This is a genomic window from Nonomuraea mesophila, from assembly GCF_004352805.1.
Taxonomy (GTDB): Bacteria; Actinomycetota; Actinomycetes; order Streptosporangiales; family Streptosporangiaceae; genus Nonomuraea; species Nonomuraea longispora.
The window spans coordinates 1-49,611 of record NZ_SMLD01000059.1; the positions used below are offsets into that span (position 1 = coordinate 1).

General features: G+C 69.0%; 54 protein-coding genes and 1 pseudogene. 17 read left to right on the forward strand and 38 right to left on the reverse strand.

Annotated elements, in window-relative coordinates; all coding sequences use genetic code 11:
* Positions 1 to 140: 140 nt before the first annotated feature.
* The 3 genes from E1295_RS22430 to E1295_RS22440 all read left to right on the forward strand — a co-directional run bounded on the left by E1295_RS22430 (position 141) and on the right by E1295_RS22440 (position 4,108).
* Positions 141 to 767, forward strand: coding sequence for a TetR/AcrR family transcriptional regulator (locus tag E1295_RS22430; protein WP_132632294.1), 627 nt, complete (start codon positions 141 to 143; stop codon positions 765 to 767).
* A 183-nt stretch (positions 768 to 950) separates the two neighbouring features.
* A complete protein-coding gene (locus tag E1295_RS51065) occupies positions 951 to 2,828 on the forward strand; it encodes a glucuronyl esterase domain-containing protein (RefSeq protein ID WP_246080224.1) in 1,878 nt (625 codons plus the stop codon).
* An 86-nt stretch (positions 2,829 to 2,914) separates the two neighbouring features.
* On the forward strand, positions 2,915 to 4,108 hold the full coding sequence (locus E1295_RS22440) for an ROK family transcriptional regulator (protein WP_132632296.1): 1,194 nt from the start codon (positions 2,915 to 2,917) through the stop codon (positions 4,106 to 4,108).
* Positions 4,109 to 4,121: 13 nt separating this feature from the next.
* Here the strand turns inward: E1295_RS22440 and E1295_RS22445 are convergent, their stop codons facing one another.
* The gene (locus tag E1295_RS22445) at positions 4,122 to 4,568 is read right to left on the reverse strand and encodes a MarR family winged helix-turn-helix transcriptional regulator (protein WP_132632298.1); all 447 of its coding nucleotides are present in this window, start codon (positions 4,566 to 4,568) and stop codon (positions 4,122 to 4,124) included.
* A gap of 91 nt (positions 4,569 to 4,659) precedes the next feature.
* Here E1295_RS22445 and E1295_RS22450 point away from each other — a divergent pair, with 91 nt between their 5' ends.
* The 5 genes from E1295_RS22450 to E1295_RS22470 all read left to right on the forward strand — a co-directional run bounded on the left by E1295_RS22450 (position 4,660) and on the right by E1295_RS22470 (position 10,665).
* Complete coding sequence (locus E1295_RS22450; protein ID WP_132632300.1) at positions 4,660 to 5,514, forward strand: NmrA/HSCARG family protein; 855 nt, start codon at positions 4,660 to 4,662, stop codon at positions 5,512 to 5,514.
* Positions 5,511 to 6,338 carry an SDR family oxidoreductase gene (locus E1295_RS22455; protein ID WP_132632302.1) on the forward strand — a complete coding sequence of 276 codons (828 nt, stop codon included), beginning with the start codon at positions 5,511 to 5,513 and terminating at the stop codon, positions 6,336 to 6,338. Before E1295_RS22450 ends, E1295_RS22455 begins: the two co-directional genes overlap by 4 nt.
* Positions 6,339 to 6,500: 162 nt before the next feature.
* The gene (locus E1295_RS22460) at positions 6,501 to 9,224 is read left to right on the forward strand and encodes a helix-turn-helix transcriptional regulator (RefSeq protein ID WP_246080226.1); all 2,724 of its coding nucleotides are present in this window, start codon (positions 6,501 to 6,503) and stop codon (positions 9,222 to 9,224) included.
* Positions 9,225 to 9,226: 2 nt separating this feature from the next.
* Positions 9,227 to 10,108, forward strand: coding sequence for an alpha/beta hydrolase (locus E1295_RS22465; protein WP_132632304.1), 882 nt, complete (start codon positions 9,227 to 9,229; stop codon positions 10,106 to 10,108).
* A 128-nt stretch (positions 10,109 to 10,236) separates the two neighbouring features.
* Positions 10,237 to 10,665: a hypothetical protein gene (locus E1295_RS22470; protein ID WP_132632306.1), complete on the forward strand. Its 429-nt coding sequence runs from the start codon at positions 10,237 to 10,239 to the stop codon at positions 10,663 to 10,665.
* Positions 10,666 to 10,838: 173 nt separating this feature from the next.
* Here the strand turns inward: E1295_RS22470 and E1295_RS22475 are convergent, their stop codons facing one another.
* Positions 10,839 to 11,036: a hypothetical protein gene (locus E1295_RS22475; protein ID WP_132632308.1), complete on the reverse strand. Its 198-nt coding sequence runs from the start codon at positions 11,034 to 11,036 to the stop codon at positions 10,839 to 10,841.
* A 3-nt stretch (positions 11,037 to 11,039) separates the two neighbouring features.
* Positions 11,040 to 11,348 (reverse strand): type II toxin-antitoxin system prevent-host-death family antitoxin, encoded by a 309-nt coding sequence (locus E1295_RS22480; protein WP_132632310.1) that lies wholly within the window; start codon positions 11,346 to 11,348, stop codon positions 11,040 to 11,042.
* A gap of 424 nt (positions 11,349 to 11,772) precedes the next feature.
* On the opposite strand from E1295_RS22480, the gene E1295_RS22485 reads away from it, so the two are divergent.
* Positions 11,773 to 12,030 carry a DUF6223 family protein gene (locus E1295_RS22485; protein WP_220448843.1) on the forward strand — a complete coding sequence of 86 codons (258 nt, stop codon included), beginning with the start codon at positions 11,773 to 11,775 and terminating at the stop codon, positions 12,028 to 12,030.
* Between the two features lie 79 nt (positions 12,031 to 12,109).
* Here E1295_RS22485 and E1295_RS22490 read toward each other — a convergent pair whose 3' ends face one another.
* From E1295_RS22490 to E1295_RS22500, 3 genes are all read right to left on the reverse strand, one after another.
* The gene (locus E1295_RS22490; protein ID WP_132632312.1) at positions 12,110 to 12,655 is read right to left on the reverse strand and encodes a PIN domain-containing protein; all 546 of its coding nucleotides are present in this window, start codon (positions 12,653 to 12,655) and stop codon (positions 12,110 to 12,112) included.
* The gene (locus E1295_RS22495) at positions 12,652 to 13,749 is read right to left on the reverse strand and encodes a helix-turn-helix domain-containing protein (RefSeq protein ID WP_246080227.1); all 1,098 of its coding nucleotides are present in this window, start codon (positions 13,747 to 13,749) and stop codon (positions 12,652 to 12,654) included. The genes E1295_RS22490 and E1295_RS22495 overlap by 4 nt, the downstream gene beginning before the upstream one ends.
* A gap of 214 nt (positions 13,750 to 13,963) precedes the next feature.
* Complete coding sequence (locus E1295_RS22500) at positions 13,964 to 14,530, reverse strand: TetR/AcrR family transcriptional regulator (RefSeq protein ID WP_220448844.1); 567 nt, start codon at positions 14,528 to 14,530, stop codon at positions 13,964 to 13,966.
* 134 nt (positions 14,531 to 14,664) lie between these two features.
* On the opposite strand from E1295_RS22500, the gene E1295_RS22505 reads away from it, so the two are divergent.
* Complete coding sequence (locus E1295_RS22505; RefSeq protein ID WP_220448845.1) at positions 14,665 to 15,294, forward strand: alcohol dehydrogenase catalytic domain-containing protein; 630 nt, start codon at positions 14,665 to 14,667, stop codon at positions 15,292 to 15,294.
* A gap of 235 nt (positions 15,295 to 15,529) precedes the next feature.
* Here E1295_RS22505 and E1295_RS22510 read toward each other — a convergent pair whose 3' ends face one another.
* The 3 genes from E1295_RS22510 to msrA form a co-directional block, all read right to left on the reverse strand.
* Positions 15,530 to 15,892, reverse strand: coding sequence for a hypothetical protein (locus tag E1295_RS22510; protein ID WP_132632318.1), 363 nt, complete (start codon positions 15,890 to 15,892; stop codon positions 15,530 to 15,532).
* A gap of 634 nt (positions 15,893 to 16,526) precedes the next feature.
* A complete protein-coding gene (locus tag E1295_RS22520) occupies positions 16,527 to 16,901 on the reverse strand; it encodes a hypothetical protein (protein ID WP_246080228.1) in 375 nt (124 codons plus the stop codon).
* 353 nt (positions 16,902 to 17,254) lie between these two features.
* Positions 17,255 to 17,917 carry a peptide-methionine (S)-S-oxide reductase MsrA gene (msrA, locus tag E1295_RS22530; protein WP_132632324.1) on the reverse strand — a complete coding sequence of 221 codons (663 nt, stop codon included), beginning with the start codon at positions 17,915 to 17,917 and terminating at the stop codon, positions 17,255 to 17,257.
* Between the two features lie 121 nt (positions 17,918 to 18,038).
* Here msrA and rarD point away from each other — a divergent pair, with 121 nt between their 5' ends.
* The gene (rarD, locus tag E1295_RS22535; protein WP_132632326.1) at positions 18,039 to 18,986 is read left to right on the forward strand and encodes an EamA family transporter RarD; all 948 of its coding nucleotides are present in this window, start codon (positions 18,039 to 18,041) and stop codon (positions 18,984 to 18,986) included.
* Here the strand turns inward: rarD and E1295_RS22540 are convergent.
* The 19 genes from E1295_RS22540 to E1295_RS22625 form a co-directional block, all read right to left on the reverse strand.
* Positions 18,962 to 19,951, reverse strand: a complete 990-nt coding sequence (locus E1295_RS22540; protein WP_132632328.1) for a polyprenyl synthetase family protein — start codon at positions 19,949 to 19,951, stop codon at positions 18,962 to 18,964. The two genes, rarD and E1295_RS22540, sit on opposite strands and share 25 nt — an antisense overlap.
* A gap of 11 nt (positions 19,952 to 19,962) precedes the next feature.
* The gene (gene nuoN / locus E1295_RS22545) at positions 19,963 to 21,546 is read right to left on the reverse strand and encodes an NADH-quinone oxidoreductase subunit NuoN (protein ID WP_132632330.1); all 1,584 of its coding nucleotides are present in this window, start codon (positions 21,544 to 21,546) and stop codon (positions 19,963 to 19,965) included.
* Entirely contained in the window at positions 21,543 to 23,102 is a 1,560-nt protein-coding gene (locus E1295_RS22550) for an NADH-quinone oxidoreductase subunit M (RefSeq protein WP_132632332.1), read from the reverse strand. Before E1295_RS22550 ends, nuoN begins: the two co-directional genes overlap by 4 nt.
* Positions 23,102 to 24,940, reverse strand: coding sequence for an NADH-quinone oxidoreductase subunit L (gene nuoL / locus E1295_RS22555; protein WP_181958029.1), 1,839 nt, complete (start codon positions 24,938 to 24,940; stop codon positions 23,102 to 23,104). The genes E1295_RS22550 and nuoL overlap by 1 nt, the downstream gene beginning before the upstream one ends.
* A 73-nt stretch (positions 24,941 to 25,013) precedes the next feature.
* Complete coding sequence (gene nuoK / locus E1295_RS22560) at positions 25,014 to 25,310, reverse strand: NADH-quinone oxidoreductase subunit NuoK (RefSeq protein ID WP_132632334.1); 297 nt, start codon at positions 25,308 to 25,310, stop codon at positions 25,014 to 25,016.
* Positions 25,307 to 26,101 (reverse strand): NADH-quinone oxidoreductase subunit J, encoded by a 795-nt coding sequence (locus E1295_RS22565; RefSeq protein ID WP_132632336.1) that lies wholly within the window; start codon positions 26,099 to 26,101, stop codon positions 25,307 to 25,309. The genes nuoK and E1295_RS22565 overlap by 4 nt, the downstream gene beginning before the upstream one ends.
* Positions 26,094 to 26,609 (reverse strand): NADH-quinone oxidoreductase subunit NuoI, encoded by a 516-nt coding sequence (gene nuoI, locus E1295_RS22570; protein ID WP_132632338.1) that lies wholly within the window; start codon positions 26,607 to 26,609, stop codon positions 26,094 to 26,096. Before nuoI ends, E1295_RS22565 begins: the two co-directional genes overlap by 8 nt.
* Complete coding sequence (gene nuoH, locus E1295_RS22575; protein WP_132329286.1) at positions 26,596 to 27,897, reverse strand: NADH-quinone oxidoreductase subunit NuoH; 1,302 nt, start codon at positions 27,895 to 27,897, stop codon at positions 26,596 to 26,598. Before nuoH ends, nuoI begins: the two co-directional genes overlap by 14 nt.
* A complete protein-coding gene (locus E1295_RS22580) occupies positions 27,894 to 30,281 on the reverse strand; it encodes an NADH-quinone oxidoreductase subunit G (RefSeq protein ID WP_132632340.1) in 2,388 nt (795 codons plus the stop codon). The genes nuoH and E1295_RS22580 overlap by 4 nt, the downstream gene beginning before the upstream one ends.
* Entirely contained in the window at positions 30,278 to 31,567 is a 1,290-nt protein-coding gene (gene nuoF / locus E1295_RS22585; protein ID WP_132632342.1) for an NADH-quinone oxidoreductase subunit NuoF, read from the reverse strand. The genes E1295_RS22580 and nuoF overlap by 4 nt, the downstream gene beginning before the upstream one ends.
* Complete coding sequence (gene nuoE / locus E1295_RS22590) at positions 31,564 to 32,220, reverse strand: NADH-quinone oxidoreductase subunit NuoE (RefSeq protein ID WP_132632344.1); 657 nt, start codon at positions 32,218 to 32,220, stop codon at positions 31,564 to 31,566. The genes nuoF and nuoE overlap by 4 nt, the downstream gene beginning before the upstream one ends.
* Positions 32,217 to 33,542: an NADH-quinone oxidoreductase subunit D gene (locus E1295_RS22595; protein ID WP_132632346.1), complete on the reverse strand. Its 1,326-nt coding sequence runs from the start codon at positions 33,540 to 33,542 to the stop codon at positions 32,217 to 32,219. The genes nuoE and E1295_RS22595 overlap by 4 nt, the downstream gene beginning before the upstream one ends.
* Positions 33,543 to 33,585: 43 nt before the next feature.
* Positions 33,586 to 34,290 carry an NADH-quinone oxidoreductase subunit C gene (locus E1295_RS22600; RefSeq protein ID WP_132632348.1) on the reverse strand — a complete coding sequence of 235 codons (705 nt, stop codon included), beginning with the start codon at positions 34,288 to 34,290 and terminating at the stop codon, positions 33,586 to 33,588.
* Entirely contained in the window at positions 34,287 to 34,838 is a 552-nt protein-coding gene (locus tag E1295_RS22605) for a NuoB/complex I 20 kDa subunit family protein (RefSeq protein ID WP_132329303.1), read from the reverse strand. Before E1295_RS22605 ends, E1295_RS22600 begins: the two co-directional genes overlap by 4 nt.
* Positions 34,839 to 34,840: 2 nt before the next feature.
* Positions 34,841 to 35,236: an NADH-quinone oxidoreductase subunit A gene (locus E1295_RS22610; protein WP_132632350.1), complete on the reverse strand. Its 396-nt coding sequence runs from the start codon at positions 35,234 to 35,236 to the stop codon at positions 34,841 to 34,843.
* Positions 35,237 to 35,300: 64 nt separating this feature from the next.
* Positions 35,301 to 36,569 (reverse strand): geranylgeranyl reductase family protein, encoded by a 1,269-nt coding sequence (locus E1295_RS22615; protein WP_132632386.1) that lies wholly within the window; start codon positions 36,567 to 36,569, stop codon positions 35,301 to 35,303.
* Positions 36,570 to 36,811: 242 nt separating this feature from the next.
* Positions 36,812 to 37,015, reverse strand: a complete 204-nt coding sequence (locus E1295_RS22620; RefSeq protein ID WP_132632352.1) for a DUF397 domain-containing protein — start codon at positions 37,013 to 37,015, stop codon at positions 36,812 to 36,814.
* A 117-nt stretch (positions 37,016 to 37,132) separates the two neighbouring features.
* The gene (locus tag E1295_RS48905) at positions 37,133 to 37,273 is read right to left on the reverse strand and encodes a hypothetical protein (protein ID WP_166427363.1); all 141 of its coding nucleotides are present in this window, start codon (positions 37,271 to 37,273) and stop codon (positions 37,133 to 37,135) included.
* Positions 37,274 to 37,276: 3 nt separating this feature from the next.
* Complete coding sequence (locus E1295_RS22625) at positions 37,277 to 37,828, reverse strand: Scr1 family TA system antitoxin-like transcriptional regulator (protein WP_166427364.1); 552 nt, start codon at positions 37,826 to 37,828, stop codon at positions 37,277 to 37,279.
* A gap of 136 nt (positions 37,829 to 37,964) precedes the next feature.
* On the opposite strand from E1295_RS22625, the gene E1295_RS51920 reads away from it, so the two are divergent.
* The gene (locus tag E1295_RS51920) at positions 37,965 to 38,090 is read left to right on the forward strand and encodes a hypothetical protein (RefSeq protein ID WP_281284766.1); all 126 of its coding nucleotides are present in this window, start codon (positions 37,965 to 37,967) and stop codon (positions 38,088 to 38,090) included.
* Here E1295_RS51920 and E1295_RS22630 read toward each other — a convergent pair.
* The gene (locus E1295_RS22630; protein ID WP_132632356.1) at positions 38,077 to 38,793 is read right to left on the reverse strand and encodes a demethylmenaquinone methyltransferase; all 717 of its coding nucleotides are present in this window, start codon (positions 38,791 to 38,793) and stop codon (positions 38,077 to 38,079) included. The genes E1295_RS51920 and E1295_RS22630 overlap by 14 nt on opposite strands.
* A 77-nt stretch (positions 38,794 to 38,870) precedes the next feature.
* Between E1295_RS22630 and E1295_RS22635 the strand changes: the two genes are divergently transcribed.
* On the forward strand, positions 38,871 to 40,076 hold the full coding sequence (locus E1295_RS22635) for a hypothetical protein (protein WP_132632358.1): 1,206 nt from the start codon (positions 38,871 to 38,873) through the stop codon (positions 40,074 to 40,076).
* On the opposite strand, the gene E1295_RS22640 is transcribed toward E1295_RS22635, so the two are convergent.
* Complete coding sequence (locus E1295_RS22640; protein ID WP_132632360.1) at positions 40,073 to 40,291, reverse strand: DUF4229 domain-containing protein; 219 nt, start codon at positions 40,289 to 40,291, stop codon at positions 40,073 to 40,075. The two genes, E1295_RS22635 and E1295_RS22640, sit on opposite strands and share 4 nt — an antisense overlap.
* Positions 40,292 to 40,547: 256 nt before the next feature.
* Between E1295_RS22640 and E1295_RS22645 the strand changes: the two genes are divergently transcribed.
* Positions 40,548 to 40,769, forward strand: a complete 222-nt coding sequence (locus E1295_RS22645; protein WP_026214226.1) for a BldC family transcriptional regulator — start codon at positions 40,548 to 40,550, stop codon at positions 40,767 to 40,769.
* Positions 40,770 to 40,911: 142 nt separating this feature from the next.
* Here the strand turns inward: E1295_RS22645 and E1295_RS22650 are convergent, their stop codons facing one another.
* Positions 40,912 to 41,154: a hypothetical protein gene (locus tag E1295_RS22650; RefSeq protein WP_132329319.1), complete on the reverse strand. Its 243-nt coding sequence runs from the start codon at positions 41,152 to 41,154 to the stop codon at positions 40,912 to 40,914.
* A 10-nt stretch (positions 41,155 to 41,164) separates the two neighbouring features.
* A complete protein-coding gene (locus E1295_RS22655; RefSeq protein WP_132632362.1) occupies positions 41,165 to 42,322 on the reverse strand; it encodes a hypothetical protein in 1,158 nt (385 codons plus the stop codon).
* A gap of 134 nt (positions 42,323 to 42,456) precedes the next feature.
* Here E1295_RS22655 and E1295_RS22660 point away from each other — a divergent pair, with 134 nt between their 5' ends.
* Complete coding sequence (locus E1295_RS22660; RefSeq protein ID WP_132632364.1) at positions 42,457 to 42,750, forward strand: PLDc N-terminal domain-containing protein; 294 nt, start codon at positions 42,457 to 42,459, stop codon at positions 42,748 to 42,750.
* Here the strand turns inward: E1295_RS22660 and ccsA are convergent.
* The 5 genes from ccsA to E1295_RS22685 form a co-directional block, all read right to left on the reverse strand.
* Positions 42,747 to 43,802 (reverse strand): cytochrome c biogenesis protein CcsA, encoded by a 1,056-nt coding sequence (gene ccsA, locus E1295_RS22665; RefSeq protein ID WP_132632366.1) that lies wholly within the window; start codon positions 43,800 to 43,802, stop codon positions 42,747 to 42,749. The two genes, E1295_RS22660 and ccsA, sit on opposite strands and share 4 nt — an antisense overlap.
* Entirely contained in the window at positions 43,792 to 45,351 is a 1,560-nt protein-coding gene (gene resB / locus E1295_RS22670) for a cytochrome c biogenesis protein ResB (RefSeq protein ID WP_132632368.1), read from the reverse strand. Before resB ends, ccsA begins: the two co-directional genes overlap by 11 nt.
* Entirely contained in the window at positions 45,351 to 46,073 is a 723-nt protein-coding gene (locus E1295_RS22675) for a cytochrome c biogenesis CcdA family protein (protein ID WP_132632370.1), read from the reverse strand. The genes resB and E1295_RS22675 overlap by 1 nt, the downstream gene beginning before the upstream one ends.
* A complete protein-coding gene (locus tag E1295_RS22680) occupies positions 46,066 to 46,632 on the reverse strand; it encodes a TlpA family protein disulfide reductase (RefSeq protein WP_132632372.1) in 567 nt (188 codons plus the stop codon). The genes E1295_RS22675 and E1295_RS22680 overlap by 8 nt, the downstream gene beginning before the upstream one ends.
* Positions 46,633 to 46,715: 83 nt before the next feature.
* Positions 46,716 to 47,354, reverse strand: coding sequence for a histidine phosphatase family protein (locus E1295_RS22685; protein WP_132632374.1), 639 nt, complete (start codon positions 47,352 to 47,354; stop codon positions 46,716 to 46,718).
* Between the two features lie 117 nt (positions 47,355 to 47,471).
* On the opposite strand from E1295_RS22685, the gene E1295_RS22690 reads away from it, so the two are divergent.
* Complete coding sequence (locus tag E1295_RS22690; protein WP_132632376.1) at positions 47,472 to 48,329, forward strand: DMT family transporter; 858 nt, start codon at positions 47,472 to 47,474, stop codon at positions 48,327 to 48,329.
* On the opposite strand, the gene E1295_RS22695 is transcribed toward E1295_RS22690, so the two are convergent.
* Complete coding sequence (locus tag E1295_RS22695) at positions 48,322 to 49,242, reverse strand: LysR family transcriptional regulator (protein WP_132632378.1); 921 nt, start codon at positions 49,240 to 49,242, stop codon at positions 48,322 to 48,324. The two genes, E1295_RS22690 and E1295_RS22695, sit on opposite strands and share 8 nt — an antisense overlap.
* 187 nt (positions 49,243 to 49,429) lie before the next feature.
* Here E1295_RS22695 and E1295_RS22700 point away from each other — a divergent pair.
* Positions 49,430 to 49,611: pseudogene (locus E1295_RS22700) on the forward strand (EamA family transporter); the annotation flags it as partial.

A 49,611-nucleotide genomic window follows, 5' to 3' on the forward strand; every position in this document is an offset into this window, starting at 1 on the left:
GGTCGAAGGGGTGCTCACGGGCGGTGGGCAGTTGCCTGGGCCGGATACCGGGACCTGCGGTCATGCGACGTCCTCCTAAGTAGAGAGCCTCTACTTTTAGATAATACATACCTTCATACGCTGTCTACTATGCTGAGCGCATGGCGGAGCAGACGGGCTTGCGGGAGTGCAAGAGACGGCGCACACGGCAGAGCCTGATCCACACAGGGCTGCGGCTGTTCGCGGAGCGGGGATACGACCGGACCACCGTGGCCGACATCTGCGCGGCGGCCGAGTTGTCGCCCGCCACGTTCTACAAGCACTTCCCCGCGAAAGAGGACCTCGTCTTCGCCGACTATCCCGAGCGGATCGCCGCGATACGCGCGCTGACGACGGCGCCTCACCCGGAAGAGTCGCTGGAGCACCTGCTGCGGCGGGCCTTCGCCATGGTGCTGGAACCGGGGCGGTGGAGCATCGACGCCGACGAGGACCTCGTCGTGATCCGCACGCGCCTCGCCCTCACCGTTCCCGCCCTGCGGGCGATCGCGCTGCGCTGGATCTTCGACCTTCAGCACGAGTGGGCGAAGGCGCTGCGTGAGGTGTTCCCCGAACTGGACGACGTCACCGCGCACGCCGTCGTCGGAGCCCTGGTGGGAGCGCTCGCGAGCACCGGCCGGGCCTCCATCGAGAACGGGCGGCAAGGAGCCGCCCTGGTCGAGGACGTCAGCCGCGCCCTCGACGTCGCCATGACCGGGATCCCGCACCACCTCGCAGCCGCACCCCGGTAACTTTCATCGGCCTGACACCGGAAACCCCTGGCCACAGGGCGGTTGCCGCACGCCGCCCCGAAACATTTCTATGATTCGTTGACATGTTTCGGGGCGGTTCTCACACTGATCAGCGGCGGGACTCGCGCGCTGGACGATCGGTCGCGATCGTCGCCCGCGCCCTCCTCCGGAAGGAGAACCTCGGTGATCACAGGCCGCTCGACGATGCGTACGGCGGCCGTCGCGCTGGTGGCGGCGGCGCTCTGGATCTCCGGAGTGAACACAGCGGCACTCGCCGAGCCTCCCGCCGTGCCGCTCGCGACCGGCGTCGAGGACGAGGGCGCCGACTGCGCGGTGACCGGCCTGCCCGGCGAAGGGTCGTTGCCGTCCGAGTCCCGGCTGCCCGACCCCTTCAGGAAGCTGGACGGCACCCGCATCACCACCACGTCCGAGTGGCGGTGCCGGCGGGCGGAGATCAAGAAGCTGGCGGAACGATTCGTCTACGGCGACAAGCCCGCGAAACCGGCGAACGTCACGGGCACCGTCTCCAGCACCGGCATCACGGTGAACGTCAGCCACAACGGCAGAAGCGCCGGCTTCTCGGCGAGCGTCTCGCTGCCGAGCGGCTCCGGGCCGTTCCCCGCGGTGGTGGTGCTGGGAGGGTTCGGGGCCGACACGGCCGCCATCACGGCCGCGGGAGCGGCGGTCATCAGCTACGACCCGTACGCGGTCGGCCGGGAGGGCACGCCGCGCACCAACAAACAGGGCGCCTTCTACACCATCTACGGCTCGTCGAGCAGCACGGGGCTGCTGGTCGCGTGGGCCTGGGGCGTGAGCCGGATCATCGACGTCATCGAGCAGTCGGGCGGCGGCATCCTCAGAGCGGACGCCACCGGCGTCACCGGATGCTCGCGCTTCGGCAAGGGCGCGTTCGTGGTGGGCGCGTTCGACCAGCGCATCGCGTTGACCATGCCGATCGAGTCGGGCAGCGCCGGGGTGCCCATCTTCCGCGGCATCCCCGGGGAAGGCGCCCAGAGCCTGAGCAGCGCGTACGGCGAGCAACCGTGGCTGGGCGACGCGTTCGGCTCCTTCACCGGCAGCCCGGACCGCCTGCCCGTGGACACCCACGAAACCGTGGCCATGATCGCTCCGCGTGGCCTGTTCATCATGGACAACCCGCACATCACCAACCTGGGTCCCAGGTCGGCCGGCGTGGCGGCCCTCGGTGGCGCGGAGGTGTACAAGGCGCTCGGCGCAGGAGAGAACATCACCTACTGGTCCGACGTGCAGGACGGCAGCCACTGCGCCAACCGGGCGGAATGGCGTACCCCGCTGCAGCAGCACATCCAGAAGTTCCTCCTCGGAACGGGCAACGCCCCCGGCACGATGCGGATCTCGCCGAGGGCGCAGGCCAACCTGGCCGAGTGGCGCGACTGGCAGACCCCGAGCCTCGGCGGCGGTTCCGGCGACACGACCGCGCCCAGCACGCCGTCCGGTCTCGCGGCCTCGGGAACCACCTCCACCAGCACGAACCTGACCTGGACCTCGTCGACGGACGACGAGGGCGTCACCGGCTACGACATCCTGCGCGCCCCCGGCGCGAGCGGCGGCACGTTCGCCCAGGTCGGCACCTCGACCACGACGTCGTACGGCGACACGGGCCTGACCCCCGACACCACCTACCGCTACCAGGTCAGGGCCAGGGACGCTGCGGGCAACCTCTCGCCGGTCTCGAACACCGCCCAGGTCACCACCCGGCCCGGCACGCCCAGCGGAGGCTGCACCGCCGTGGCCACCGTCCAGACCCAGTGGGGCACCGGGTACGTCATCCAGCCGCTCACCATCACCAACACCGGCACCTCGGCCATCACCGGCTGGACCGTCACCTTCACCCTGCCGGCGGGGCACACGCTGACCGGCTCGTGGAACGGCACCACCACGGTCAGCGGGCAGAGCGTGACCATCAGGAACGTCGGCCACAACGGCACCCTCGCCCCCGGGGCGAGCACGGGAGGCGTCGGCTTCCAGGTGAGCCGGCCGAACGGCGACACCGCGCTCCCGTCCGGCTACGCCTGCGCCTGACCCGAAGATGCAGGGAAGCCGATCACCGCCGTCCGGAGTATCGTCCACATCAGACACCCCGACGTTCACGATCCGAGAGGTCAAGGTTGGCCCAGGAGGAGATCCGCCGGCACAACGCCGGCACCCTGCTCCGGCACGTACACCTGGGCGGCGCGCTCTCCCGCACGGCACTGGCCGAGCGGATGAGGCTCAACCGCAGCACCATCATGACGCTGACCACGGAGCTCGCCACCGCGGGCCTGGTCCGCGAGGAGCTGCCCGCCGACACCGGGAGGGCCGGACGGCCGTCACTGGTGGTCCGCCCCGACTCCGGCCAGGTCTACGTCCTCGCCTTCGACGTGGCCGTGGACCGCCTGGTCGCCGCCCGGGTCGCGCTCGGCGGCACCATGCTGGACCGCAGGGAGGCCGTACGCCCGCGCGCCGGAGCCGACCTCGACCGCGTGGTCGAGGTGCTCGCCCGCTTCGGCCGCCAGTTGCACCGTACGGCCCCTCCGTCGTCCGTGTGCGTCGGCGTCGGCGCCTCCTACTGCGGCATGATCCGGCCCGGCGACGGCATGGTGCGTTTCGGGCCCGACATGGGGTGGGTGGACCAGGCGTTCGGCGCCGAGCTGGGCCGCCGGCTGGGGCTCGGACTGCCGGTGTCCGTGGGCAACGAGGCGCACCTCGGGGCGCTGGCCGAGCAGTTGCGCGGAGCGGGCGCCGGCTTGCAGAACCTCATCTACCTCCACGGGGACGTCGGCGTGGGCGGCGGCATCATCGTGGGCGGCAAACTGCTGGACGGCGACGGCGGCTACGGGTGCGAGCTGGGGCACATGGTGGTGAACCCGTACAACGGGCGCCCCTGCGGGTGCGGCTCACACGGCTGCCTGGAGGCGGAGGCGGGCGAGCGGGCGCTGCTCGACGCCGCGGGCCGGCCCGCCGAGGTGTGGGGGCGCGACGCCGTACGCGCCGTGGTGGACGACGCCGACCGCGGCGACCCCGCGGCCCAGGAGGCGCTGCGCCAGGTCGGCGACTGGCTCGGCATCGGCGTGGCCAACCTCATCAACCTGTTCAACCCCGGCATGGTCGTCTTCGGCGGCATGCTGCGCGACATGTACCCGGGCGCGGCGGCCCAGGTGCGCGCCCGCATCACCGCCAACGTGCTGCCCGTCGCCCGGGAGCGGGTGCGCCTGCGCACCTCGGCGCTGGGCGACGACGCCACCCTGGTCGGCGCCGCCGAACTCGGCTTCTCCGACCTGCTGGCCGACCCGCTGGGCGTGCTCACCCGTACGAGGGGATGACCGCCCGCGAGGGTCAAGCCGGCCGCTCCGCATCGGAGTCACGAGTCGTGTCGAGGTAAGCGCGGAGCAGACGGGCCAGGTCGCTCCGGTCCTCGGCGGACATGCCGCTGAAGATCTCTTCGCTGATGCGGTGCTGCAGGTCGGCGATCCGGTCGATCGCGCTCAGCCCAGCGTCGGTGAGCGTGAGCCGGAAAGCCCGCCGGTCACCGGCGTCCGGCTTCCTTTCCACCAGACCATCGGATTCCAGTGCGTCGACCACAGAGGTGATCGCCCGCCCGCTGACGCCGAGCGCGTCCGCCAGATCCCGCATGCGGCTGTCCGGGGAACGATGAAGGACCGTCAACAGGCGCACCCGGGCGGGCGAGAGCCCGTACTCACCGAACCTGGCCCTGCCCTGCTGAGTGAAGGCCCTGTGCGCGGCCATCAGCAGCCGGCCGAGTTCGGTCGCTCCACTTGACATTCGATTCCGTTCCTTCCCACACTGTCAACGCAGATACTGAAATAGGTAACTATCTACAACTTCAGTAAATTCATTCTACGGGAGGGATGCCATGGACAAGCCTCTGATCCTCGTCACCGGAGCAACCGGCAACCAGGGAGGCGCCGTCGTCGACGCGATGCTCGAACACCCGGACCAGTGGCAGGTCCGGGCCCTCACCCGCGACCCGTCGAGCGCCGCGGCCAGGGCACTGACCGCGCGGGGCGTGGACGTCGTCGCCGGCGACATGGCCGACGAAGACTCGATGAGACGGGCACTGCGCGGTGCGTCAGGCGTCTTCGGGGTGCAGAACTCCCGGACCGCCGGGCTGAAGGGCGAGGTCCGGCAGGGCACGACGCTGGTCGATGCGGCCAGGGACGCCGGCGTCGAGCACTTCGTCTACGCCTCGGTGGGCGGCGCCGAACGCGTACGCGGCATTCCCCACTTCGACACCAAGTGGGAGATCGAGCAGCACCTCCGGGCGAGCGGACTGCCCGCGACCGTGCTGCGCCCGACCACGTTCATGGACGTGTTCACCATGCGAGGGGCTTCCGTCGGGCTCGGCATGATGGCCGCCGCGCTCGGACCGCACAAACCCCTGCAGATGATCGCCGTACGCGATATCGGCGTCTTCGCCCGGCTCGCCTTCGAGCACCCGGACACGTACGCCGGTCAAAACCTCGAACTGGCCGGAGACCAGCTCACCGTGCCCCGCATCGCCGCCACCCTGAAAGCCGCGGGCAGGCCGGGCCGCTACGCGCGCTTACCGAAGGTCCTGCTGCGGGCCATGGGCAAGGAGGCGCGCATGTTGTTCTGGTTCGGCGAGTCCGGATATGACGCCGACATCCCGGCTCTGCGGGAACAGCACCCCGGCTTACTCACGCTCATGCATTGGCTCACCCGGACAGACCGGCTGGAGGCGGCATGATCCTGGTCACAGGAGCGACCGGCAACGTCGGACGCTGCATCGTACGTCGCATGACCGCGGCGGGTCACCAGGTCAAGGCACTGACCCGCAACCCCGGCGCTGTGTTCGACGGCGCGGAGGTCGTGGTCGGCGACCTCGACGAACAGCGCACGCTGCCCGGTTGCCTCGAAGGCGTGAACAAGGCGTACGTGATGGGCATGGGCCCGCGGACGGCCGAGCAGGTCGCCACCTTCGTACACGCCGCAGCAGGCCTCCGGCACATCGTGCTGATGTCCTCACTGAGCGTCGAACTCGAACGAGGCGGCGTCGTCGCCCGCTGGCACCGCGAGGCGGAGGGCGCGGTCCGGAAGTCCGGCATCCCCTGGACGTTCCTGCGTCCTGGCGTGTTCATGTCCAACGCCCTGCAATGGGCGGCGTCGATCCGCGCCGAGGGCGTCGTCCGGTCAGTGACGGGCGACACGCCCGTGGCACCGGTCCACCCGGACGACATCGCGGCGGTCGCGGTGACGGCATTGTCGTCGACGGGGCATGAAGGCCGCGCTTACGCTCTGACCGGCCCTGAACGCACCTCTCCCTCTGCCCAGACCCGCCTGCTCGGGGACCTGCTGGAGCGACGGTTGACGTTCGAGGCGGTGCCGGCGGAGGCCGGGGTACGCTCCATGACGGCTTTCGGCATCTCGGCGGAGGAGGCCGAGGTGAGCGTGCACTCGGCGCGTGAAGACAACCTGTTCGGCATCCCGCTGACCACCATCCACGACCTGACCGGTCTGGCACCGCGCACCTTCCGCGACTGGGCGGCCGAAAATCTCAACGCTTTCAGGTGAGCCAGGTCATACCTGACAGCATGAGGACGCAACCCGAGAGCGGCCTACGCTGCCGGCCATCCCGGACCTGGTGGCGTCGCCGTCGAAGGGCTCACGCGATCTCCCTCCGGGGGACGACGGCAGCCCTCCGATCCGCGGCGGCCCGGAGGTCTCCTACAGTGGGTGTTTGTGCTTTATGGGAGGTCTGCCGAGGTCAGCGCGCTCGACGAGGTGATCGCGCGGGCCCGCGACGGCTTCGGCAATGCGGTGGTGTTGCGGGGGAAGGCGGGAGCGGGCAAGACCGCGCTGCTGGATGCCGCGGCCGCGCGCGGTGGAGCGATGCGGGTGTTGCGGACCACCGGCGTCGAGTCGGAGTCCGATCTCGCGTTCGCGGCGCTGCACCAGGCGTTGTGGCCGGTGACCGGCTCGCTCGACGCGCTGCCCGAACCGCAGCGCGTGGCTGTCGGCGCGGCACTCGGGCTCACAGCGGGCGGTGCCGTCGGCGACCGGTTCCTGGTGGGGGCGGGCGTGCTCTCCCTGCTGGCCGAGGCCGCCGCGCCGGACGGGCTGATCTGCGTGGTCGACGACTTCCAGTGGGTGGACCGGGCGTCGGCCGACGCGCTGCTGTTCGCCGCCAGGCGGTTGGCGACGGAACGGATCGCGATGTTGATCGCGGTACGCGGCGACGCCATGGTCAAGGGTGTGCCGCGGACGATCGACGTGGAGGGCCTGCCGGAGTCCGCCGCGGCCGAGTTGCTGGAGTCCCGCTGCGGTACGGCGGCCGCCCAGGTGGTACGGGAGCTGGTCACGTCGACCCGCGCGAACCCGCTCGCCCTGAGCGAGGTCGCCGCCCGCCTGACACCCGCGCAGCTCGCCGGACGCGAACCGCTGCCCGACCCGCTGCCCGGTGGCGCCCGGCTGTTCGGCGATCAGGTGGCCGCGCTGTCCGTCCCCGCCCGGCTGCTCGCCCTGGCCTCCGCCGTCGAGGCCGACCTCGCCCTGGCCCTGCGCGCCACCGACCGCCTGCTCGCCGAGCAAGCGGTACGGCCCGCCGGAAATACGGAAGCCGGGCCGCAAACCGAGGCCGGGCGGGTGGCGCTGGCCGAGCTGGAGGAGTACGGGCTGGCCGGGGTGTCGGGGACGAGCGTGCGTTTTCGTCATCCGCTCATCCGATCCGCGGTGCACGAGGCCGCCACCCCCGCCACCGTCCGCCGCGTGCACGCCGTACTGGCGGAGCTGGCCACGGACGACCGCCGCGCCTGGCACCTGGCCGAAGCGACCCTCGGTCAGGACGAGCAGGTCGCCGCCGCCCTGGTGGCCGCCGCGGAACGGGCGCGTGACCGTGGCGGGTACGGCGCCGCCGCCACCGCCCTGGCCAGAGCCGCCGAGCTGACCCCGGAGGCGCGTGACCGTGCCGTACGCCTGAAGGACGCCGCCGTCGCGGCCTGGCTCGGCGGCCGCCCAGGACAGGCGGAGTCGCTGCTGGCCGAGGCGCGCGAACAGGCCGGTGGGGACGCCACCCTCGCCACGGAGATCGCCCGGCTGCGGGGCCGGTTCGAGCTGAACTCGGGCAACGCCGCAGAAGCCGTACGGATCCTGTCGGCGGGCGAGAGCCTGGACCTGCTGGCCGACGCTTCGGAGGCGGCCTCGTACGTCGGCGACACGGCGGCCGTCGTCGAGCTCGGACGGCGGGCCGCGGCGCATCCTGAGGGTTTCCTGCGCGACACGGTGGCCGGGATCGGCCTGACGCTGGACGGCGACGCCGCCGGACCGGGCCTGCTGCGGCGGGCGCTGGCCAGGGTGGACGAGCTGGAGGACGCGGCCGAGCACCTGTGGGCGGCGGCCGCGGCCAGCTACCTGGGCGAGCCGGACCTGGCCGCCGAGATGGCCGGTCGGGCCGGACGGGTGGCCAGGGTGTCGGGGATGAGCGGGCAGTTGCCGGTCGTGCTGGAGTTCGTGGCGACCGCCGACCGCCTCGCCGGGCGGCTGGCCCGCAGCCAGGCCGTCTCGGAGGAGGGCCTGGCGCTGGCGCGTGAGGCCGGATATGCGAACACGGTGGCCGCGCACCTGGCCAACCTGGCCGTGCTGGCGGCGCTGCGCGGCGAGGAGGAGTCCTGCGAGCGGCTGGCCCGCGAGGCGCTGGCCATCGTCATCCCGCACCGGGTCGGGTTGCGCGCGGGTGTGGCATCGTACGCGCTGGCGCTGCTCGACCTGTGCCTGGGCCGGTTCGCGGCGGCGCACGACCGTTTCACCGCCATCGTCGCGGCAGGACCGGGCGCCGGGCACCCGACCGTGGTGTGGCGCACGACCCCTGATCGCGTCGAGGCCGCCGTGGCCGCGGGCGACGAGGCGGGCGCGCGGGCGGCGCTGAGCGCGTACGAGCGGTGGTCGGCGCACAGCGCCACGGCCGAGTCGCGCGCCCTGCTGGCCCGCTGCCGGGGCCTGGTCGAGTCGTCCGAGGACGCCCTGGACGAGGCACTGCGGCTGCACACCAACCCGTTCGAGGCGGCCAGGACGTCCCTGCTGCTGGGTGAGCGCCTGCGCCGCGCCCAGCGGCCGGGCGAGGCGCGGGCGCACCTGCGGACGGCGTGGGAGACGTTCGAACGGGTGGGCGCACGACCGTGGGCGCGGCGCGCGCAGGACGAGTTGCGCGCGGCGGGCGGGAGCGGGCACGCCCCGGCCAGGGCCGCGCTCGACACGCTCACCCCGCAGGAACTGCGCATCGCCGGCCTGGTCGCCGACGGTTTGTCGAGCAAGCAGATCGCCGCCCAGCTCTTCCTGAGCCCGCGTACGGTCGAGTACCACCTGTACAAGATCTATCCGAAGCTGGGCATCGGTTCCCGTACGGATCTCGCGCGCCTGGTAGTTCTACAGAAGGCGCCCGTAGCCGGACACGACATGCTCTGAACATGCAGAACGTGAACATCTGGAGTGAAGAGTTCGGCGCGAAGACGGACCCGCCGATCCTGCTGATCATGGGTTCGATGTCGCAGGGAATCCTGTGGCCGGACGAGTTCGTCGGCCGGCTGGCAGCCGCGGGCCGCCGGGTGATCCGCTACGACCACCGCGACACCGGCATGTCGGACACCGTGGACTTCGACGCGGAACCGTACACCTGGGACGCCGTCAAGAACGACGTCTACCGCGTGATGGATCAGCACGGCCTGGAGAGCGCCCACCTGGCCTGTCACTCGGCGGGCGGTCTGCTCGGCCAGTTCGCCGCCGTGGAGCGGCCGGAGCGGGTGCGCTCGCTGACCGTCATCGGCTCCTCTCCGCTCGGCGGGGGCGAGGGCCAGGTGATCATGCGGGCGCTGACGGGACAACCGCAGCCCGAGGGGAGCCTGCCGGAGCCCACACCGGAGTTCGTGGCGTTCTACCGTACGCTGATGGCCGCCCCACCACCGCCGGACCGGCGCGCACGGATCGACGGCATGATCGCCGAGCAGCGCCTGCTGCACGGCACCGGGCTGCCGTTCGACGAGGACGCTGCCCGGCGCCTGCAGGAACGCATCCACGACCGGGCCCGCGACCTGTCAGCGGTGGCCAACCACCGCCGGGCCGCCATGGCCAAGCCTGACTTCGAGCCGGTGGGCGTGCTCCATCGGGTGAAGGCGCCCACCCTCGTCATCGAGGGCAGCCACGAACCGGCCAAACCGGGCCACAGCGCGATCATCGCCGAGCAGATCCCCGGGGCGCGGCTGATGATCGTAGAGGGCATGGGCCACACCCTGCCGCCCGAGGTACACGAGGAACTGGCCACCGCCGTCCTCGCGCACACCGAATCGGCGTGAGAACGCCGAACGGTGAATGCCGTATTGCGCTGACGGATCGAAAGCGAAGATAAATCGGCACACCCTACCGTGGTCGCAGGAAGGCAGGGACATCAGTTCACGACGGCACCACAGGGGGAATCCGCATCATGAAACTACCGAGATCAACGGCTGTCGCGCTGGCGGCCATCGCGATGACCGCGCCGCTCCTGTCGACGGCATCGCCGGCGGCGGCCGAGTCGGCGAGTGCGTGGAACTGCACCAGCCTCAGCGGTTCCGGCCCCTCGAGCAAGGACAAGGACGGCAGGGATGTATGGGCCGAATGCCATAAGGGCAACGAGTGGGTGAGGGCGTACTTCCGGGCGTACGACGAGAAGGTGGAGCTCGAAGACCACCACGGCAGTGACCCGAACAGCGTGGTGGCCTACCTGACCGTGTCAGGCGTGGGGACAGCGAGGTTCAAGGGCGCGGGCACCCGGGACGAGAGTTACGACGAGGGCAAGGCGGTCTCCATAGAAGTGTGCACCTCCGACTCGTCGACGAAGGTCTGCCACAAGCAGAGCGGGGGAAGAACCTGACGGAAGCGATGAGTGTCCAGCCTTGGCGTGAATTCTCGGATGGTTAGACTTATCCGAAAGCACACCCTGCTACCTGCCGACCTCGAAGGAAAGCATGGCAGCACGCTTACCGGAAGTCGCGGTAGCACGTGCAGAATTCACGCCGGGGCCGGTTCAGCCAATGAACGCGCCGCCTAATGGGGCGTGGATCGGTGATCAGCCCACAGGTCGACCGCCTGCTGAAGATCAGCGCTCAGTTCCCCGCCCAGCGGACAGCCGGCTGCAGGGTTGTCCAGCGAGAGGAAGTTTTTATTGAGCACCCTGGGAACCGCGTCCGGGCCGGTGCGCCGGGGGTCGTCGACCGCCGGCGCTGTGATGACGACGTCGGACACGATTCACTCATCGTCCGGGATGGCGGACAGCGACTCGCGAGTATGCCCGAAAGCGGCAAGCACCTCATCGAGTGAGACCCGCTCCCCCGTATCCGTGACCGACCGGGCGAGCACCAGCGCCAAATCACGAAGATCAGCCGCCGCTTCCTCCAGCTCATTGAGCCGGCGAATGCTCACGACGGCCGCCACCGGCTGATGCCGCCGGGTGACCACCAGATCGCTCCCCTGCTCCGCATCAGCCACCAGGCGGGCAACGCCTCGCTGGGTCGCCTCGGTGACGCTCAGCTCAGTAGCGTCGCGAAGAGCAGTCATACATCAAGTGTGCATCTTTCCGCTGTCGAGCACCGCGCGCGAGCAAAGTTGATCGGCCCCGCGTCCGCCAGTCGGGACAGCCTGGTGACGCCGGTTCGGGTACGTACCGACCAGCCGTACGAGCAGGCTTACCGCGGACGCAGTAGTTTCGCGGCTCGTGCTGCACTCGCGGCAGCGAGAGGTGTCCCCGTCAGCAGGATGACCGGCGGCGGGTGTAACGGACATAGTTCTGACGTCCAGTCGCATGTCGCATGTCGCATGAAGCGCAGGAGAACCTCATGTCCGTCCTCTACGTGCTCGCCGCCCAGGCGGCCTCGCCGGTCTGTACGACGCCAGCGGAATGTGCGGGCCAAGGGGTCGATACCTTCCTAGGCACCCCTGAGCGGATCTGGGCCAGTGTGGCCACATTGGGGCCCTGAGCAGCGTGGCCATCGGCTGGCCGGCGCTGCGTTCCGTCCGTCATACCGGAGGCAACGGCGGGAGGAGGGGAGCCATCGTGGCCCTGGTGGTGGGGCTGACCGGCGGGCTCAACGGCGCGGTGAAGCTGGCAGTCGCCGACGGTGGTCTCGGCACTGGCAACGGGGTATTCGGGGCGGCCCTGGCTCTGGCGCTCGGACTGGTCGGTGCGGCCCTCGGTGGCCTGGCTCTGACCCGCTCCCGCCGTACCGAACCGAGCGGCTGATCTTGTACGTACGCACGGGGCTGCGACCATAGCCGCCCACGGGAACACAGCGATCGCGGAGAGGGGATCCGCAGAAGGATCAGGTGCCACCGTTGCCACGAATGTAAGGCCCGAAGGTTGAGCCCGTACATGGCAAACGCATTCCTGTCGCGCTCAAAGCATCCACGATGTTTCCGGCGGCTACTTCGCTGAGCTTCCCATCCTGGGTCGCGCAGGCAAGAAGCCACACGGTGCCGTGAACCTCCAAGCCATGAGCCCTCCCCACCGCCACGGCTTCCCGGTCGTCGGTGATGGCGATCCCACCGGACAACTCGGCAGCGGAGAACACGCTCGCCTCCCCCAGATCGCGTTCCGAAGATCCGATGCGATGCACCCATTTGGCGAAACACTTGATCTCTTCCAGAGAATCGATCCTTGCCAGCCCAAGCCAGTCCGCGTCGAGCACAGTCTGCAGGATCGGGTGTGCCTGCGCTCCCGCTCGTATCTCTTCCCGAACCACGTGCGTCGTCAAGCAGGCGATGCCTACAAGAAGATCGCGCAGTACGTCCAGCCGCTCCGCGCGAGCGAAATGGTTCAGACACGTGGCGTCGAACACCAGGACGGGATCCGGCTCAGCGCTGCTCACAGGTCAAGATCCGCATCATCACGCACCGGCAGGTCGGTCGCCACGATCTGCCCTCGCATGAGTTCGACCGCCCGAGATTCTGTTATGAGCGACCTCTTGTAGCATTCCATCACTGCATGCGCGAAGCTCGGAGGCACTCGAACCGCTTCCAAGTCGGGTTGAGGCGTCCACCCCACTGCTTCCATCAACTCCCCGCGCGTCGGGTTTCTCCGGCGCAATTCCTTGGCAACGCTCTTGTCGATGACTTCGGCTGCGACGGCTTGCCGCACGGTCAATGACCAGGATGTTCTGAAGCGCGCGGCCACGACCACCAAGTCCTCGCGCTTCACCCTCTCGTCCGAGCGGGCGATGCTGAGAAACGCTGCAACCGGGAGCAGAAGCTCCGCAGCGAACGCATCGATGATCGCTTCTCTTTCATCACGAGAAGCATGGATGCCTATGTCTGTGGAGTACTCGTCTCCGACGATCAGGTGCCCCAGCTCATGAGCCGCGGTCGCGCGCCGGCGGCCAGGATCACCATGACCGCTGACAACTGCCACAGCGAGATCGTCGTCGACCAACGAGGCTCCTTCACCCGGCACCTCGACCACCGTGACCATCTGCCCCATCCGTTCGCAGAGACCCATGAGTGAATCGATGGGCTCAATGCCGTGATCCAGACGCTCTCGTACCCATATGGCGGCACGGCGGGCGCTCGATATGTCCCGCACCTCCTCTGGGCAATGTTCAATTACAGGAGGAGTGAACGCTTCCATCTCGACAAGCTGGCGAATGTCGGCCAACCACGTCGAGAGAGCCACTTCCAAGCGATGAGAGTGGCGCGTCGCATCTGTTACGGTGTCGTCGCTCAGCTCTGCGCGGCGGGACACGACCAGCGGCGGCGACTCAACGAAATAGCCCAGGGGCACCTGAAGAACCGCCGACAGCTTGGCGAGTTCGAGCGCGTCGACACGACGAACTCCTCGCTCGATCTTGGCGATCATGGTCCGTTCGAGCTTCAGCGCCGACGCCAGCTCCTCCTGGGACATGCCGGCGGCCATACGGCACTCCCGCACGCGCTCGCCGATGTCCAGCCACTCTCTCGGCTCCTTCATAGTGCGATAATCGCACAGGCGTCAGAAATACCCAAGGCGGAGAGCTGATTCCTGGCCATTATCACGCCGATCACCTTCCGCCCCCTTACCGTGTCTACGTCTGGTTCCTTGCGCATTCGGGCGGCGGATCACGTGATCGTCCTGACGCCGGCTCGCATGGATTGTTGGCGATGCGTAGGCATGCGCAGCGCGCATGAGCCGCCTTGTTCCGGGCTCAGGCCGGCCGTACAGCGGGCCTGAGGCCGTCCATCAGGAGGTCCAGCAGGCGACCGGCCTTGGCTTCATGCTGGCGCCGGGGTGCCACGGTGAAGATGCCGATGAGGGAGGCGGCGATGTCTTCGGCGGTGACGTCGGAGCGGAGGTCGCCCACCGCGCGGCCCGCGTCGAGGATCGTGGTGATGGCCGCCAGCAGCTCGCTCCGGGTCTGTTCGTGGGCGATCTCCCCCGACTCGATCATCGTAAGCAGCGTGTCGAGCATGCCGTTCTTGGTCGCGATCCAGTCCCCGAACAAGTCCATCCAGCGCCGCATCGCCGTAGCCGGGGGCAGCCGGCCGAGCAGTTCGCGCGCGCCGGTCGTCAGCCGCACGACCTGGTCCCGGTAGACCGCGTCGACCAGTGACTCGCGGGTCGGGAAGTGCCGGTAGAGCGTGGCGATCCCGACTCCGGCCTCCCGGGCGATCGCACGCATCGACGGCTCGGCGTCAGCCGACATGAACATGCGGGTCGCCACCGCGAGCAGCTGGTCGCGGTTACGGGCTGCGTCCGCCCTTGGCGCGCGCATCTCCGCCTCAGTCAAAACGGATCACGCTCCGGTTATGTTAGGGTCATCCACAGAAACGGAGCATAGTCCGTTTCGGTCATTCCCTCTGCCTCGAGGAGACAGGCGTACATGCAGCAACAGAGCGACCAGCACCGATGGGCCAAAGCAGAGCGGTCCTGCTCGACTCGTTCGGCGACCCCGAGGTCCTAGACGTCCGTGAGGTTCCCGCTCCGCAGGCCGGCCCGGGACAGATCCGCGTGCGGGTGACCGCGGCCGGCCTGAACCCGATGGACTGGATCATGACCGCCGACGCGGACACCGCAGCCCGGTTCGGCCTGAGCCTCCCGGCCGGGTTCGGGACCGACTACGCGGGACTCGTCGACCAGGCCGGTGACGGGGTGACCGGCTTCGCGCCCGGCGACCGGGTGTTCGGGGGCGCCCTGTCCCGCTCGGTCGCCGACCACGTGGCGATCGACCTGGCCGGGGCGGTCGCGGCGAACGAAGCCCATCACAATCCCGACGGCGTCGACGACCGCACCGCCGCCACCCTCACTATCGCCGGCCGCACGGCGTCCGCCGCCCTCGCCGTGGTCGACCCCGGCCCGGACGACACAGTGCTGGTCGGCGGCGCGGCGGGCGGGGTCGGGGTGTTCGCTGTCCAGCTGGCCCGGATCGCAGAAGCGCGCGTGATCGGTACGGGATCGGCGACATCAGGTCCCCGGATTCGCTGGTGGCTTCCACCTCGTCCTTCAATGTCAGGTTCCCCGAGTCCGAGCTCACCTTGACGCGGAGTTCCTTGGGCATCTCGACCTGATCGTGCACGTCGCAGGACGCCCCAAGGCGCCCCATCCCCAGGTAGTGGGACAGGCGAACGTCTCATCCAGCGGGCCGCTGGTGCCACAGCCGGTCGGCACCGCCACGAGCCCGAGAAGGCCCGCGAGCATCATGGTTGTGTCTGGGTCTTCGTCATGTTCGTATCCGAAAGATTCGGCCGTAGCGGTGTACCCGAAGCCGGAAGGATCAGGCCCGGTTGCCCGCGAAGCTGGCGACCACCAGGGGCAGCGCCTTACGGACGGTCTGGTTGTGATCCACGTTGCCCGCATTGGTGAGGGTCTGCGTGGCGCCGTGGGAACGTAGTTGACGCCGGCAGTACAGCGCGTTGTCGTACGCGACGTCCGTGTCGCCCTCGGCGTGATGCAGACGGACCGGAACGGCCGGCTTCCAGTTGCAGGTGGAGTCGAGCGCGGTCAGCAGCTTCTTCAACGTGCCGGTCGGCTTGCGGACCTTGTCCAGGAACTTCGCGGTGAACAGCTTCTCGGACGTCGGCGGCAACGCCTTGGCTATCTGTTCGGCCTGGTGGTTTCCGTCGAAGAGCTTCTCCACCGCTCGGCGACCTGGCTTCTGTCCAGCTTCTCCACAGGGGTGGAGGAGACTACGGCGCCGCGTGCCAGGGTTTGCGCTACTGAGACTTCGGCGGGGAACACGGTGGCGAAGCAGCCCACGGCGAGCCCGCCGGCCGCTGCTGCCCGAGAAAAGGTCATGCCGAAACCCTAGATACAGCCGAGAAGAGCGGCATTGCTGGCGGCACCCTGGTTCTTGGTGGTGCCAGCCTTATCCGTGCAGTGTGACCGGCGTGTCTCGCGGCGCGCTGGCTGCGCAACAACCGTCTACTCGGTGTCCTTGGGGTGTTGGGGCGATGCGTAGATTATCCAGACCGTACGAGTGGTGTCATTGATGACGTAGCGCACCCGCCCGCCGCTCGTGACCTCGAACTCCCACTGCTCCAATTCCTCACCGTTGTGACGATGAGTCGAGAGCTCGCCGCGTAGACGATGCTGACGGTCGTGGCCGGCGCCCGTACGCGGGTCAGTTCGCAGTGTCTCGAAGCAACGGCGCGTATTGACCAGAGCGTGACGGCAAAGCTCTTCCCAGCCCCGGACGGCCTCGCTGGTACCGAATCGAACGTCCCATTCGTCGACCGGAGGCGGGACCGTAACCCGATCTCCGCGTTTCGGGCTCATGCAGTGACCTGCACTGGCCCAAGATCACCGCTCGTAGGCTTGCGAGCCTGGGCGTAGTGTGCAGGATCCGCCTTGATTCTGGCAGTGGCCCGCCAGCCCACAATGACCTCGTGGGTGGTGGCATCGACATCCAGCTCGGCGGCGTCGGAGAGCGCCTCGACAAGTTCCAAGGTGAAAGCGCGAAGCTCCTCCGGAGAAAGGTGACGCACCCAAGGGAAGACGTCCGGCATGGCCAGGACCAGCGGGCGGGCAGTGGGGTCGTGCTTGAGCAGAGCGAGGAACAGCCGGGACGCCGTCGCCAGCGTCCGATCGCGCTCCTCCTCACGGTCCGCCGCAGTCAGATAGAAATCGACAGCGTCACGATGGGTCACACGCAGACGCCCCAGGCGCGCCGCACGCTCTGCGACGGCCCTGGGATTCCTGGACAGATCAGAGAACGTGACAGCGTCGGCATGGCTCGTACTCACGCCTCAGTGTATGTCAGAAGACAATCTGATGTCACGAGACATCGAGACACGTCGCGGTTGTTGAGCGCTGCGGCCAACGAACCTGCGTCACGAACGATCACAAGGAGTGATTGTCCTCCGACCGCGGAATCTCCTCGGCCCGTTCCGCGAAATCCGGCTCCTCGTCAGAGGTCAGGACGGTGGCAGGGCGCAACGAGCGCAGTGCGGTGGCCGCCACCGCGGCGTCGATGGCGTACCGGCCCGCTCGCCGCCCAGGTCTACGCCTCACCGGAGGTCAGGCCGACCGGGCAGGTGACGCCCGTGCCACCGATCCCGCAGTAGCCGTTGGGCACTTTGTATAGATATTGCTGGTGATATTCCTCGGCGAAGTAGAAAGGTCCGGCAAGGGCGAGTTCGGTCGTGATGTCGCCGTAGCCGGCCTGCTTCAGCACCTTCTGGTAGGCGTCGCGTGACGTCTCGGCGGCCTTCTGCTGTTCCGGCGAGTGGTAGTAGATGGCCGAACGGTATTGAGTGCCGACGTCGTTGCCCTGGCGCATGCCCTGCGTAGGGTCGTGGGCCTCCCAGAAGATCTTCAGGAGCTCCTCGTACGACACCTTCGCCGGGTCGAAGACGACCCTGACGACTTCGGCGTGCCCGGTGAGGCCGCTGCAGACCTCGTCGTACGTCGGGTTGGGGGTGTGGCCTCCCTGGTAGCCAGCGGCCGTCGTGACGACGCCCGGCGTCTGCCAGAAGATGCGCTCGGCGCCCCAGAAGCAGCCGAGGCCGAAGTCGGCGACCTCCAGCCCCGGCGCGTACGGCGGGGCGAGCGGCGCGTCGAGGACGGCGTGGCGGTCCGGCACGGGCATGGGCTCCGCGCGGCCCGGCAGGGCGTCCTCCGGTCGGACCATCGATGTCTTGTTGCCGCCGAACAGCCAGCCCATAACGCACCTCCAGAGGTCTTCCCTCAGCCTACATACCCCCCAACATTTAAGGCTTCCTGAATAATTCCCTTCAGAAGAACCCGTTTGTATTTAAGGGTTGTAATGCCCGAAACTGAGGTACATGCCTGACCTTCGGCGCGGTGTCCTGTTCGGGGTGGCCGCCTACACCATGTGGGGCCTGTTCCCGCTGTACTGGCCGCTGCTCAAGCCCTCGGGAGCCGTGGAGATCCTCGCTCACCGGATGGTGTGGTCGCTGGTCGCCGTCGCCGCCGTGCTGGCCGTACGCCGGCACTGGTCGTGGATCCGGGAGGTGGTCCGCCGGCCGGGGAAGTTCGGGCTGCTGAGCCTGGCCGCCGTCGCGATCACGATCAACTGGGGCACCTACATCTACGCGGTCAACACCGGGCACGTGGTGGAGAGCGCGCTGGGGTACTTCATCAGCCCTCTCGTCAACGTGTTGTTCGGGGTGGCGCTGCTGCGGGAGCGGCTGCGGCCCTTGCAGTGGGCGGCGGTCGGGTTCGGGGCGCTGGCCGTGCTGGTGCTGACGGTCGACTACGGGCGTCCGCCGTGGATCGCCCTCACGCTGGGGATGAGTTTCGGCGCGTACGGGCTGGTCAAGAAGCGGGCCAACGTGGCGGCCACCGAGAGCCTGGCCGTGGAGACCGTGGTGCTGCTGCTGCCCGCCCTCGGTTATCTGCTGTTCCTGCAGGGCACCGGCGACTCGACGTTCGGGACCGAAGGCGTCTGGCACGCGCTGCTGCTGGCGAGCGGGGGGCTCGTCACCGCCGTGCCGCTGCTCTGCTTCGGGGCGGCGGCCATCCGGGTGCCGTTGAGCACCATCGGGCTGTTGCAGTACATCGCGCCGATCCTGCAGTTCGCGTGCGGCGTGCTGATCGTGCAGGAGGTCATGCCGCCGAGCCGGTGGATCGGGTTCGCGATCGTCTGGGTGGCGCTGGCGGTCTTCACGTACGACAGCCTCCGGTCGGCACGGGCGGCCGCTCGGGTCAGGAGATCGGCTGCCCAGTCGGACAGTACGGCGGGCGATCAGCCGCTGCGCTCCACCACGTAGTCACAAAGCGCCAAAAATGCGTCCTTGGCGGGGATGTCGGGAAGGCCGAAAATGTCGGCACGGGCCCGGTCCACCCACGACTCCAGCTCCGCCCGCGCCCGAGCCATCCCCGGGTGCGCCCGCAGCAGCGTCAGCGCCTCCTCGACCTCCTCCTCGGCGACCGGCCCCGACAGCAGCGAGGTCAGCCGGGACGTCTCCCCCGAGGCCAGCGCGTACAGCACAGGAAGAGTCCTGACGCCCTCCCGCAGGTCGGTGCCGGGCGTCTTGCCCGACTGCGCCCCGCTGGAGTCGACGTCGAGAAGGTCGTCGCCGAGCTGCCAGGCCACGCCGATGGCCTCGCACGCGCGGCTCAGCCGCTCCTCCACGTCGGCGGGAGCCCCGGACAGCAGCGCCCCGAAGCGGCCGGAGGCGGCGATCAGCGAACCCGTCTTGTCGGACAGCACGCTGAGGTAGTGGTCGACGGGGTCCTCGTCGTCGCGCGGCCCGATGGTCTCGCGGATCTGCCCCTGCACGAGGCGGGAGAACGTCTGGGCCTGGATGCGGATCAGCTCGGGACCCAGGTCGGCCAGGATGTCGGAGGCCTGCGCGAACAGGTAGTCGCCGGTGAGGATCGCCACGGTGTTGTCCCACCGGGCGTTGGCGGAGGGAGAGCCCCGGCGCACCGGGGCCTCGTCCATGACGTCGTCGTGGTAGAGCGAGCCGAGGTGGGTCAGTTCGATCACGACCGCGCCGGGCACCACACCTGGCGCGGACGGATCGCCGAACTGCGCGGCCAGCAGCACCATCATCGTCCTGAACCGCTTGCCACCGGCCTCGATGAGGTGCCTGGACGCCTCCGTGACGAAGGCGTTCTCGCTCTCCACCGAGGAACGCAGCAGCTTCTCGACCGCGGCCAGTCCGTTGGCCACGTCCTGCGCCAACCGCTCGTCCTCGATGGGAAGGTCAACCACGGGAGGCGCGGACATACGGGATCCCCTTATCTAATGAACAGGCTGCGAGCAGCGTCGTCAGCAACACCGAGCACGGACTCCGGATAGAGCCCCACCCCTACGGTAACCAGCAGGGAGACGGCGATGACGGCTACGGTTCCCATACTGGGCACCGCGATCGCCGGGCCGTCGGCCGAGGGCTCGTTGAAGAACATCAGCACGATCACGCGGACGTAGAAGAACGCCGCGATCGCGGAGGCCACGACGCCCACGACCACCAGCGCCGCCATCCAGCCGCCCATCGAGTCGCCGGGCTGCGTGCCACTCTGCAGAGCGGCCGCGAACACGGCGTATTTCCCGAAGAAGCCGCTGGTCAGCGGGATGCCGGCGAAGGCCAGCAGGAAGAAGGCGAACACCCCGGCCAGCATCGGCGCACGCTTGCCGAGTCCGGCCCAGCGCGACAGGTGCCCCGCCTCGCCGCCGGGGTCGCGCACCAGCGTGACCACCGCGAACGCGCCGACCGTGGTGATGCCGTAGACCGCCAGGTAGAACAGCACGGCCTTCAGCGAGCCGGCGTTCTGCTCGGCGGCGCCGAACGTGGCCATCACGCCGACGAGCAGGAAACCCGCGTGCGCGACGGACGAGTACGCGAGCATGCGCTTGATGTCGGTCTGCGTGATCGCCAGGATCGAGCCGACGATCATCGTGAGCGCGGCGACGCCCCAGATGACCGGCCGCCAGTTCCAGTCGAGGTTGCCCAGACCCACCCAGAACACCCGCAGGACGGCGCCCACGGCCGCGACGAGCGTCCCGGAGGCCATCAGCGCGGTGATCGGCGTGGGGGCGCCCTGGTAGACGTCGGGCTTCCAGGCCTGGAACGGAGCCGCACCGATCTTGAACATGAGGCCGACGCCGAGCAGCGCCAGCCCGATCATGAGCAGCGGGTCGAGCGCGGCCCCGCGGGCCAGGGCCGCGTTGATGCCCGGGAGCGAGACGGTGCCCGCGTAGCCGTAGACCATGGCGGTGCCGTACAGGAAGAACGCCGAGGAGAACGCGCCCAGCAGGAAGTACTTCATGGACGCCTCCTGCGAGAGCAGGCGGCGCCGGCGGGCCAGGCCGCACAGCAGGTAGAGCGGCAGCGACATGACCTCGAGGGCCACGAACATCATCAGCAGGTCGTGCGAGGCCGGGAACAGCAGCATGCCGCCCACGGCGAACAGGACCAGCGGGTAGACCTCGGTGTGGCTGCCGCCCGCGGACTCGGCCTCCTCCTCGGCGGCGCTGCCCGGCACGGCCGCGGCCGAGGCGACGAAGTGGCCCTCGTCGTTGATGAGCAGCACGCACACGAACGACAGGACGAGGATGACGCCCCAGATGAACAGCGAGGGCCCGTCGACCGCGAGCGCGCCCATGGCGGAGGCCGTGGTGGACACCTGACCGCGCACGACCTGCACGAGGACCAGCGCGAACGCGCCGGCCAGGCTGAGCAGGGTCAGCGGCATGTGGATCGCCTTGCGCAGGTAACGCGGCGCCAGGGCCTCGACGAGCACGCCGATGATGGCCGCGCCGAAGACCACCAGCAGCGGCGCGAGCGTGCCGTACTCGATCGTCGGCGCTGGGATGGTGTTCACTGACCTGTCCCCTTCTCAGCGATGGTGGAGGTGGGTACGCCCACGTTGGTCAGCGTCTGTTGCACTGACGGGTTGATCACATCGAGCAGCGGCTTGGGGAAGAGACCGAACCCGATGATCAGGGCGACCAGCGGAGCCAGCACCCAGACCTCGCGGGCGTTGACGTCCTTGAACGGCTTGACCGGCTCGGCGGTCGGGCCGTTCAGGGTCCGCTGCACCATCCACAGGATGTAGACGGCCGCCAGGATCACGGCCACAGCCGAGACGATCGCGGCCGCCGTCAGCGCACCCGACCCGTGGGCCTGGCTCGAGTACGTGCCGATCATGACCATGAACTCGCTCACGAAGGACGACAGGCCCGGCAGCGAGAGCCCGGCCAGACCGGCGACGAGGAAGAAGCCCGCGAGTACCGGCGCGACCTTCTGCACGCCTCCGTAGTCGCCGATGAACGGTGAGCCGCGCCTGGCGATGAGGAACCCGGCGGCCAGGAACAGCGCGCCGGTGGCGAAGCCGTGGTTGACCATGTAGAGGGCCGCGCCGGACTGGGCGACCGCCGACATGGCGAACACGCCGAGCACGATGAACCCGAAGTGCGAGATCGACGTGTACGCGATGAGCCGCTTCATGTCGGTCTGCCCGATGGCCACGATGGCGCCGTAGATGATGCTGATGACCGCCAGCACGACGATCGGCACCGTGAACGCCTTGGAGGCGTCGGGGAACAGCTCCAGGCAGAAGCGGAGCATGCCGAACGTGCCGACCTTGTCCAGTACGCCGACCAGCAGCACGGCGGCCCCGGCGGGCGCCTGCGCGGCCGCGTCGGGCAGCCACGTGTGCACCGGCCACAGGGGCGCCTTGATCGCGAAGGCGATGAAGAAGCCGCCGAAGAGCCACTTCTGCATCGTCGGGTCCTGGATGGCGCCGACGAGCTCGGGGAACATGAACGTCTTGCTGCCCGCGACCACGTAGAGCCCGATGACCGCGACCAGCATGAGCAGGCCGCCGAACAGCGAGTACAGCAGGAACTTCACGGCCGCGTAGGACCGCTGGGCGCCGCCGTACGAGCCGATCATGAAGTACATCGGGATCAGCATGGCTTCGAAGAAGACGTAGAAGAGGAAGACGTCGGTCGCCGCGAAGACGCCGATCATCATCGTCTCCAGCACCAGCAGCAGCGAGAAGTACGTCTTCACCGACCGCTTGGGCGCGACGACCGTGCCGTCGGCGGTCTTGACGCCGTCGGCGTCGTGCCAGGAGGCCAGCACCACGATCGGCACCAGCACCACCGACAGAGCGATCAGCACGAGCGCCACGCCGTCGACGCCGACGCCGAACTTCACGCCGAAGCTCGGGATCCAGTCGTACTCGGCGACGAACTGGAAACGTTCGCCGTTGGGCTTGAACCCGGCGGCCATGACGCCCGTCAGGACCAGCACCGCCAGCGAGACCAGCAACGTGACCTGCTTGGCCAGCTTGTCTCTGCCCTTGGGAAGCAGGGCCACCACGATGGCGCCCAGCACGGGCACCGCCATGAGTATCGGAAGCCAGGGTGACATCAGATGTTCCCAACGAGGAGCAGGGCGCCGGTCAGCAGGGCGGCACCGATCAGGATGGACAGCGCGTACGTTCTGGCGAAGCCCGTCTGGATCCGCCGCAGGCGCCCGGAGCTGCCGCCGATGCCCGCCGCCAGACCGTTGACGATCCCGTCGATGCCGCGGTTGTCGAAGTAGACCGCGAGGCGGGTCAGCCACTGGCCGGGACGCATGAAGAGCGACTCGTTGAGCGCGTCACCGTACAGGTCGCGCCGGGCGAACGTGGTGAGGAAGGAGCCGCGCGGCTGCACGGACGGAACCTCGGCCCGGCCGTACTTCATCCACGCGAAGGCCGCGCCGACCGCGACGAGCGCCAGGGTCGCCAGGCCGGGGGTGCTGGTGAAGTGGAAGGCGGGCAGCTCCTCCGGCCGGCCCACCGCCGGGGCGAGGAACAACAGCAGCCGGTTGCTCAGGATGAGGTAGGCGCCCAGGCCGAGCGCGCCGAGCGACAGGACCATCAGCGGGATGGTCATGACGGACGGCGACTCGTGCGGGTGGGCGTCGTCGGCCCACCGCTTCTGGCCGAAGAAGGTCATGAAGACCATCCGCGACATGTAGAAGCCGGTGATGCCCGCGCCGAGCACGGCCAGCCAGCCGAGGATCGGCTGGTGGTGCACCGCGGTCTCGATGATGCCGTCCTTGGTGAAGTAGCCGGACAGCAGCGGGAACCCGATGATCGCCAGGTAGCCGATGAAGAACGTGGCGAAGGTGATGGGCATGAACTTGCGCAGCCCGCCGTACTTCCGCATGTCGACTTCGTCGTTCATGCCGTGCATGACCGAGCCGGCGCCGAGGAACAGGTCGGCCTTGAAGAAGCCGTGCGTGATCAGGTGGCCGATCGCGAAGGCGTAGCCCGCGGGGCCGATGCCCGCGCCGAGCATCATGTAGCCGATCTGCGACATCGTCGAGCCGGCCAGGCCCTTCTTGATGTCGTCCTTCGCGCAACCGATGATCGCACCGGCGAGCAGCGTGGCCGCGCCGACGATGGCCACGGCGAGCGCGGCCCCCGAGCCCTCGGGGAAGAAGAACGCTCCCGAGCGCACCACGAGGTAGACGCCGGCGGTGACCATGGTCGCGGCGTGGATCAGGGCCGACACGGGGGTCGGGCCCTCCATCGCGTCGAGCAGCCAGGACTGCAGCGGCAGCTGCGCCGACTTGCCGCACGCGCCGAGGAGCAGCAGCAGCCCGATGGCGAGCGTGGTCGGGTTCTCGGACGTGATCGGCTTCAGCTCGCCGAAGGCGAGCGTGCCGAACGTGGTCCAGATGAGGAACATGCCGACCAGCAGGCCGAAGTCGCCGACGCGGTTGACGACGAACGCCTTCTTCGCCGCGGTGGCCGCCGACGGCTTGAACTGCCAGAACCCGATCAGCAGGTAGGAGGCCAGGCCCACGCCCTCCCAGCCGATGAACAGGCCCACATAGTTGTCGGCCAGCACCAGCAGGAGCATCGCGGCCACGAACAGGTTCAGGTAGGCGAAGAACCTGCGCCGGTGCTCGTCGTGCGACATGTAGCCGATCGAGTAGATGTGGATCAGCGAGCCCACACCGGTGATCAGGAGGGCGAAGCTGACCGACAGCGGGTCGATCAGCAGCCCCATGTCGACCATGCCCGGGATGAACTCGTAGAGGTGCACGGCCCGCCGGCGCTGCTCCTCCCCGAACCCGACCAGCTCGAAGAAGGCCAGCACCGCCACGACGAACGAGGCGAGGGACATGGCCACGCCCAGCAGATGGCCCCAGCGGTTCGTGAACCGGCCGAACACCAGCAGGACGAACGCCCCGACGAGCGGGAAAGCGATCATCAGCCAGGACAGCCCGATCACGCCACCGGTGTGCTGGGCGATCTCAGCGATATGAGATTCCACCAGTCACCTCTTAGTACTTCAGCAGGTTGGCGTCGTCGACGGACGCGGACCTGCGGGTTCGGAAGATCGTCACGATGATGGCCAGGCCGACGACGACCTCGGCCGCGGCCACCACCATCACGAAGAACGCGATGATCTGGCCTTCCAGGTTGCCGACCTGCCTGGCGAAGGTGACGAAGGCGAGGTTGCAGGCGTTGAGCATGAGCTCCACGCACATGAACACCACGATCGCGTTGCGGCGGACGAGCACGCCCATCGCGCCGATGGCGAACAACAACCCCGAAAGGATCAGGTAGTGCGTGGTCACTTGGTCACCCCGTTGCTCTCTTCGGCGTCGCTGTCCGCGTCGTCGTCGTCGGCCCGGTGCCTGATGGCCGCGGCGAGCTTGGGGTCCTCGGGCATGTGGCCGTGCTCGACGTCGTAGCGCGCGATGTAGCGGTTGACCGAGGACTCCGCGACCGACCCGTCCGGCAGCAGCGCCGGCATGTCGATGGCGTTGTTCCTGGCGTACGTGCCGGGGCCGGGCAGCGGCGACGGGTGGTCGCCGAGGAAGCGGGCGCGGGACAGGTCCTTCTGCGTGGCCTTGTCGGTGAGTCGTTCGCGGTGCGCCAGCACCATCGCGCCGAGCGCGGCGGTGATCAGCAGCGCCGAGGTGATCTCGAACGCGAAGACGTACTTCGTGAACAGCAGCAGCGCGATGGAGCGGATGTAGCCGCCCTGCGCGGTGGCCTGCGCGAGCCCCGCCTCGTCGGCGAAGACCGCGTTGCCGATGGCCAGCCCGATCAGCGTCACGAAGCCGAGCGCCGCGACGGCGGCCCAGAACCGCTGGCCCTTGAGCGTCTCGACGAAGGAGTCCGAGGAGTCCACGCCGACGAGCATGAGCACGAACAGGAACAGCATCATGATCGCGCCGGTGTAGACGATGATCTGCACCACGGCCAGGAAGGGCGCGTCCTGCACGGCGTACAGGACGGCCAGGCTGAGCATCACGGTGCCGAGCATCAGCGCGGAGTACACGGCCTTCCTGTTGAAGACCATGCCGAGTGCGGCGCCGACGGAGACGACGGCGAGCACCCAGAAAGTGATGGTCTCACCCATTGGTCCGTCCCAGGCGGTAGTAGTCCTCTTCGGTCTCGCCGAGCCGCATCGGGTGCGGCGGCTGCTCCATGCCCTGGGTCAGCGGCGCGAGCAACATCTCCTTGGTGTAGATGAGGCTCTCGCGGTCGCTGTCGGCGAGCTCGTACTCGTTCGTCATGGTGAGCGCGCGGGTCGGGCAGGCCTCGATGCACAGCCCGCACAGGATGCACCGCAGATAGTTGATCTGGTAGGTGCGCCCGTAACGCTCGCCCGGCGAGAAGCGCTCCTCCTCGGTGTTGTCCGCGCCCTCGACGTAGATGGCGTCGGCCGGGCACGCCCAGGCGCACAACTCGCACCCGACGCACTTCTCCAGCCCGTCAGGCCAGCGGTTGAGCTGGTGACGCCCGTGGAAGCGCGGGGCCGTCGGCCTCTTCTCCTCCGGGTAGTTCGTCGTGACGGGCTTTTTGAACATCGTATGGAAGGTGACCCCGAAGCCCTTGACGGGGTTCAGCCAGTCAGTTAGTCCCACTGGGAATCTCCTTGTGCTGCACCCCGTGGTAGTGCGGCAGATCAAGCGGCGGCACCGGGAAGCCGCCCGCCACCGGCTCCTTGGACAGTTCCTCGAACTCGGCCTCCACCTGCGCCTTCCTGGCCTCCTTGCGCCGCTGGTTGACGGTGTCGAACCGCATCCAGATGGCCAGCGCCCCGACCACGATCACCGCGCCCAGGCCGATGCCGATCATCCTGTCGCCCTCGTTGATCACGACGTTGCGCACCGCCGCCACCAGCAGGATCCACGCCAGGTTGACCGGGATCAGCACCTTCCAGCCCAGCGCCATCAGCTGGTCGTAACGCACCCGAGGCAACGAGGCGCGCACCCACACGATGAAGCAGAAGGTCAGCACGAACTTGATGAAGAACCAGAGCACCGGCAGCCAGCCGACGTTCGCGCCGTCCCACAGCGAGATCGGCCACGGCGCCCGCCAGCCGCCCAGGAACAACGTCACCGCGATGGCCGAGGCGGTGAACGTGTGCAGGTATTCGCCCATCATGATCAGAGCGAACTTCAGCGACGAGGAGTATTCGGTCTGGAACCCGCCGACCAGCTCGCCCTCACCCTCGGGCAGGTCGAACGGGATGCGCGCCGCCTCGCCGAACATGCAGACCACGTAGATCAGGAACGACGGGATCAGCAGCACCGCGAACCACGTGTCGCCCTGCGCCTTGACGATCTCGGAGGTGGACAGCGTCCCCGCGAACAGGAAGATCGCCACGAACGACAACCCCATCGCGATCTCGTACGAGACCACCTGGGCCGCCGACCGCAGCCCGCCCAGCAGCGCGTACGGCGAGCGCGACGACCATCCCGCCAGCACCACGCCGTAGACCGACACCGCGCCCATGGCCAGCATGAACAGCACCGCCACCGGCAGGTCGACCAGTTGCAGCGGCGTCTGCACGCCGAACAGGTTGACCATCGGCGCGAACGGCACGATCGAGAAGGCCAGGAACGCCGGCACCACCATGATGACCGGCGCCAGCAGGTAGAGGACCTTGTCCACGGTCCGCGGGAAGATGTCCTCCTTCAGACCCATCTTCAGGCCGTCGGCCACGGACTGCAGCAGACCGAACTTGCCGGCCCGGTTGGGGCCGTAGCGGTGCTGCATCCGCGAGATCAGCTTGCGCTCGAACCAGACGCCGAACAGGATGCCCAGCATCAGGAAGAGGAAGAGCATCACGGCCTTGATGATGGTGATCCACAGCGGGTCCTTGCCGAAGTCGGCAAGGGTGGGATCGGCCGCGAGAAGGTGCATCATGAGGCGCTCCCGATCGTGACGATGTCGCCGGCCACCGCGCGCAGGTCGCGTGTGACCGAGCAGCCGCCGGAGTTGGCCGGCACCCAGACCACGCGGTCCGGCAGGTCGGCGACGCGCACCGGCAGCGTGACGGTGTCGGCCCCCGAGCCGCCGATGACGAGCTTGTCGCCGTCGACGACGCCGATCTCGGCGGCGGTGACCGCGGAGACCAGCGCCTCGGCCTCGCGGGCGGTGCCCGCCAGGTAGGGCTCGCCGTCCTGCAGCCTGCCCTCGTCGAGCAGCAGGTGCCAGGTGGCCAGCAGGGCCTCGCCAGCCGACGGGGTGACCTGGGCGCGGATGGCGGTGTGCGGGGCGGTGACGCGGCTGCCGCGCCAGGCGCCCAGGCCCGACAGCTCCCGCCGCACGGCCTTGGCGTCGGGCAGGCCCAGGTGCACGTCCATCCGGTCGGCCAGGTTGCCGATCACCGCGATGTCGGACTGCAGGCCGGGCACCTTGAGCGGCGCCTCGAACGAGCGGCCCCTGCCCTCCCAGTTGACGAACGTGCCGCCCTTCTCCTGGACGGCGGCGACGGGCAGCACCACGTCGGCGCGGTCGGTGACGGCGCTCGCGCGGATCTCCAGGCTGACGATGAACGGCGTACGTTCGAGCGCGTCGAGCGCCGCCGCCGGGTCGGCCAGGTCGTAGGGGTCGACGCCGCCGACGACCAGCGCGTCCAGCTCGCCGTCGCGAGCGGCGGCGAGGACGGCGGCGGTGTCGCGGCCAGGCGTGGCGGGCACCGAGGCCACGTTCCACGCCCTGGCCACCTCGGCCCTGGCGGTCTCGTCGTCGACCGGGCGGCCGATCGGCAGCAGGTTGGGCAGCGCGCCGGCCTCGACCGCGCCGCGCTCGCCGGCCCTGCGCGGCACCCAGGCCAGCCGGGCGTCGGAGACGTTGGCGAGCCGGATCAGGGCGGAGAACGCGCCGGGCACGGTGGCCAGGCGCTCGCCCGCGAGCACGATCGTGCCCTCGGCCAGCGTGCCGAGCAGGTCCCCGATGGCGTCGGCCTCGGCGCCCGGAGCGGTGCGGATGAGCGTGCCGCCCATCTTGGCCAGGCCGGGCGTCGCGAACGGCGCGATCGCGGTGACCTTGAGCCCCTTCTTCATCCACGCCTTGCGCAGGCGCAGGAAGACGATCGGCGACTCCTCCTCGGGCTCGAACCCGACGAGCAGCACGTGCGGGGCGTTCTCGAGGTCGGCGTAGCTGATCTCGATGCCCTTGCCGGCCACCGCGTGCGCCAGGAACTGGGCCTCCTCGGCGGAGTGCGGCCTGGCGCGGAAGTCGACGTCGTTGCTGTTCAGGGCGATCCGGGCGAACTTGGCGTAGGCGTAGGCGTCCTCGACCGTGGCCCGGCCGCCGACCAGCACGCCGGCCTTGCCGCGGGCCTTGGCCAGGCCCTGCGCGGCCACTGACAGCGCCTCCGGCCACGAGGCGGGCACCAGCACGCCCTCCTCGTTGCGGACCAGCGGCGTCTTCAGCCGGTCGGGCTGCTGCGCGTACGTGAACGCCCAGCGGCCCTTGTCGCAGTTCCACTCCTCGTTCACCTGCGGGTCGTTGCCCGCCAGGCGGCGGGTGACCCGGCCGCGCCGGTGGTCGGTGCGCATGCTGCAGCCGGAGGCGCAGTGCTCGCACGCGCTCGGCGTGGACACCAGGTCGAACGGGCGGGCCCGGAACCGGTAGGCGGCGCCGGTCAGCGCGCCCACCGGGCAGATCTGCACCGTGTTGCCGGAGAAGTAGGAGTTGAACGGCTTGCCGTCGGCCGTACGCACCTGCTCCTTGGCCCCGCGCTCGAAGAACTCGATGAGCGGGTCACCGGCGATCTGGTCGGAGAAGCGGATGCAGCGTGCGCACTGCACGCAGCGCTCGCGGTCGAGCAGCACCTGCGTCGACAGCGGCAGCGGCTTGGGGAAGGTGCGCTTCTGCTCCTGGAACCGGGACTCGCCGCGGCCGTTGGACATGGCCTGGTTCTGCAGCGGGCACTCGCCGCCCTTGTCGCAGACCGGGCAGTCGAGCGGGTGGTTCAGCAGCAGGAACTCCATGGCCGCGCGCTGCGCCTTCTCGGCGACCGGCGAGGTGAGCTGCGTCTGCACCACCATGCCCTCGGCGACCTCGATCGCGCACGACGGCTGCGGCTTGGGGAAGCCGCGGCCGTTGCCCGCGTCGGGGATGTCGACCAGGCACTGCCGGCAGTTGGCCGCCGGGTCGAGCAGCGGGTGGTCGCAGAACCGCGGGATCTGGATGCCCAGCAGCTCGGCGGCCCTGATGATCAGAGTGCCCTTGGGGACACTGACCTGGAACCCGTCGATGGTCAGGGTCACCAGGTTCGTTTCGGTCTCTACGACGGTCACTGCTCACCCCAGAGAGTGGACTTCTTCGGGTCGAACGGACAGCCGCCGATCTCGAAGTGCTTGAGGTACTCATCGCGGAAGTACTTCACCGAGGAGTGGATCGGGCTGGTGGCGCCGTCGCCCAGCGCGCAGAACGACCGGCCCAGGATGTTGTCCGCGATGTCGGTGATCGTGGCCAGGTCGTCCTCGGTGCCCTGCCCCGCCTCCAGGCGCTTCAGCACCTGCTTGAGCCAGTAGGTGCCCTCGCGGCACGGCGTGCACTTGCCGCACGACTCGTGGGCGTAGAACTCCGTCCAGCGCAGCACCGTACGGACCACGCAGGTGGTCTCGTCGAAGATCTGCAGGGCACGGGTGCCGAGCATCGAGCCCTTGGCGCCGACCGCCTCGAAGTCGAGCGGCACGTCGAGGTGCTCGTCGGTGAAGATCGGCGTGGAGGAGCCGCCCGGGGTCCAGAACTTGATCCGGTGCCCGGCGCGGATGCCGCCCGCCATGCTGAGCAGCTCACGCAGCGTGATGCCGAGCGGCGCTTCGTACTGGCCGGGCCGGGTGACGTGGCCGCTCAGCGAGAAGATGCCGAAGCCCTTGGACTTCTCGGTGCCCATCCCGGCGAACCAGTCGGCGCCGTTGCCGATGATCGAGGGAACACTGGCGATGGACTCCACGTTGTTCACCACAGTGGGCGAGGCGTAGAGACCCGCCACGGCCGGGAACGGAGGCTTGAGCCGCGGTTGACCTCTGTAGCCTTCGAGCGAGTCCAGCAGCGCCGTCTCCTCGCCGCAGATGTAGGCGCCCGCGCCGCTGTGCACGACCAGCTCCAGGTCATAGCCGGAGCCGAGGATGTCGGTGCCGAGAAGACCCTTTTCGTACGCCTCCCGCACGGCCGCCTGCACCCGCCTGATCACGTGCAGCACCTCGCCGCGCACATAGATGAAGGCGTGGTTGGCCCGGATCGCGTACGACGTGATGATGACGCCTTCGATCAGCGCGTGCGGGTTGGCCATCATCAGCGGGATGTCCTTGCAGGTGCCCGGCTCCGACTCGTCGGCGTTGACGACGAGATAGTGCGGCTTGCCGTCGCCCTGCGGGATGAACCCCCACTTCATACCGGTCGGGAAGCCCGCTCCGCCGCGGCCGCGCAGCCCGGAGTCCTTGACGGCCTGGATGACGGCGTCGGGCTCCATGCCCAGCGCCTTCTTGGCCGCCTCATATTCGCCGTAGCCGTCGAGGGTGAAGGAGTCGGGCCTGTCCCACTTCGCGGTCAGGACCGGGGTGAGAGTGACGCTCATGCCTCAGGGGCCTTCCATCCGTTGGCCTTGGCGACCTTAAGCCCCTCCAGCGAGGGTCCGGCGGCCGAGGGGCCGTCGCCGGCCAGGCCGTCGGGCAGGCCCGCGAGCACGCGCGAGGCCTCCTTGAAGGTGCACAGCCTCTTCGGGCCGCGGGTCGGCCGCACGTCCTTGCCGTCGCGCAGGTCGTCGACGAGCTGCTTGGCCGACTCGGGCGTCTGGTTGTCGAAGAACTCCCAGTTGACCATCATGACGGGGGCGAAGTCGCAGGCCGCATTGCACTCCAGGCGCTCCAGCGAGACCCGGCCGTCGGGGGTCGCCTCGTCGTGGCCGACGCCGACGTGCTCCGACAGCTCCTCCCAGATCTGGTCGCCGCCCATGACCGCGCACAGCGCGTTGATGCAGACGCCGACGTGATAGTCGCCGGCCGGCTTGCGCTTGTACATGGTGTAGAAGGTGGCGACGCCGGTGACCTCGGCCTTGCTGATGCCGAGCATCTCGGCACAGAACTCCTGCCCGTCGTCGGAGACGTAGCCGTCCTCCGACTGCACGAGGTGGAGCAGCGGCAGCAGCGCCGACCGGGTCTTCGGGTAGCGCCCGATGATCTCCTTGGCGTCCCGTTCGAGACGCTCCCGGACATCCGGTGCATAAGTCACCGGTCCACACCTCCCATGACGGGGTCGATAGATGCCACCGCGGCGATCACGTCGGCGACCTGGCCGCCCTCGGCCATCGCGGGGAAACTCTGCAGGTTGCAGAAGGACGGCTCGCGGAAGTGCACGCGGTAGGGGCGGGTGCCGCCGTCGCTGACCACGTGCGCGCCGAGCTCGCCCTTGGGCGACTCGATGCTCGCGTACGCCTGCCCCGCCGGCACCCTGAAGCCCTCGGTCACCAGCTTGAAGTGGTGGATGAGGGCCTCCATCGAGGTGCCCATGATGTGGGCGATGTGGTCGGGCGAGTTGCCGAACCCGTCGGGGCCGAGCGCGAGCTGGGCGGGCCAGCCGATCTTCTTGTCCTCGATCATCACCGGGTCGCCCTTGAGCGGCCCCGCGATGCGGTCGAGCGCCTGCTCGACGATCTTGAGGGACTCCTCCATCTCGCTCATCCTGACGAGGTAGCGCGAGAAGACGTCGCACCCACGCTGGGTCGGGACGTCGAACTCGTACGTCTCGTAGCCGCAGTAGGGCTGCGACTTGCGCAGGTCCCACGGCAGGCCCGCGGCGCGCAGGATCGGGCCGGTGATGCCCAGCGCCATGCAGCCGGTCAGGTCGAGGTAGGCGACGTCCTGGGTGCGGCGCAGGTAGACCGGGTTCTCGTCGAGGAGCTTGCGGATGTCCTTGATCCGCTTGGGCATCTCCTTGAGGAACTCGCCGACCTTGTCGACCGCGCCCGCCGGCAGGTCGACGCTCACACCGCCCGGCCTGATGTAGGCGTGGTTCATGCGCAGGCCGGTGATGTACTCGAACAGGTCCATGACCATTTCGCGGTCGCGGTAGCCGAACAGGAACGGCGTGGTCGCGCCCAGCTCCATCCCGAACGTGCCCATGGCCACCAGGTGCGAGGCGATGCGGTTGAGCTCCATCATCATCACGCGGATGGCCTGCGCCCGGTCAGGGATGCGGTCCTCGACGCCGAGCAGCTTCTCCACGCCCAGGCAGTAGGCGGTCTCGTTGAAGATCGGCGCGAGGTAGTCCATGCGGGTCACGAACGTGGTGCCCTGCGTCCACGTCCGGTATTCCATGTTCTTCTCGATGCCGGTGTGCAGGTAGCCGATGACGCCGCGCGCCTCGGTGACCGTCTCACCGTCGAGGGTCAGCACCAGCCGCAGCACGCCGTGCGTGGACGGATGCTGCGGGCCCATGTTGACGACCAGGCGCTCGTCCTGCGACTCGCGCACGCCGGACACGACCTGGTCCCAGTCGGCCCCGGTGACCGAGTAGACCCTGCCCTCGGTCGCCTCGTCATAAGCCGTGCTCACGAGAGTTCCTCCCACCGGTCGTCGCTCAGCTCGACACGCTCGCTCACGCGTACGACCTCCTCTGATCGGGCGAGGGGATGGTGGCGCCCCGGTATTCGACCGGGATGCCGCCCAGCGGGTAGTCCTTCCGCTGCGGGTGGCCGTCCCAGTCGTCCGGCATCATGATCCGGGTCAGGCCCGGATGGCCGTCGAAGACGATCCCGAAGAAGTCGTACGCCTCCCGCTCATGCCAGTCATGACCAGGGTAGACGCCCACCGTCGATGGTATGTGCGGGTCCTCGTCGGGGCAGGCGGCCTCGACGCGCACACGCCGGTTGTAGGTGATCGAGCACAGGTGGATGACCGCGTGCAGTTCCTCACCCTTCAGGTGCGGGTAGTGCACGCCGGACACGCCGAGCGAAAGCTCGAACCGCAGCGCCGGGTCGTCGCGCAGCTTCCGGCACACCTCGACCAGGCGCTCGCGCTTGACGTGCAGGGTGAGCTCGCCGCGGTCGACGACGACCCGCTCGATCGCGTCGTCGAGCGCGAGCGCGTCGACGATCTCGTCGAAGTAGCCGCCGTACGGGCGGGGCGTCGAGATCTGGGGCGGCCGGCGTACGACGAGGCCGCCGTAGCCGGAGGTGTCGCCGGAGTCCTCGGCCCCGAACATGCCGTGCCTGGCGACGGGCGCCTCGGGCACCGCGGGAACCGCCGCCTCGGGCGTCTGCCCGCTGTCCGGGCTTCCAGGGAGGTTGTCGGGCGAGGTCACTTCGATGCCCCCTGGTCGATCAGCGGCAGCGTACGCAGCGCCCGCAGTTCGAGCTCGTCGATCTGCTTGGCGCGGTGCGCGCCGAACTTCGTGTTCTGGATCTTGTCGTGCAGCTTCACGATCGAGTCGATCAGCATCTCGGGCCGCGGCGGGCAGCCGGGCAGGTAGATGTCGACCGGCACGATGTGGTCGACGCCCTGCACGATGGCGTAGTTGTTGAACATGCCGCCGCTGGAGGCGCAGACCCCCATGGAGATGACCCACTTCGGCTCGGCCATCTGGTCGTAGATCTGGCGCAGCACGGGCGCCATCTTCTGCGACACCCGCCCGGCGACGATCATGAGGTCAGCCTGGCGAGGAGACGCCGAAGCGCGCTCCATGCCGAAGCGCGCCAGGTCGTAGTGGGGGCCACCGGTGGCCATCAGTTCGATGGCGCAACAGGCGAGGCCGAACGTGGCCGGCCACACGGAGTTCTTGCGTGCCCATCCGGCGGCCGCCTCGACGGTGCTGAGGATGAACCCGCTGGGGAGTTTCTCTTCAAGTCCCATTTTCAGTCCCAGTCCAGACCCTTGCGGCGCCACACGTACGCGTAGGCGACGAGCACGGTGACGATGAACAGCAGCATCTCCACCAGGGCGAACAGCCCCAGCCCCGGAGAGATCGTCTGGCCCGCGTCGTTCAGCTCAGGCGCGAACGAGACCGCCCACGGATAGAGGAAGATGATCTCGATGTCGAACACGATGAAGAGCATCGCGGTGACCATGTACTTGAGCGGGAACCGTCCGCCACCGACCGGCTGGGGCGTCGGCTCGATTCCGCATTCGTAGGCGTCGAGCTTGGCGCGGTTCCAGCGCTTCGGGCCGGTGAAGGGAGCGATGGCGACCGAGAAGATCGCGAAGCCCCCCGCGAGAACGGCGAGCACCAGGATGGGCACGTAAAGGTCCATCGCTACGCCTCCTCTGGAGTCGCCGCGCGCGCGGGCGCGCAGCCGGATCTGTCAGTTCTGAGATTCATGCTGGTGGCGCGACCTTCGAGAGTGCGTTTATGATCTTGTCCGACGCATCGCCTCGCCGGTCGGTGAGATTACCAAGGAGTTTGAGCGCGAAGCGCATCAGCCTCGGGTGAGGCAGCCCGTGCCTGGTGCCGAGGCGCATCACGCCCGGCTTCCCGATCGCCTCGACGAACCATCTGCCGAGAGTGAAGTAACCACCGTATGCGTCTTTCAGCACGCGGGGGTAAGTCCGCAGGGTCCGCTCGCGCTGCGCGGGAGTGGCGCCCCTGAGGGCCTTTGCGATGATCTCCGCGGCGATCTCGCCGGTCTCCATGGCGTACGCGATGCCCTCGCCGTTGAACGGGTTGATCGAGCCGCCGGAGTCGCCCACGAGCATCAGGCCGCGCGTGTAGTGCGGCTGCCTGTTGAAGGCCATCGGGAGCGCGGCGCCGCGGATGGGCGCCGTCATGTTCTCCTCGGTGAAGCCCCAGTCGGCCGGCATCGACCGGCACCAGCGCCTGAGCAGGTCGCGGTAGTCGATGTTCTTGAACTGCGCGCTGGTGTTGAGCAGGCCGAGCCCCACGTTGGCGGTGCCGTCGCCGACGCCGAACACCCAGCCGTAGCCGGGCAGCAGCGTGTCGCCGTCCCACAGCTCCAGCCACGTCTCCAGGTAGTCGTCGTCGTGGCGGGGGCTCTCGAAGTAGGTGCGCACGGCCACGCCCATCGGGCGGTCCTCGCGCTTGTGCAGCCCCATGCCGAGGGCGAGGCGGGTGCTGTTGCCGTCGGCCGCCACGACCACGCGGGCGCGGAACTTACGGCCGTCCTTGGTGGTGACCCCGACGATGTGGCCGCTGCGGTCGTCGAGCACGGGACCGGTGACGGTGACGCCCTCCATGAGGCGCGCGCCCATCTTCACCGCCGTGGCCGCGACGATCTGGTCGAAGTCCTGCCGGGTGCGTACGAGCCCGAAGTCGGGGAAGCGCTCCAGCTGCGGCCAGTCCAGCTCGAACCGCAGGCCGCCGCCCACGACCCGCAGGCCCTTGTTCCTGACCCAGCCGGGGGCGTCGATGTCGACCCCCATGTTGAGCAGCTGCTTGACCGCCCTGGGCGTCAGGCCGTCGCCGCAGACCTTCTCCCGGGGGAACCTGGTCTTCTCCAGGACCAGCACGTCGAGGCCGGCCTGAGCGAGGTAGAAGGCGGTGGCAGATCCGGCTGGGCCGGCGCCGACAACGATGACATCAGCGTCGGCTGTGCCCCTGGTCGCGTCAGCGCCACTCCGTCGGCTCAGCTCTTGAGGTGGGAGCTCCTGCGCTTGAGGTCGGGCTGCTGGCACGGTCACTGGACTGTCCTGTCCTACACGCTCGAAGGCCTTGGGGTGTCGCGCCTTCGTTCCTTTGTGAACCCCTTCACAAACTTGTCGGCCCGAAGTCTACTGCTTTTCGTGCACAAAGTGGCAGTCGGGGGGCACTTCGCGGACACAACGAGGCCCTTCGTCCTGACGAAGGGCCTTGACCTGCGCGCCGGGGACCGTCAAACGTCGAACTCGTCGTTCCGGACCCCCTTGACGAAAGCCCGCCACTCGCCAGGAGTGAAGACCAGGGCCGGCCCGGAGGGGTCCTTGGAGTCGCTGATCAGGATCTCCCCGCTGACGCTCCTGGCGGACTCGACGCACTCGCCCGCCGCCCCGCTGAAGGAGCTCTTGCGCCAGCCATCCGACAGGACACGATCGTTCATCGGACGGCGTCCTCCCCAGCCTCGAACGTCACTCCGGTCACAGTAATGAAGGACGGTGCACGGACGCAGCCGAAACAGGTCTGCGGAATGAACCATTGCGGTCACAAAACGATCACTTTAGAGACCGGCCAGCGAGGCGATGAAGGCGCGCGTCTCCTCCTCGCTCAGCGCCTGGTCCAGAAGTCCGTCGAAGGCCAGGGAGTACTGCAGGACCGTCCCCTCGTCCTCCGACAACGTGAAAACGGGATGGTTGCTCACTCATCACCTTGGCGTCCGCGTCGCCGAAGCTCCGGCGTCGAGCACGACGGAATAGTCGAGCGGCGGGTCCTTCAGCAGTACCCCTTGCCGGCGCAGCCTCGCACGGGTCCTGCGCTCGATCTTGCCGGGCGGCGCCATCTCGACCATGCGGGCCAGAAAGCCCATCTGCTCGGCGTGGTCACGTGTCTGCAGCAGCCCGGGGAGGCTGAAGGAATCCCAGGCCCTGACCCTGCTCGCGCCGTCCTCCAGGCCGAACAGTTCCACGACGGCGTCGGCGAACACGTCGGCGTAGGCGTCCCACCACCCCTTGGTCTCGCCGTGGGCGAGCTCCAGCAGCGGGCCCCTGAGCTCGTCGTCGACGCCGTAGTGCTTGAGCAGCCGGGCCACGTCCTTGGCCGAAGGGGCCACCTGTCCTGTTTCGAGACGGGAGATCGAGGTCGACCAGCGTAAGGACCGCGCGACCTGCACGCCGTGGAGCCCTGCCTCCTCGCGAAGTCGCCGCAGCTCGGCAGCGAGCTTCCGGCGGCGGAGTGTCGGATTGATTTCCCCGACCACTCGGGCTCCTCCCAAGGAATTCAACGATTATGCCCGTTTAAACTACCGGGCAATCCTCACCGGGAAGGTCTGCTTTCGTCCCGGAAAGAGTCCACGCCATCATCCCCGCGGGAATTGCACGGGAACGCCCTCCGGCATGACGCCGGAGATGTTCGAGGACTACATCCCCGAGATCAGGGTCGCCTGCTTCGCGAAGGAGGTGACCATCTACCGGCACCACCGATATGCGCACCTGATCACCATCGAGCTCAGGCGGGCTTGAACCCCCGGTGCATGGCGACGATCCCCATCGTGAGGTCGCGCCAGGCCACCCGTTCCCAGCCGGCGTCCTGGATCATCCGCGCCAGCGTCGGCTGGTCGGGCCAGTCGCGGATCGACTCCGCCAGATATTCGTAGGAGTCGTCGTTGGACCCGAACACCTTGGCCACCTTGGGCAGCAGCTTCATCAGATATTCGCGGTAGACCATGTCGAACGGCGCGAAAGTGACGTGCGAGAACTCCAGGATCACCAGGCGCCCGCCGGGCCTGGTCACCCGCAACATCTCCTCGAGCGCCCGCGTGGTGTCGTGCACGTTGCGCAGCGCCACCGAGATCGTCACCGCGTCGAAAGAGCCGTCGGCGAACGGCAACCGCATCGCGTCACCCGCGACGAACGGCACCCCCTGCCCCGTCAGCGCGTTGCCGCCATGGCGGCGTACGCCGGTGCGGAGCATGCCGAGGGAGAAGTCGGAGGCGATCGCCCGCGCGCCCAGCGAGGTGAACGTGTCGGTCGAGGTGCCCGTGCCGGCTCCCAGGTCAAGAACGATCTCCCCGGGCCCCGCGTCGACCGCGGCGGCCACCGCTTTGCGCCAGAGCCTGACCTGCCCGAGGGAGATCACGTCGTTGACCAGATCGTAACGCCGGGCGGTGCGATCGAACATCGCGGCGACCTCGTCCGGCTGTTTGTCCAACTGAGCGCGCGTCATGCCCACACCATATGGCTATCGGGAGAATCGACGGAAAGTATCCACTCCATTACGCAACGTCTGCTAGAAATTGGCGAATGCTTGCCCGTCTCGCCCTTGCGGCGATCATCGCCTCGGCTCCCACTGCGCATCCCCGCGTCGTGCTGGCCGACCCGATCGACAGCACCCCTCACGTGCTCGACGGCATCGTCAACGCCATCGCCGTCGTGGGCCGTACCGTCGTGGTCGGCGGCGCCTTCAGCGAGGTCGCCGACGCCGCCCGCACCACCACCTACCCGCGCGCCAACCTGTTCGCCTACGACCTGGCCACCGGCCGCGTCCTCGAGGACTTCGCGCCCGTCATCCCGGGCGCGGTCCACGGCCTGGCCGCGGGAGAGCGCGGCACCGTCTACGTCGGCGGCCAGTTCCACGGGGTCAACAACGAGCCGGCCAGGGCACTGGCCCGGCTCCGCCTCTCCGACGGCGCGCCGGTGCCCGGCTTCGCGCCGCGCATCGGCGGCGGCACGGTCACCACGCTGGCCCGTCAGGGCTCCCAGCTGTACGTCGGCGGCGACTTCGTCAGCCCGCGCACCGGGCTGGCCAGGCTCGACGCGGTCACCGGCGCGGCCGACCCCGGCTTCACCGTCACGCCGGGCAAGCCACTGACCAGGCGGGTGAAGGTCTACGCGCTGGCACTCTCACGCGACAGGCTCATCGTCGACGGCACGTTCACGACGCTCGACGGCGCCTCCAGGCCGCAGCTCGGGCTGGTCGACGTCGGCGGGCGCACGGCGAAGGTGGCGCCGTGGCGCACCGACGTGTACGCACGCAAGTGCATGGCCGCGTTCCCGTCGTACGTGCGCGGTCTCGACTTCTCCCCCGACGGCCGCTATTTCGCGGTGGTCACCACGGGCGGCCCGAGGGGCGGCATGTGCGACACGACCGCTAGATTCGAGACCTACGCCAAGGGCTCCCGCATCAAGCCGACCTGGGTGAACAGCACGGGAGGCGATTCGCTCTACGCGGTCTCGGTGACGGGCGCGGCGGTCTATGTGGGCGGCCACCAGCGCTGGCTGGACAATCCCAAGGGCCACGACTCGGCCGGCCCCGGAGCGGTGTCACGGCCCGGCATCGGCGCCATTCATCCGCGTACAGGAAAGGCGCTCAGTTGGAATCCCACGCGCGAGCGCGGGATCGGCGTGAAGGCGTTTTACGCGCACCCCACCGGACTACTTGTCGGTAGCGACACGACGAGACTCGGACGGGAGTACCATGCCCGGATTGGCATGTTCCCCCTGCCCTAGTCGTTCTGCGGCTTCGGCCGGTCGACCTTGTCGCTGATGCGCGCACTCATGGCGTCACGCTGCCTGGACAGCAGGACGTAGCTCGCCACGCCACTGATCAAGAATGAGCAGATGATCAGCACCAGCGGGTTACTCAGCCCGAGCAGCCACAGCACACCCAGGGTCACCAGAAACAGGCCGATCCGCGACGCGGTGTAAACGAGAACGGGACGCACAGGTTCGAGGTTACTCGGACCTGTGGTGCGGTCGCTCTTCGCATCAGACGCGAGCACTGCTACTGTCCCAGTCAGGGAGTTTCGTAAAGAAACACCCACGAGAGCCCCAAAGAGGCTCTATCATATAACAATCGGGCAGTCAGCTGATAACAACCCGTGATCTTTGTAGAAAACCACGGATAAATCAGGCTTCGCTCGACACACTGGTTACCTGTCCGCCCGCTGGCAGGAAGCGGGATGCGAGGGGGAGAGATTGGTGGAGAGTAGCAGCGAGCGTCTGCTGACCCCAGGAGAGGTTGCCGCCCTCTTCCGGGTAGACCCAAAGACGGTTACGCGCTGGGCTGCGGCAGGCCGCATCAGCAGTATCCGCACCCCCGGAGGGCACCGGCGCTTCCGCGAGTCGGAAGTCCACGCCCTTCTCCGAGGCGAGGACGTTCTCACGGCCGACAGGCCTGCAGGTGAGTCCCCGCGCGTCTGACATTCCGTCCAGTCGGTGATCCTGTCCGCCAGGATCACCGCGGGCGGGATCAACTGTTGCGTGCTTCCCGGCCACACTTCCGTACGGTGAGCACGGGGCGGCGCCATCCGCCGACCGTGGCTGGCGCCTGTCCGCGTCCCCCTCAGGCACCCTCCTGCTCGGCCTTGAAGGCCAGGAACTCCCGCTCCAGGTCGTCGTTCTCCTCTTCCCAGCGCCGGCGGCGCTCGGCCGCCTCCTCCTCCGTCAGCGCCTCGGGCAGGAACGTCTCATAATCGGGGTCACCGGGTTGGAGCTCCACGTACGCGTTGCCGATCAGCCGACCGTCCTCGCTGGTCAGGCTCTGCGGTACGCGTAGCGTCCCGTCCGCGAGCCGGATGACGTACATCGTGGACCACCTAGATTCCGTAGCGCCGGTTGAAGAACAGCATGACGTCGAGCGCCATCCGCGTGTCGCCCCCCAGCATGTCCACCAGGGCAGGACGCTGGCGTGAGGCGATCGCGGCGAAGGCGTCGGCGAAGAACTCCTTGCGTCCCAGCCCGCCTCCCTGGCGGTGGAACATCGAGGCCAGCACCGGCATGGCCGTCTCGTAGAGCTGCACGAACTCGGCCGAGTCCGAGACCCACTCGCCGTGCGCCGAGTCGACGTCGTCGATCGCGTGGCCGACCTCGTGCATCATCACGTCAGGTGTGGGCGAGGGGCGGTCGCCCACCACGATCTTGCGATCTCCGTACGCCCCCGCGCAGATGTCCCAGGTCGCGCGGCCCGAAGGCAGGGGGGCGCCGCGTAAGTAGCCCATGTCGTCGAGGTCGGGCACGCCTCCCTTGCCGACGTAGATGCCTTCGAGTCCGGCCGCGAGCTTGTCCTTCAGCCCGTCGGGCAGCCGGGCGAGGCTCTCCACCGCGTGCACGACCTCCGGGGACGGCGGCCCCCTCCTGACGTCCCACTGGCGGTGCAGGATCCGCTCCAGGCTGCCGCAGTGGCGTAAACCGTCGCCCATCGAAGGCTGGTCGGGCCGGTTCGGCTGCGCTCTGGGCGGCTCGTCGTCGAGCTCGAAGTCGTACCAGGTGTAGGCGGGACGCTCGGCCACGGCGGCGGGCAGACGTGCGCGGCGCTCGCGCACCGCGAAGGCGTCCCACGTCACCTGGCGCTCCCGGCGGCCCGGCGGCGGCCCCGCCTCACCGGCCGGCCAGGTCGTGCGTTCCTGCCGCTCCGCGCCCGGCCAGGTCGTGCGTTCCGGGCGCTCGGACCCCGGCCAGGACCTGCGCTCCGGCTGCTCGGCCCCCGGCCACGTGCGGCGCTCCGGCTGGTCGGCGCCCGGCCAGGACGGGCGCTCCTGGCGCCCGCTGAGCTTGCCGCTGCCCGCCGGACGGCGGCGGTCCGTGCCCTCACGTCCTTTGGCCGCCGCACGGGCCTCCCTGCGCCTCTCACGGGCGTTGGACCAGAACGAACGCTCGGAGTCGGGAGGCGCCTCGCCGCGCCGGGAGAAGAGATAAGATCCGCGCCGCCACCAACGACCGCGTCGATGCCGGCCCTTGTCCTGAGAAAAGGCCATCGCACCTCTCAACGCCATGAAGCCCATGCAGACCGGCACATCGGGTTCCACCGTACGACGTCGATCTTCCCCTAGTCACCCGAAATGGGACATCAAGCGGCACGATCACGCTGAGGATGGCTTACAGTTCGGGCATGGCAGGTGTTCTAATCGGCCTGGGGCTGCTCGCCTTCTGGCTCTTCTCCCTCTTCGACGTGGTCACCACGCCGGAAGACGAAGTGAGGAACGTACCAAAAGCGCTCTGGATCCTGATAGTCGTGCTGATCCCGCTGATCGGCGGGGCGGTGTGGATGGTCAGGGGCCGTCCGCGGGCCCCCCGCGCGGCATGGCCCGTCCCTCCGGGCCCAGGCACGCCGAAGGGACCGGACGACGACCCCGACTTCCTCCGCGACCTCGACCGCCGCATGCGCGGCGATGACGTCAGTTAGTTCACATCGGCGTAGCTGTGCAGGCCCTCGAAGAAGATGTTGACCCCGATCAGGTTGAACAGGAGGCAACCGAAGGCCACCAACTGCACGATCGTCGCCGACCTCCCCCGCCAACCGGCCGTCACCCTGGCATGCAGGTAGGCGGCATAGGCGACCCACGTGATGAACGCCCACACCTCCTTGGGGTCCCAGCCCCAGTAGCGGCCCCAGGCGCGGTCGGCCCAGAGGGCGCCGGCGATGACGGCGAACGTCCACACGGGAAACGCGAACACGATCGCCCGGTGCGCCACCCGCTCCAGGTCGGCCCGGTCCGGCAGCCGCGAGAGCCCGTCGCCGCGCAGCAGGTAGAGCACGCCTGACACGCCCGCGATGATGAACAGGCCGCTGGAGACGATCGCGGCGGAGACGTGGATGGCGATCCAGTACGAGTCGAGCGCCGGCACCACCGGCCCCGCGGTGGTGTAGAACGCCTTGACCGCGAGGCCGAGACCCAGCGCCGCGGTGACCATGACGAAGGACCCCAGGAAACGTACGTTCGCGCGCAACTGGGTGAGCAGGAACGCGGTCACGGCGGCGAAGCAGATCGCCACCACGAACTCGTACATGTTGCCCCAGGGCCACCGGTCGACGGCCAGGCCGCGCGTGGCGATGGCGCCGAGGTTGGCGGCCCAGCCGAGCCAGGCGAGCGCGAGAGCGGCCGTTCCCGCCCTGGCCACGGCCCTGGACGGCGGCGCGCCGCCGTCACCCTGGAAGGCCACGGCGTCGCCCTCGGACGCGGCGCCGCCGTCGACCTCGGACGCCGCGGCGCCGCCCGCGTCCACGTGGTCCGCCGGGAGCCCCGTGGCCGCGTCGCGGCCCTGCTCTCCGGCCGCCGCGCCGACCGCGACCGGCTCCCTCGCGCCGAGCCGGCCGTCCGCGGACCGGCCGGCCACGCCGGGACGGGCCCGGCCGAAGGCGAGCTCGATCGCGAACCCGATCATGGCGACGAGGTAGAGCAGGACTGCGGCGACGACGAAAAGGTCGCTCAGCTCGGCAAGTTGCTCAGCGGACATCCTTTTCTCCTGCTGATAGAGCCTGGACAATGTCGGCGAACTCCTCGGTGAAGCCCGCCGCGGAGCCTTCGGTGCGGGTCAGGCCGCCCACTTCGACCTTGCCGCCGTCGATCCGTACGAACACCCTGCGCCGCCTGATCATCAGCGACAGCGCGATGGCGACGACGGCGGTGCCGCCGGCCACCAGCGCGGGCACGCGGCCCGGGTCGTAGGCCGTCTGGAGCGTGATCCACTCCTTGACCCCGGTGAACTGGAGCTTTCCCACCCCGCCCGGCAGGTCGACCGACTGGCCCACGGCCAGCGGCTTCGGCGTGTCGGAGGCCATGAGCAGCGGGTTGAGCTTCTTCATCACCTCGGGCGGCGCCAGCTCGTAGACCGACTGCGGCCGGCCTGAGCGCACGCCCAGGTCACCGGAGAACGCCCCGAGCACCTGCACCTCGGGGTTGAGCTCGCCGGGGAAGGCGGAGACGTGGCTGCCGTCGGTCAGCGGCACGCTGGTGGGGAGGAAGCGCAGCAGGAAGCCCAGCTGCTCCGGCTGCGCGTCGGGCGCTTTGACCACGCATCCGGACGCCATCGTGTTCTTGTCCTCGATCAGGCACGGCACGGGCCCTTCGAAGGCCACCTGCCCTTTGCCGTCGGTGACCTTGAAGACGGGGGCGTAGCCGTTGCCGATCAGGTAGGTCTGGGTGCCGTCGACGTCGAGGGGTTCGTTGACCTTGAGGTCGTAGTCGCGGGCCTCCGCCTCGGGCGAGTCGTTGACCTTCAGGTGGGCCGAGTAGTCGAGCACCTGGCCCTTCCTCTCGCCCGTGACCTGGTAGGAGACCTTGAGGTCGGCCAACTGGAAGGAGAACGGCTCCAGCGACTCCGCCGACACCTGGCTGCCGGGCATGAACCGGTCGTAGGCGGCCACCGTGTTGGCGAACCCGTCGCCCTCGACGACGAGGACGTTGCCCCGGTAGCCGAAGAGCGAGCCGGCGCCGATCGCGACCAGGATGCCCAGCAGGGCGATGTGGAAGAACAGGTTGCCCGTCTCGCGCAGGTAACCCTTCTCCGCCGACACCCACCCGTCGCCGGTGGCGACGCGGAAGCGCATCCTGCGCAGCCGCCGTGCGGCCTGCTCGGCCGTGAGCTCGCCGTCGAACGTGGCCGAGTGGGGCAGCCTGGCGGGCCGCTTCGGGGCGGCGGGCGGCTTGCGGCGCAGCTCACGCAGGTAGGTCGCGGTGCGCGGGACGATGCAGCCGACGAGCGAGGTGAACAACAGCAGGTAGACGGCGGCGAACCAGGCCGAGCCGAACACGTCGAAGAGCTGGAACTTGTCGTACCACTCGGCCAGCGTCGGGTTCTGCTCGTAGAGGGTGGCCACCTTGCCGGGCTCGACGCCGCGCTGCGGCACCACCGAGCCGGGCACGCTGCCGAGCGCCAGCAGGAACAGCAGGATCAGCGCCGTCCGCATCGAGGTGAGGGTGCGCCACCCCCAGCGCAGCCAGCCGACCGGGCCGAGCCCGGCGGGCCTGGGCGTACGCGGCTTGTCCAGCTCCTGGACGCTCATCAGATCACCGGCTCGAAGGCGCCGATCAGACCCTGCATGGCCGCGATCATCTCTCCCCAGAGCCCGGTCACGAGCAGGACGCCGACGGCCACCATCATGCCGCCGCCGATCCTCGTGATCACACGCGAGTGTTTGCGGATGGCCCGGAACGTACGCAGCGCCTTGCTGTAGGCGAGCGCCGCCCCCACGAACGGCAGCCCGAGCCCGAGCGCGTACGCGACCGCGAGCAGAGCCCCGCGCCCCGCGCTGCCCTCGTTCAGCCCGAGCGCCAGCACGACCGCCAGCGTAGGTCCGATGCACGGGGTCCACCCGAGCCCGAACACCACTCCGAGCAGCGGCGCGCCCGCCAGGCCCGCGGACGGCAGCCGGTGGATGCGCACGTCGCGCATCAGCGCGGGCACGGCGCCGAGGAACGCCAGCCCGAGCAGGATGGTGAGCACGCCGAGCACCCGCGTGATGATCTCGGCGTTGCCGAGCATGACCGCGCCGAGCCCGCCGAACAGGGCGCCGCTGAGCACGAAGACCAGCCCGAACCCGGCCACGAACAGGACCGTGCCGAGCACGAGCCGCCCCCGTCTGGGGTCGGCGCTCATGCCGGTCACGTAGGACAGGTAGCCGGGCACCAGCGGCAGCACGCACGGCGACAGGAAGGACACCACCCCGGCGAGCACCGCGATCGGCACGGCGAGCAGCAGCGAGCCCGAGGCGACGACGTCATTCATCGCGCACCTTGGTCACCGCGTCGAGCAGGTCAGTGTATTTCACCGCGCCCAGCGCCCTGGCCGCGATCCTGCCCTGCTCGTCGATGATCAGCGTGGAGGGGATGGCGGCCGGCGGGACCGTGCCCTGGAAGGCCAGCGCGACCTTGCCCGGCTGGTCGAAGATGTGGGGATAGCCGGTCTTCTCGGTGCGCTCGAACGCCAGCGCGTCGGCCTGGCGGTCCTTGAAGTCGACGCCGAGGAACTCGACGCCGCTGTCCTTGGTCTTGGCGGCGACCTCCTTGAGCACGGGCGCCTCCGCCCGGCACGGGCCGCACCACGAGGCCCAGAAGTTGAGCACCACGACCTTGCCCTTGTGCGCGGCGAGCGACGCGGTGCCCCCGTCGAGCGTGGGGCCCTCGATCGCGGGCGCCGGCTTGCGTTCGCCCGCCTCGAACACCTGCATCTTCCCGTCGCCCGCGACGAAACGGGTGTCACCCGTCTGCGGCTGGCCGCTCTGGTTGCCCGCGCAGCCGGCGAGCACCGCAGCCAGGAGAACGAGAGAGATGGACTTGGTGCGCACGGAGGAAGATCTCCTTGTACTACAACCGGTAGAGCTTGCAACTCTACCGGCGGCACGGCCCGCCCGGCACACCGGGGAGCGCCTCAGGCCCCGGGAACGGAGGGGCCGGGATCGAGCGAACCGGCGGGCTCGCTGTAGCCCACGCTGACCAGCCGGCCTCCGTCGAACGTGAACGTGGTGAGGCTCGCCAGCGCGCACTGCCTGCGCCGGGGGTCGTGCCAGAGCCTGCGCCGCTCGGCGGCCATCCTGATCGCCCAGATGGGGAGCTGGTGGCTGACGAGCACCGTCTCGTGCCCGCGCGCCGCCGCCCTGGCGTCGTCGATCATCGAGCGCATGCGCTGAACGATGGCCGGATAGGACTCGCCCCAGGACGGACGGAGCGGATTCCAGAAATAGCGGTAGTTGCGGGGGTTGCGCAGCAACGCCAGGCCGGGGCCGGCCGTGCGGCCCTCCAGCAGGTTGCCGGCCTCGATCAGCCGGAGGTCCTGCGTGATCTCGAGACCGAGCCTGTCGGCGAGCGGCGCCGCGGTCTCCATCGCCCGCTCCAGCGGCGAGCTGTAGACGGCGACGATGTCACGGCCGCCGACCGCCTTGGCGACCGTCTCGGCCATGAGCCGGCCGGTCTCGGACAGGTGGTAGCCGGGCAGCCTGCCGTAGAGAATGCCTTTGGGGTTGTGCACCTCACCGTGGCGCAGAAGGTGGACGACGGTCATTTCAGCCATGGTGTGGCACAGCCTATCCGCTCGGCCGTACCGCACCACGCGCCGAGCCCTCGTGCCCCCGTGTTCGCCCGGCGTTCACCCGACGGTAAGGTCGGCCCCCTGAGGGGAGGCGCCGGGTTGAGTCCATGGGCACTCGTCCTCATTCTGGTCGCCGCCGTCGCCCACGCCTCGTGGAACGTGCTGAGCAAGAAGGCCTCCGGGGCCGACGGCCTCGTCTTCGTCTGGCTCGTCGCGGTCGCGGCCGCCGTCGTGTGGGCCCCACTGTTCGCCGGTTTCCTCGTCGTCACGGGCACCGTCCCGACCTGGCAGAACCTCGCCGTGATCAGCGTCAGCATGGCCCTGCACCTGGGCTATTTCGTGCTGCTGCAGCGGGGGTACGGCGCCGCGGACCTGTCGGTCGTCTACCCGGTCGCGCGCGGCACGGGGCCGATGCTGGCCAGCCTGGCGGCCGTGTTGTTCCTCGGGGAGCGTCCGTCGCCCGCCGGCGTGGCGGGGATCGTGCTGGTCGGGGTGGGCGTGTTCATGCTCAGCGGCGGCTCGGCGAAGGTCGGGCTCAAGGAGGTGGCGCCGGGGCTGCTCACGGGGGTGTTCATCGCGGGTTACACGGTGTGGGACTCGCAGGTGGTGAGCGCGTTCGCGGTGGCGCCACTGATGCTCAACTATCTCGGCGAGGCCATGCGTGCCCTCGTGCTCGCGCCCGTCGTGCTGGGCACGCGGCGCAAGCTGGTGCTGCCCGTGTGGCGCGAGCACCGGTCCCGGATCGTGGGGACGGCGGTGCTGATCTTCGTCTCGTACGTCCTGGTGTTGTTCGCCTTCACGATGGCGCCGGTGAGCGTGGTGGCGCCGGCCCGCGAGATCAGCGTGCTGATCGGCGTCGTGCTCGGCGGGCGACTGCTGGCCGAGGGCGACGTACGACGCCGGCTGCTGGCGGCCGGCGTGATCGTCGGCGGCATCGTGGCCGTCACGCTCAGCTGACGGCCCAGGCGTTCTCCTGTGTCCTGCTCGCCTCGGCGAGCGCGTCGACCATGGCCTTGATCGCGGGCCGGCGGGCGGCGTCGGCGCGCCAGATCGCGTAGATGCGGCGCGACTGGCGCGGTCTGAGGGGGACGAGGCGTACGCCGTCGGGCACGCAGTCACGTCCGAGCCGCGGCACGATCGCGCAGCCCAGCCCGGCGGCCACGAGCGCGAGCTGGGTCGGATATTCCTCGGCCATGCAGGCGATCACCGGCTCGACCGAGGCGCTGCGCAGCGTGAACACCAGCCAGTCGTGGCAGACGGTGCCGGGCGAGCCGCTGATCCACCGCTCGCCGCGCAGGTCGGCCAGCTCAAGCTCCCTGCTGCCCGCCAGCGGGTGGTCGGCGGGGATCGCGACGTCGGCGATGTCGTCGAGCAGCGTGGCCCTGGACAGGCCCTCGGGGATGGCCATGGGCCGGTTGAGCCAGTCCTGGATCACCCCCAGGTCGAGCTCGCCCCTCGCCACGTCGCGCACGACCCGCTCGGGTTCGCGCTCGTGCAACTGCACCCACAGCTCAGGGTGGCGTTTCCTGAGCGCCGCCAGGGCGCCGGGCATGAGGCCGCGCGAGGCTGTGGGGAAGGCCGCGGCGTTCAGCCGGCCGACGACCTCGCCGCGCAGCGCCTCGAAGTCGGCCTCCGCGGTCTCGACCAGGGCGAGGATGCGCTCGGCGTGCTCGGCGAGCAGGCCCGCCGCGTCGGTGAGCCGCACGCCGCGCCCGTTGCGCTCCATGAGCGTGGCGCCGGTCTCCCGCTCCAGCTTGGCGATCTGCTGGGAGACCGCCGAGGGGGTGACCATCAGCGCGTCGGCGGCCGCTCCGACCGACCCGTAGACGTGCACAGCGTGAAGTGCCTTGAGCCGGTTCAGGTCCAACATGTAAGCCAGTCTAAATGGTTTAGCGTAGAAAGTCTCGCTTGTGGTCGAATGTGTAGCAGATGAAAATAGATGCATGCGAATCATCAAGCTGAAGAAGCAAGAGCGTCCCCATACCGTGTCGTACCTCAAGATGCTCGCCGAGCAGGCCCGCGAGCAGCGCATCCGGTACCAGAAGCCGTCCCGCTGAATGAACCCGCGCCACCTCGCCCTCGCCGTCGGCATAGCCGCCGTCTGGGGCTTCAACTTCGTCGTCATGCAGACCGGCCTACGGCACTTCGCACCCCTGCAGTACTCCGGGCTCAGGTTCGCCCTGGCGGCGTTCCCCGCCCTGCTGTTCGTGGGGCGGCCGGGGGTCGCATGGCGCTGGGT

Coding starts and splice junctions, on each gene's coding strand:
- E1295_RS22430 (WP_132632294.1), top strand. CDS start 141: ATGGCGGAGCAGACGGGCTTGCGGGAGTGCAAGAGACGGCGCACACGG.
- E1295_RS22445 (WP_132632298.1), bottom strand. CDS start 4,568: ATGTCAAGTGGAGCGACCGAACTCGGCCGGCTGCTGATGGCCGCGCAC.
- E1295_RS22450 (WP_132632300.1), top strand. CDS start 4,660: ATGGACAAGCCTCTGATCCTCGTCACCGGAGCAACCGGCAACCAGGGA.
- E1295_RS22455 (WP_132632302.1), top strand. CDS start 5,511: ATGATCCTGGTCACAGGAGCGACCGGCAACGTCGGACGCTGCATCGTA.
- E1295_RS22465 (WP_132632304.1), top strand. CDS start 9,227: ATGCAGAACGTGAACATCTGGAGTGAAGAGTTCGGCGCGAAGACGGAC.
- E1295_RS22470 (WP_132632306.1), top strand. CDS start 10,237: ATGAAACTACCGAGATCAACGGCTGTCGCGCTGGCGGCCATCGCGATG.
- E1295_RS22480 (WP_132632310.1), bottom strand. CDS start 11,348: ATGACTGCTCTTCGCGACGCTACTGAGCTGAGCGTCACCGAGGCGACC.
- E1295_RS22495 (WP_246080227.1), bottom strand. CDS start 13,749: ATGAAGGAGCCGAGAGAGTGGCTGGACATCGGCGAGCGCGTGCGGGAG.
- E1295_RS22500 (WP_220448844.1), bottom strand. CDS start 14,530: ATGCGCGCGCCAAGGGCGGACGCAGCCCGTAACCGCGACCAGCTGCTC.
- E1295_RS22505 (WP_220448845.1), top strand. CDS start 14,665: ATGGGCCAAAGCAGAGCGGTCCTGCTCGACTCGTTCGGCGACCCCGAG.
- msrA (WP_132632324.1), bottom strand. CDS start 17,917: ATGGGCTGGCTGTTCGGCGGCAACAAGACATCGATGGTCCGACCGGAG.
- rarD (WP_132632326.1), top strand. CDS start 18,039: ATGCCTGACCTTCGGCGCGGTGTCCTGTTCGGGGTGGCCGCCTACACC.
- E1295_RS22540 (WP_132632328.1), bottom strand. CDS start 19,951: ATGTCCGCGCCTCCCGTGGTTGACCTTCCCATCGAGGACGAGCGGTTG.
- E1295_RS22550 (WP_132632332.1), bottom strand. CDS start 23,102: ATGTCACCCTGGCTTCCGATACTCATGGCGGTGCCCGTGCTGGGCGCC.
- nuoL (WP_181958029.1), bottom strand. CDS start 24,940: ATGATCGCTTTCCCGCTCGTCGGGGCGTTCGTCCTGCTGGTGTTCGGC.
- E1295_RS22565 (WP_132632336.1), bottom strand. CDS start 26,101: ATGGGTGAGACCATCACTTTCTGGGTGCTCGCCGTCGTCTCCGTCGGC.
- nuoH (WP_132329286.1), bottom strand. CDS start 27,897: ATGATGCACCTTCTCGCGGCCGATCCCACCCTTGCCGACTTCGGCAAG.
- nuoF (WP_132632342.1), bottom strand. CDS start 31,567: ATGAGCGTCACTCTCACCCCGGTCCTGACCGCGAAGTGGGACAGGCCC.
- E1295_RS22605 (WP_132329303.1), bottom strand. CDS start 34,838: ATGGGACTTGAAGAGAAACTCCCCAGCGGGTTCATCCTCAGCACCGTC.
- E1295_RS22610 (WP_132632350.1), bottom strand. CDS start 35,236: ATGGACCTTTACGTGCCCATCCTGGTGCTCGCCGTTCTCGCGGGGGGC.
- E1295_RS22620 (WP_132632352.1), bottom strand. CDS start 37,015: ATGAACGATCGTGTCCTGTCGGATGGCTGGCGCAAGAGCTCCTTCAGC.
- E1295_RS51920 (WP_281284766.1), top strand. CDS start 37,965: ATGACGCCGGAGATGTTCGAGGACTACATCCCCGAGATCAGGGTCGCC.
- E1295_RS22630 (WP_132632356.1), bottom strand. CDS start 38,793: ATGACGCGCGCTCAGTTGGACAAACAGCCGGACGAGGTCGCCGCGATG.
- E1295_RS22635 (WP_132632358.1), top strand. CDS start 38,871: ATGCTTGCCCGTCTCGCCCTTGCGGCGATCATCGCCTCGGCTCCCACT.
- E1295_RS22650 (WP_132329319.1), bottom strand. CDS start 41,154: ATGTACGTCATCCGGCTCGCGGACGGGACGCTACGCGTACCGCAGAGC.
- E1295_RS22655 (WP_132632362.1), bottom strand. CDS start 42,322: ATGGCCTTTTCTCAGGACAAGGGCCGGCATCGACGCGGTCGTTGGTGG.
- E1295_RS22660 (WP_132632364.1), top strand. CDS start 42,457: ATGGCAGGTGTTCTAATCGGCCTGGGGCTGCTCGCCTTCTGGCTCTTC.
- ccsA (WP_132632366.1), bottom strand. CDS start 43,802: ATGTCCGCTGAGCAACTTGCCGAGCTGAGCGACCTTTTCGTCGTCGCC.
- resB (WP_132632368.1), bottom strand. CDS start 45,351: ATGAGCGTCCAGGAGCTGGACAAGCCGCGTACGCCCAGGCCCGCCGGG.
- E1295_RS22675 (WP_132632370.1), bottom strand. CDS start 46,073: ATGAATGACGTCGTCGCCTCGGGCTCGCTGCTGCTCGCCGTGCCGATC.
- E1295_RS22685 (WP_132632374.1), bottom strand. CDS start 47,354: ATGGCTGAAATGACCGTCGTCCACCTTCTGCGCCACGGTGAGGTGCAC.
- E1295_RS22695 (WP_132632378.1), bottom strand. CDS start 49,242: ATGTTGGACCTGAACCGGCTCAAGGCACTTCACGCTGTGCACGTCTAC.